Source organism: Bacillus sp. SA1-12, assembly GCF_000981385.1.
Classification (GTDB): Bacteria; Bacillota; Bacilli; order Bacillales; family Bacillaceae; genus Metabacillus.
Genome location: NZ_LATZ01000001.1, coordinates 230,687 through 273,013, shown reverse-complemented (window position 1 = coordinate 273,013; position 42,327 = coordinate 230,687). Strand labels below are relative to the sequence as shown.

Genomic DNA, 42,327 nt, shown 5'->3' with positions numbered 1-42,327 from the left:
GAATATGTCTACGATGAATATTATGATTGTTATATTTGTCCGAAGGATCAAATACTTCCTTACCGCACAACGACCAGGGATGGTTACAGACAATACGCATCAAATCCAGCCATTTGTAAGGATTGCACACTCCTTGATTCCTGTACACAAAGTAAGAACAAGAGGAAAATGATTCACCGACATATTTGGGAAGATAACATTGATGAAGTTAATCATTTACGGCATACAGAAATGAATAAAAGCATATACGCTAAACGAAAAGAGACAATAGAACGTGTCTTTGCAGATGCTAAAGAAAAGCATGGTATGCGATGGACCACTTTAAGAGGAATTAAAAAAGTGGCCATGCAGGCGATGCTAACTTTTGCTGCCATGAATCTCAAGAAAATGGCAAACTGGGCATGGAAGTATCCATGCCCAGCCTAAGAAAATAGAGAATAAATGCAAACCCCCTTTCAAATCAAGGATTTGAAAGGGGGTTTGTCTACGGTCTGAAATCCCCTGATCTCAGGGGATTTTTTACTTTAAAGGGGAAGGAAATCCTTTTAAAAAACTTGTTTATTGTTAGGGGATTCACCTATTTTTATCTGTTCAAGCTCAAGTTTCATTTTTTCCGTTTCTAATAAAAAGTTCTCATGCTTAAGTTTTTCTAATTCTATTTCCTCTCTGATCATCTTATGCTTAATCTTGGACTGAGTTTGGAAATGGTTCGTAACAATCGCAATAATGGGTATTGAGAAAATCATGACAACTGCAACTAATCCTGTCAATTTTTACCCTCCTTCTGACTACATAATAGATGCAATTTCTAACACTTCAAAAAAAGGAAAAAATAGTAAATGACAATTTTCATCCTTCGATTGTCCTGCTATAACTTAGTTCTATAATAGCAAAATTTGCTAAAATCAAATACAGTTTTTCGTGCAGATATTTACTGATTGTTGATCCAATATCCGAGAGAATGATCGAATTAACAGGCATCTATAAAATAGTCTTTGAATTAAGCTATACATTCGTCCATTTGCAAAGTATGATAAGGATAAAACGGTGTAGGAGAACGAGGCCTATGAACGAGTTATTAGAACGCATTTTTTCATTATCCGATCTGAATGACATGATCGATCATATAAGCAATGGATTAAAGAAACCGGTGATTCTGGAAAGTGATCATTTTTTTCTGTTAGCTTACAATTCCTATTATGTGGATCACTTTGATAAAGCGAATCAGCAAACAATTTTTTCAAAAAAATGCCCATTAAATATTTTTGAAAGGTTTGTGGAAACAGGAATAATTGATCAATTAAAAACCATTCCGACCCCCTTTCGAATCAATGAAATGAAGGAAATTGGATTAAACCAGCGCGTCGTGGTAAGTGCAAAATATAAAGATATGATTATGGGGTATATTTGGGTTCAAGAAATAGAAGAGAATCTTACAGAAGAAGAAATGGAGTTTTTATATGAAGTCTCCTTTCATGTAGGGAAAACCATTTATAAAAAGAATAAGCTCAAACAGCAGAAGGAAGAAGAAATCGAACGGTTTTTTAGAAAAGCAATTAATCATGGTTTTAGAAATGAGAAGGAGCTTAGATGGGAAGCGTCACAACTGAATATCGTCCTCCCGTCGATTTACAGCATCATGGTGGTAAATGCTGTAAATGCGGAGGAAGAACTTGTTGAAGAATTAAAAGAAACCATCAAATCCTATTTGAATTTAAAGGATAATACAAGTCATGTTCTGATAAATCAATCTAATATTGTTATGATTATCGGCTGCTATTCTCTCAAATATTCTCCAACAGCTGCAGGGTTGCAAATCGTTGAAAATTTGTTAACCAATTTTGATGAGAAGCGTTATTCAAATATATATATTGGGATTGGAAATGAATATCAGGATATTAGTCTGTTATCTTCAAGCTATGAAGAGGCCCTTGAGGTAGTGGAGATTGCCGACCAAATAGGAACTCAGGAAAATGTGCCATATGAATATGAAAAGCTGGGGATTTTTCGCTATCTTGATGTCATTAGAGATAAGAACAAAAGAGGGAATTACCAAAATAAAAGCTTGGTAATTTTACAAAGAAAGGATCAAGAGAGTCAAACAGAGCTGTTAAAAACTCTTGAATATTTCCTAGTAAATAATTGTAAGTTAAAGCCAACTGCAGAGCAAATGTTTATCCATCCTAACACCTTAAATTATCGAATTAGGCAAATAACTGAACTCACCAATATAGACTTTTCGGACTTCAATCAAAAATGTCAGTTATATCTTGATTTGATGCTGCTTAAGGGACAAAGGAGGTAGCTAGATAAAACAGATGAAGGTTCTGTTTTTGAGCCGACATCTGTTCTATCTTTCATGTAAGCAGCTTTACCGCTTCTTTTTTCTCACCATAGGTGAATCAGAATATGTTTTAATCTCTTCACAACATTGTATCAATTTCGTGGTGACATGATCTAAATTACTTAAAACATAGCAATATTCAAGATCGGAAAGATCATCTTTTGATAGTCTTACTAAATGAAGCATCGCCCTGAACATAAGGTTAAGATCTGAGGTATGTATTTCTACAGTATCCCTTGTATATAAAAACGTCTCCTGAGCAACGGAGACTAATTGCATTAACCTTTGTTTTGCTGTCTCATTTTCAAACATTTCAATTTGCAATAAAGGATCTTTCGTCATTTTGGAGACCTTCATTCTTTTTTCTAAAAAATCTGGATCTTCCACATAATTCTTTTTATCTTGTAGCATAAACCAACTCTCCTAAAATCTTTTTGTTGCTATTATTTACATTATTTCGAATATTTATTCTGACGGGGGATAGTCCCCAATTAAGGAGAGGGATAAATTATTATAAAAGTAAGCTTGATGATGAGAAATTACTAATACGTGTTGAAGGGGTAATTTGACTGTAGTTTTGTTTTATTTGAAGCTCATAAAGAAAATAAAGGCAAAAAATGAGCTCCATTTCCTCTAAAGGATGGAGCTCATTTTTTAAATAATGTAAAATTTAAATAGTATAGCTCTCTAAAATACTGCTTTCTTTAGAAGAATAAGGAGGTTCTCCTTTCCATTGGCAATTATTTTAGATAAGCTGTCAATGAAATGAGCAAGACAGCATGTTCAGTTGTAATCGACTTGTCACTTTGTGCAGCCACTTGATTGGTATAAGCTTGGAGTGTTCCTTCCATAGCTTCACGATTCCCTCTTGAAGCCGCTTCTTTAGCGGATAATAATTTCTTTGTAAGAGAATGTGCAATATCATCCTGATTGACAAAGCTTTCGGTTAATCGGCTTAAGCTGTAAAAATCCACCGTGACTGTAAATACAGTTTTTGCTTCAGTGGTATTACCTGCTTTGTCAGTTGCAGTAGCTGAAATTTCGTTTTCACCGATTTTAAAGCTGAAGGCTATATCATCTACAACTGGGCATTCAACATTTTTGATTCCTGATAAATCATCATCAGCATCACATGAAATCGCGATAAAAGAATCAACAGCATAGATTTCTTTATTGCCTGTAAATTCAATCACTGGCCCGATCGTATCTAGCGTAATTTGCTTTTGTGTAGTTGTGCTAATGTTGCCAGCTTTGTCTTTAAATTGGACAAAAATAGTTTTCTGCCCATCACCTGCTGGTAAAGCAAAATCTTTAGTAGATTCATAGTCTTGCCAGTCAGTCCATATCTCTCCGTCAGAAGAGAAGCGAACTTGTTCTATCCCACTTAGATCATCTTCTGCCGAAAAGGAGAGAGTGACATTTTGTTTATTTGTGTACTCTGCCCCATTATTAATTGTAAAATCTCCGACGGGTGCGGTCGTATCTTCTTCTGCTATCATGATCCAGCTAATCTGAGGATCAGGTGAACCAGGTACTCTTCGTACAGTGAGATCAAGCTTTCCATCGGTAATATTTACGTGTTCATATTCAAGTACATCATAGGAATCAGTAAAGACATAACCGCTCGTTTGGGTTACTCCATTAAGCAAGATATTCGCTTTTCTGCTTCCTCTTGTTGATGTATACCAAGGGTCATAAAGTCCAGTATAAACTGTATAGTTTCCGTTTTTTAGGTCGAATTTATAAGTCAGATCATCTCCAGAGTCCCTTAGCAGGTAGCGTAATGCTGAGAATAAATCTCCTCCTTCACTGCCGGCTGGTCTCGTACGATCACCAACATATCCCCATGTCAAACCTTTTTCAGGTGCATATTGTTGGTCGATGATGTCTTTATTCATAAGTGTTTTTTGCATATACGAAGACCAAAGCTTATAATCGCTTGTTTCTGCTCCTCCTGCATGAACGAAGTATCGAACATTGTCTGGAATAACCAGGATTTTTGTTCGAATTACCTTGTTCGCTAATTCAGGTAAAACCCCTTCAACTGTAACCGTGCCTGGTTTGGAAAATTCTTCTGGTTTAATCGTCCATTTAACAGAAGTTTCCATTTGTTTTCCTTGTGTATTTGTTACATTAATAACATTTGGCAGATTAGGAATTTCATCTATTGCCACTTTTTCAGGGAGTAAGGTATTAATGGTAACCTTTCCCATCCTGTCTAAGAGTTCCAGCTTCCACTCATCATACCATTGCAAAATAATTTCATCATCTTGGCCAAATTCAATTGGCAGCCAAACATATCTGGAATTACCTAAATCATTTTTATTCCATCTGTCACCCATGAAAATGAATTTTCCGTTTTCCGGATCAACAGGTATGACATTCGTGCTTTGTGAATCAAAGGTTGTAGAGGCTTTCTCTCCTACAGCTGGATTGCGGAGGGGCTTCCATTCTCCAAATATATCATCGGCAACTGTATATCGAGCAGGGTTGGGATCCCAACCGGTTGCACCAGATGTTATCATATAGTATTTTCCAGCATATTTAAACATAGCCGGAGCTTCGCGTTGTGCACCAGGAAATACTCGAATATAATCCTCTCCGTAAACAGCTTTATAGGTTTTATCCCGTTCTTCCTTGCCATCCCTATGCCATCCTACAACATCTGTATATTCTTCGTTTAATTTTGAAATATATATAGTCATGTTTTCTTCACTGGAATAGATCAGGTAGGCCGTCCCGTCATCATCCTTAAACAGGTTCATATCACGTGCCATACCTGGCTGATCTGGCTGTCCATTATATTCGGCATCCTCTGGAGCTCTATCCATACGATTGCTTTCTTGATAGACAAACGGTCCGGTAGGAGAGTCACTTAAGGCATAGCCTGCTTCAGCTTTCGCGTACATAGCATTTGATGTTTCAGAAGGGCCATCTGTGTGCATCCACATGACATATTTCTTTGTTTTTTCGTTGTAAATTACTTTAGGTCTTTCAATTACCCTATCTGTACCGATGTCATTTAAGATATCAGCTTTATCAGTTCGTCCTTCATAAAGCTTTGAAATGAACGGATCGGTTTCAAATTGTTCCATTGATTCAATAGCTGTTAGTGCAAGTCCTTCGTCCGTCCAGTTATAAAGATCTGGCGATGAATAAACTCTTACACCTCTTGCTGGAAGATAACCATTTGTTTTATCTTCTCCATACCAATAATATTTTTTTGTCTTCTCATCGTACATAATCCCGCCGCCATGTGCTTGAATGATGGCTCCATTCGTATCTTTCCATTCTTGTCCGGGCTTAAAGGATTCATTTGGAATATCTAGTGCAAGTCCGTTAATGGCTTCTTCCAAGTTTTCTAACGCCTCTCTTATTTTTGTCTGGATTTCTTTCGATTCAATATCAAGGTTATTTTCTTGAATCGTAACGACTAAAGCTTCAGCTTCGTCAATAGCATCTGTCAGTCCTTCCAAGCTATACTTTGTATAAGTATCTGTCTTTTCCGCTTCCGTTTTTGCTGCTTCGATTTTCGCTTCCAGATCAGTGAGAGGGATAACAACATATTTTTTTATGATGATGTAGTTAACCAAAGGATCATTATGAACAGTTAGATTAGCTGATGCAGGTCCTTGAATAGAAACATCCAGTTCACCGTCAGTTACCTGCACCTGCTGATACGTAACCTCTTTTTCAGCTGAGTAACTACCAATATCAAAATCACCATTTGATAGATTGATTCCTTCACCTAGAATATTAACGCTGCGGCCGCTCCAAGGGTTCTTAAAGCCGAAAGTAAGATCGTACTGTCCCTCGGGTAATTCAAACTTATATTTTATTGCTTTATCGCGGGTTTGAGGACCATTGTAATAGCGTAATGTCCCATATTTAGTTCCTGAATCATTAACACTTGTGCTTGTTGTTGAGGTGACTAAGCCCCATTTTTTTCCTGTTATTGGATCAGTACCATAGATTTGCTCTGTTTTACTAGAAAAGATCCCCATTTTATCTGTTCCTTCAACAGTGTCATGGGTGGGGTCACCCGCATTTACAAAATAAAGAATGTAGTCATTTTCTTTAACTTCTTCTGAAAATGTTGTTAGATCTCCGCTAGTTGTTTCTGTTGCAAAAGATGGTGTAATGATGAAAGAAGCTGCGGCCATTAAGATGACCAGCATGAGTGAAACTAGTTTTTTTGTCATAGGCAAGGTCATTCCTCCTAAATAAATAATGAAGTTGTGAAAGAATTAGGAAGCATTTCTTGATGCAGGGAATTTCGTTTTTTACAGTTATGTAGGTCTTGAGGTAAAATGATCTCAATAGAGGGTGGGAGGCAAATTTCAAATTCTGAATATTTTGAAACTGCAACCGGTTTCAATATACTTTGTATTTTTTATTCTGTCAATGAAAAGTTAAAATAAGGATAATGGTTTTCTATTTTTTAATACCTTCGAAAGGCAAAAAAGTCTTCCTTTTGTTTGTAGAATTTAATTCAGTGCCGAAAGAAGGAAAATATGATACAGTTGCTTTGTGTTAGATGACTAGGGAAGCGTCAATTAGTCTTGAATGGCAACAAGTGAAGTTAAAGTCAAAAAAAAATAAAGAAATGAGGAACTAATTTAACGGGGAGATAAAAAGTTCATTCCTAAGACTATAAAAAAACCTACATTTCTTCTACTTGATAAGAAATGGCTTCTTAAATAAAGATAAGTATATATTCATCAATAGGTAGGTACAAAGATATGTGATGACGAATGGTTATGATAATCATTCAAACAGGTAAAATGAGTTTTCAATAATCCTTCTTGAATAAAAAGAATATCATTGGCGATGGAGGAAAATGATGAAAAAAGAAAATATAACAATATATGACATTGCAAAAGAAGCCAATGTATCACCAGCTACAGTTTCGAGAGTCTTAACTGGAAATGCAAAAGTACGCCCACAGACAACGCGGAAAATAGTTGATGTTATTGAAAAATATAATTTTAGACCTAATAGTTTAGCAAGAAGTTTATTCCATAAGCAATCGAAGACGATTGGCTTTATCTTACCAGACATTAATCATCCATTTTTCTCAACATTGGTGCAAAGCAGTGAAGCACATGCATTAAAATTAGGGTATACAACATTTTTGTGCAATACGAGGAACAACTCAGAAAATGAATCTAAATACTTGCAAAGCCTAGTAGAAAAACAGGTTGATGGGATTATCTATCTAGGTGGGAGAATTAATGATACTGACACTGATCAGGAATATGCAGAAGAAATGAAGACAGTGATGGAACGAATTCCAGTTGTTTTTGTTAATGGTCAAATGGCTGGGGTTGATGCCCATATTGTTAGAACTGATGAAGAGACAGGGACAGAAAAACTTGTAGAATTATTAGTAAATTTAAATCATAGAAAGATTGGTTTTCTTGGTGGGAAAGAAGGAATAAGTTCAACAGATTTAAAAAGGAATACATTTGTTAAAGTAATGAAAAAGAAAGGGATAAGTATCAACAAAGATTGGGTTTTTGGAACCGGGTTTAGTATTGAGTCTGGTGAAGAAGTTGCAGGTCAATTGCTTAATCTAAAAGAAAGGCCCACAGCGCTAATCTGTGCCAATGACTTTGTAGCGATTGGGGTAATAAAAGTCCTTACCAAATTTGGCTTAAAGGTCCCAGATGATGTTTCAGTTGTTGGGTTTGATGATATTTATCTTGCACAGCATTTCCCCCCAGGAATTACTACTGTAAGCCAAAATTATGATCAGTTGGGACAAACGGCAATCAATATATTAGTAGATTTAATTAATGAGAAAGATGCAGAGAAAGAGACAGTTGTTCCAACATCACTTGTATTAAGGGATTCTTGTAAAATATATTCGGAATAGTAAAATAATATTGCTTCTTTTTAAAAATCGAGTTAGGATAAAAATGTAAAGGGTTTCATGTCTTGAGGAATATAATTTTATAGTAATTAATTTCACTATAAGGGTCATTTATATTCCTTTTTTTTGTTAAATATGAAACGGGTTTCATTTATAGTGTGTTGAAATAGAAATCGGAGTTTAAATTTATAGAAGAGAGGTATTTTTATGCTCAAACAGCTAAAGAAATATAAGTATTCTCCACCTGAAAATGGATATCCAGAATGGAATAATAACCCTGAGATTTTTCAGTTAAATCGAATGGAAGCTCATGCAACATTGATGCCTTTTAAGACAGTGGAGGAGGCTTTAAAAGGGGACAGAACTTCATCCGAATTTTATTTTTCGTTAAACGGAAACTGGAAATTTGCATTCTATGAGAATCCTGAAATAAGAAATCAAGCTTTTTTTAAGAAGGATTATGATTCTAGTGAGTGGGATGAGATCAAGGTACCTTCACACTGGCAATTACAAGGTTATGATTATCCTCAATATACAAACCTTAGATATCCGTGGGAAGGAAGAGAAGATATAAAGCCGCCTTTTGCACCAATAAACTATAATCCTGTTGGACAGTATATTCGGGAATTTACGGTTCCAGAGGATTGGAGCGGCCAACCGGTTTATATCAGCTTTCAAGGTGTAGAATCAGCCTTTTATGTGTGGGTGAATGGAGAATTTGTCGGATATAGTGAAGATACCTTTACACCAGCAGAGTTTGATTTAACACCTTACTTAATAAACGGAGAAAATAAGGTAGCTGTAGAAGTCTATCGTTGGTGTGATGCGAGTTGGTTAGAGGACCAGGATTTTTGGAGAATGAGTGGGATTTTTCGAGATGTTTATTTGTATTCGACACCTGAAGTTCATATAAATGATTTCTTTGTAACCACGGAATTGGATCATGAATATAAGGATGCAGAATTGAATATTGAAGCAAAAATCAAAAATGTCTTTGAGCAGGAAGTTAATGGTTATTCTGTTGAAGCAATGCTCTATGACCAAGAGAATAATCCTGTTTTAGAGGACTCACTTCAAATAAGAGTGGACATGATGAATCAATCTTTTATTTCGATTAATGCTTCAACTCATTTAAAAAATCCAATTAAATGGAGTGCAGAAACACCATATCTATATACACTTGTTTTCATCTTAAAAAATGAAAGCGGAATCATTCTAGAAACAGAAAGCTGTAAGGTTGGAATCCGAACATTTGAAATAAAAGACGGTCTAATGAAAATCAATGGTAAACGAATTGTCTTCAAAGGTGTAAACCGACATGAGTTTGCAGCGGATAAAGGAAGAGCAATTGGTTATGATGATATGATCAATGATATTAAACTTATGAAACAACATAATATTAATGCCGTCCGTACATCTCATTATCCGAATCACCCGTTGTGGTACGAATTATGTGATGAATATGGTTTATATGTGATTGATGAAACAAATCTTGAAACCCATGGGACATGGAAGTATGGGCAAAAAGATGAAGGGGATACGGTGCCAGGAAGCAAGCCTGAATGGCGGGAAAATGTCCTTGATAGATGTAATTCAATGTTTCAACGAGATAAAAACCATCCATCGATTATTATTTGGTCACTAGGAAATGAATCATTTGGTGGAGATAATTTTCTCATAATGCACGACTTTTTTAAGAAGAATGACCCTGCGAGAATTGTCCATTATGAAGGAATTTTCCATTTCCGTAAATCAGAAGCTGCTTCAGATATTGAGAGCACTATGTATATAAATCCTGAAGGGGTAAAGAAATATGCTGAAAGTGCTGAGAAAGCAGAAAAACCGAAACCGTACATTTTATGCGAGTATAGCCATGCAATGGGGAACTCATGCGGAAATCTCTTCCAATATACGGATTTATTTGAAAAATATCCTATCCTTCAAGGCGGATTTATTTGGGACTGGAAGGATCAAGCTTTAGAAACAACGACAAAGGATGGTGTGCCTTACTTAGCTTATGGAGGTGACTTTGGAGAAACACCGCATGATGGTAACTTTTCAGGAAATGGTTTGATTTTTGCCGATGGCACGATTTCACCAAAGATTATCGAGGTGAAAAAATGTTATCAGAATGTTCGTTTTACAGCGAATAATATCGCAAAAGGCCATGTTCATTTGGTGAATAACTATCTGTTTACAGACTTGCAAGAGTTTGATTTAGTTTGGCAGCTTGCAAAAAATGGTGTGGTAATCCAAAGGGGAGCTTCAGAGATTGAGGTAGAACCATGCTCTACAAAAACAATAAAATTAGGTTACTCTCTTCCTGAAAGCTGTAAACAGTCAGATGAATACATTTTAACTATTAGCCTGCAGTTAAAAAATAGCACAAGTTGGGCTCAACAAGGCCATGAAGTTGCTTTTGAACAATTTGTCATTCCTGCAGTGAAAGCAACATCAGAAAGTATTCCTGCCACATTACCTAAAATAATTGTTTTAGAAGCTGAAAATGATGTAACAATAAGCGGCTCTAATTTTAATATCGTTTTTAATAAGAAAAATGGAAACTTAGAGTCCTATAGATGGGGTGATGTCCCTTTACTTGTGAATGAGTTAGGCATGAATTTTTGGCGGGCAATGACTGATAATGATCGTGGGAATAAATTGCATGAACGTAGTTCAGTATGGAGAGAAGCGGGAATAAATAAAGTTCTTACATCATTTTTAGTTGAAACGAAAAATAGTTCGACTACTGTCGTTACAACTAATTATAGTTTGCTAACAACAATGTCATCCTGCAAGATAGTTTACACTATAGCGGGTGATGGAGAAATAACAGTAGATTATGAGTTGAAGCCAGGAAACGACCTTCCTGAGATACCAGAGGTTGGAATGATGACAGTATTAGATAGGACGTTTGATACGATCACTTGGTATGGAAAAGGCCCTTATGAAAATTATTGGGATAAAGAGAAAGGCGCAAAAATTGGATTATACAGCGGCAAAGTAAAAGATCAATATGTGCCATACTTAAGACCTCAAGAATGCGGAAATAAAACTGGTGTTAGATGGGCGGTGCTATCCAATCAACAGGGGGTAGGACTAAAGATATCCGGATGCCCTACAGTTGAGATCAATGCCTTACCATATAATCCATTTGAGCTTGAAGAACATGATCACGGTTATAAATTACCACCAAGCAATAAGACAGTAATACGGATTAATGATAAACAGATGGGCGTAGGTGGAGATGATAGCTGGGGACAAAAAACACATCCAGAATTCACGCTATTTGCCAATCGATGCTATTCTTATACGTTTAAACTTAAGGGGATTTATATAAAGGAAATGTAGTGCTTTGTCTGCGTTGACGTTTTTATCAGTAAGGCTTAAAGAATCGTATTTGGTATTTTGATATGAAATTCCGCTTTAAGATGGTTTGTGTTCCCTTGGTTTTTTCTTTTTAGTCCAAGGGAACATAGAATGATAACAAATGGTAAAAAAGCCCTAAAAAATTTCCAGCTAATTACTTAAAACGATATAAAAAATATAATCCAAACAATTTTTAGAAGAATTATAATATTAAAAATTTTTAAAATTAGGCTATTTACTTTTAATACAAGCCGGAATATAATGAAAATATAGAAACCGCTTTCAAGTGAAATTGATCTAAAGGATGTCTGTGGTGTTTTCGAACAAGAAACTGCTTACCCATTAAATGAAACCCGTTTCAATACTCTGATGGAATCATACATAATGAAATAAAGATTCATCTAAATTGAGAGACTTATAAAATTTTTTTTGAAACCCATTTCATTTTCTGATTCTCCGAATAAACAACTTTGCAGTTACTTGAAAGGTATTTTTTGGGTATATCGTTATGAAGGAAGATTAGTTCTAATGGATCAATTTATAGCTTTTTGTTAAATGAATTGCTGCTTTCAGAGTTTGGATCATGATGTTTAGGGGGGATTTATATGAAAACTGTAACTGTACAATCACAGACACCTATTGTTGAAAAACGAACAAAAGAGTCTGCATTAAAAAGAATGTGGAAGAACCGAACGCTTCTTCTCATGTGTTTGCCTGCCATTATTTTCTTTGCTATATTTGCGTATCTGCCAATGCCGGGATTATATCTTGCATTTGTAAACTACGATTATTCACTTGGAATATTTGATAGCGCTTTCGTTGGGCTTGATAATTTTCGCTTTTTGATCATGACCGGAGATTTGTGGAAGTTAACCTTTAATACTATTGCTTATAACTTAGCATTCATTGTTTTAGGTAATTTCTTGCAAATAGCTGTAGCTATCATGCTCAACGAATTGACAAGTAAATGGTTCAAAAAAGTATCACAAACCATTATGTTTTTACCACACTTTATTTCCGCAGTTTTAATTGGACTCTTAGCCTATAACATCCTTAGTTACGATTATGGTGTACTTAACTCATTTTTAAAAATGATTGGGCTGGATCCGGTACAAACTTATTCAAACCCTTCAATTTGGCCTTATATTATTGTCATTACTTTCCTATGGCAATCAACAGGCTATGGATCAATCGTTTATTTTGCTGCGATCATGGGTCTTGATAAATCCATTTTAGAGGCAGCAGAAATCGATGGGGCGAATGCTTTCCAGCGTATTAGATATATCATTATTCCTTGGCTTAAACCGACTTTTATCATTTTACTACTGTTCTCTTTAGGTGGAGTATTAAAAGGAAATTTCGGTTTGTTTTATAACTTAGTTGGCGCTAATAATACAATGCTCTATCCAACCACAGATATTATTGAGACTTACGTATTCCGAACATTGATGACGAATTTTAACTTTTCATTAGGAAGTGCTGTAAGTTTATATCAATCTATTTTTGGATTCCTTATCGTCATTATAGCTAACTGGATTGTGAAAAAGGTTTCGCCAGAAAACTCACTGTTTTAAAGGAGGGATGTATTTATGGAAACTACAGCCAGACGAAATATAGATTTTTCTACCATTATGGTTCGTATTATTGGATATGGTTTTATTGGTCTTTTTGCTCTATGTTGTCTTTTTCCCTTTGTTTTGATCGTTTCATCTTCCTTATCGTCTGAAAAGGCAATTATGGAAAGCGGATTTGCTTTATGGCCGAAAGAATTTTCGACATTTGCATATGAAATTGTTTTTCGAAATCCAAGACTGATCATTGGATCATATGCCGTAACGATGGTAATTACGCTTGTTGGGACTGCAGTAGGTTTGTTTATTATCGCGATGACAGGTTATGCATTGCAACGCTCAGATTTCTTGTATCGTAATAAAATATCCTTTTATATCTACTTTACAACACTTTTTTCAGGCGGACTTGTACCGTTTTATCTTTTAATTACTCAGTATCTGCATCTTAAAGATAATTACCTTGCTGTACTGCTGCCAGGATTGCTGAGTCCATTTCTAATTATTATGATGAAGTCTTTTACAAAGTCGATTCCACATGAGATTACGGAATCTGCGAAGATGGATGGTGCGGGGGATTTCACAATCTTCTTAAGATTAATTCTGCCAATGTCAACTCCAGCCTTGGCGACAATAGGACTTTTCATTGCCCTGGGATATTGGAATGAATGGTATAATGCGATGCTTTTCCTTTCACCTAATATGGAATACAGGCCTTTGCAGTTGTTTCTTTATAACGTTATTACTAGTGCCGATTTCATAAGGAACTCTGCGGCAGCTTCCAACGTAGCTCCACAAGAAATACCATTGGAAACCATGAAAATGGCAACAGCAATTGTGGCAACTGGACCAGTTATCCTATTTTACCCGTTTGTACAACGGTACTTTATTCAAGGGATTACAATTGGTGCAGTTAAGGGGTAATGGAATATGATTAAGGAATCTTCCTTGTTTCATAGAGTGTAAGAAAGAAAAAAGAAAAAAAGGGGAGGAAATGAAATGTTGAAGATGAGAAAGGTCTTGGTCCTATTCATGGTCATGCTGTTAACCTTTAGTTTAGCTGCCTGCAATGGTTCCAGCCAAACAAGCTCAGAAAAATCGGAGCCAAGTACAAAGGTAAACGAAAATGGGGAAATTGATACGTCTGAATTTGTAACCATTACCATGCTGGCGTTGGGAGATAAACCGACAAATGGACAGTTAGAAAAAGTAATGGAACAAGTAAATGCTAAATTAAAAGAAAAAGTTAACGCTCATCTTGAAATAAAATGGATCGAATGGGCGGACTATATGACAAAGTATAATTTAACTCTAGCTTCTGGTGAACCAGTTGATTTAATCATCACAGCTACTGACTGGTTAGATGCATGGGGAAATGCACAAAAGGGTGCATTTAAGGATATTACTGAGCTATTGCCAACATATGCACCTAAAACATGGGAAGAAGTTACTGATGAAAATTGGGAGCAAACAAAATATGACGGCAAAATTGTCATGATTCCTGAGGACTCTTTTACTCAATGGGTTAACCACGGCTTTTTCTATCGCACAGATTGGGCAAAAGAATTTGGAATTACTGAGCCAATTGAAGATTTTGAAACAATGGGAAAATACTTCCAAGGCATTATCGATAATAAACCAGGTGTCATTCCATGGGATACACCAGGAACAAACGTTACGACAGCATGGGGATATACACAATCTTATTCTGATGCAATTGAACTTCCAATCGCTACTGGAGTATTCCCAATTTATTGGGGTAAATCTCATGATGAACCTTATACAGTTATGAGTCCAGTGTTCGAAGATATTTTTGTAGACTATGCTAAGCTTATGAAGGATTGGGCAGATAAAGGCTACTGGCGTTCTGACGTATTGAACTATAAAGGTGACACAAGAGCGTTATTCCAAGCAGGAAAAACTGGTGCTGACCAGCATCATACAGAAACATTCTCAGGCTTACGTGTGCAAATGGACACGAAACAACCAGGATCAGAAATCGATATGTTTGCTTGGTCTGATACACGTGACAACTTAACTTCAATGTCCGTTACTCACGGTGCTACAGCTGTTGGGGCTCATAGTAAAAACCCTGAGCGTGCCCTAATGGTATACGATCTAATTCGAAACGATGAAGAAATTTACAAATTATTCAACTATGGTATTGAAGGCGTACAATATGAAATTGCAGACGGCAAACGTGTTCGTCCTGAAGGTTATGATGAAACAAAAGATTCATTCTCTTCAAACTTCTGGGGTGGACGTGTTGATAAGTTCGAAATCCCGAGTGCTGACAAATGGGAAGGAATTACTGAGATTTACGCAGAGTACGATAAAATTAAGAAGCCGTTCCCATATGGCCGATTTGTTTTTGATAGTACCCCTGTAGAAGCTGAAATTGCTGCTCTTTCACAAGTGACTGCACAAATGGTACCAGCAATTGCTTTTGGTAAGGCAGGAGATCCAGAAAAAGCTGTTGAAGATTTCCGTAAGAGATTAGAAGCAGCAGGATATGAGAAGGTATTAAAAGAAATCCAAAAACAAATGGATAAATATAAAAAGCTTGTAGAAGGCAATTAAGCAGAGATTATATTTTAAGTGAAAAAGGGGCTATCATATATGTTTGATAGCCCTTTATCTATCAATCTTGAGAAATATTATTAGCTGCAATTAAGTAAAGTTATCATTTATAGATAAGGAGTGTAAGCTGATTATGGTAAGTGTGATAACTCAAGAATGGGATCTGTCTGTTAAGAGCAGAAAGTTTAACTTTGATTGGAAATTCCTAAAAGGTGACAACTCTGACGCATTTAAAAGTCGATTTGATGATTCAGATTGGCGAACATTAGACTTGCCGCATGATTGGAGTATTGAAGGTCCATTTAAGAAGGAATATGCAAGCTCAACAGGATATTTGCCAGGTGGTATTGGATGGTATCGAAAGAATTTTATTGTTCCTGATAGCTTAAAGGGAAAGAGAATAATTGTTCAATTCGATGGAATTTATAAAAATAGTGAAGTGTGGATTAATGAACACTTTCTTGGGAAAAGACCTTATGGATACAGCTCATTTCATTATGATTTAACCCCATATATAAACTTCGAAAAACAAGAAAATGTGATTGCTGTGAGAGTAGATCACTCCGATTTTGCTGATTCTCGTTGGTATCCGGGATCTGGTATTTATCGAAATGTATTTATCCATTTGACTGACCGCGTATATATCAAGCCGTATGGAATATTTGTTACAACTCCGAACATTTCAACTTCAGAAGCAGAAATCCATATTCAAACAAGTATGAAAAATGAATATCAAAACGAAGCTACATTTCAAATTGACCATCTAATAAAAGATGCTGCCGGTAAAGAAATAGTTGCTTATTCATCTGTAGAGAAAATTCCAGCAAATGGTGAACAGGACTTTTCGTACTCTCTATTTCTAGAACAGCCAAATCTGTGGTCTCCAGAAAATCCGCATTTATACATTGTGGAAACGAAGGTGATAAAAGATGGGGAAGTGATAGATGCTGAAACGACTCCTCTTGGTGTTCGAACTTTTCATTTCGATGCGGACTCAGGATTCTATCTTAATGGAAAAAATATTAAATTCAAAGGTGTATGTATCCATCATGACGCAGGGTGTCTTGGGGCGGCTGTTCCTGAAAAGGTTTGGCATAGACGTTTGCAGCGATTAAAAGAGGCTGGTGTAAATGCGATCAGAATGAGTCATAATCCTCCAGCACCAGAGTTACTAGATCTGTGTGATTCTTATGGATTTTTAGTCCAAGATGAAGCATTTGATGAGTGGGAACATCCTAAGAACAAGTGGGTAGAGGGGTGGAATATTGGCGAACCATCTTTGGACGGGTATGCTTCCGACTTTACTGAGTGGGCAGAGATAGATTTGAGGGATATGGTTTTAAGAGACCGGAACCATCCATCAATTGTTTTTTGGAGTATCGGCAATGAAATTGATTATCCAAATGACCCTTATTCACATTCTGTACTTGAAGAGAGATACCAACCTGACAGACCTGAAGCTAGGGAAATGGGCGATATTGCGAAAAGGTTGGCAAAGGTTGTAAAGCAATTTGATCCAACAAGGCCTGTAACAGCAGCTCTAGCTAGTGTCATTATGTCGAATGAAACTGAATTTCCTGATGCTCTTGACGTGGTGGGTTATAACTATCAAGAGTTTCGTTATCAAAAAGACCATGAAAAATACCTTAATAGAGTAATTTATGGAAGTGAAAACGGAAGGCATCATGATGCTTGGTTGGCTGTAGATCACAAAAACTTCATATCAGGCCAATTTATTTGGACGGGGATTGACTATTTGGGAGAAGCTCGTGGATGGCCAGTACGGCACGCAACACCTGGAATGCTCGATCTTGCTGGATTTAAAAAACCTTTATACTATTTTAAACAAAGTCAATGGTCCGAGCATCATATGGTCCATATAGGGATAACTTCTTTTAAGGAGGAAAATCCTCATCAAATTAATTGGGACCGTGAAGTTGTATGCGCGTGGAAGGGGAAGGAAGGAGAAACAGTAAGGGTGGCTTGTTGTACAAATTGCCCTGAGGTCGAATTATTGTTAAATGGTGAATCTGTCGGTGTCAAAAAACGTGATAACTTCCCAGGAGGAACTCTTTATTGGGACATTCCATACGCTAAGGGTACGCTAAAGGCAGTAGGTAAAAGAAACGGAACGATTTGTTGTACACATGAATTAAAGACAGCAGGTGAGCCGGCCAAGTTACAGTTATACCCAGATACAAAAACGCTTAAAGCTGACAAACAGGATGTAGCACATGTGGAAGTAAATATCCTTGATGTGGACAATAATCTAGTCTATGTCGCCTATAATCAAGTAGATTGCAAGATTGAAGGACCTGGTGAAGTTATTGGAATGGAATGCAGTAATCCAGCTAGTCATCAGGACTATAAAGCAACCTGCAGAAATGCCTATAACGGAAAATTGTTAATTTATGTAAAAACCACCGATCAACCTGGAACCATTACATTAAAGACAACTTCTGTTGGTTTGGAAGGTTCTTCTGTTGAAATAAAGGTTGAATAAAAGCAACAACTGAACAAACATTTTTCAGGTGCCTTTCTAACCTAATGGGTACCTGAAAGTCTTACATACCATATAAAGTATAATCATATAAACAAGTAGGACTAGATTTGATACTGGGTGATCAAAAGCAAAGTATTCAACTATTACTGAAGAGTAAAGTAAGACTATGAGACAGCGGAGCTGGTGAGATGCTACAGGCATTTAGGATGGGGAGGCTCGGCTTGCCTCAAGGAAAGCAAGCTTCTGGTGTGGAAATAGGTAAATAGCAACAAAGTTTACGAAAATAGCCTTACCTTTTCTAATAGTGTAGAAGGAAAGAAATGAGAAGTTCGTTTTACAAATATATCCATAAGGAGATGTTAAAATGCCATATAATAAAGCGTCGGATATCTCTAACCCTAGAAAGGGACACCGACTTAAAGATATTCCTGCTCATGACCCGTTTGTCTTGTTACATCAAGAAACGAATACCTACTATTTATATACAACTGGAATTCCAGAATTAACAGACTTAGAAAGAAATGGAGTCCTAGTTTATAAAAGCAAGGATTTACTAGAATGGGAGGGACCATATGTCGTTTTCGAAGTTCCTGACGGGACATGGGCACATCCGCAGCATGGCACCTGGGCACCAGAGGTTCACCAATACCATGGAAACTACTATTTATTCGTAACCCTTCATAATAGAGAGAAGATACTTGCAGAACCACCAGAGGTTTGGAAAACCAATCATCTTCGCGGGACAAGCATTGCAGTTTCCGAATCCCCAGAGGGACCTTTTACATTATTAAAAACAGATGGGCCAGTGCCACCTGGAGACTTCATGACGTTGGATGGAACCTTATATGAAGATGAAAACGGAAAGCCTTGGATGGTTTATTGCCATGAGTGGATTCAGGTAATTGATGGTACGTTTGAGGCCATTCCGCTAAAAGATGATTTGACTGCAGCTGATGGGGAACCACTACATCTTTTTAAAGCTTCAGATGCCCCATGGATCAATGCTGAACGAAATCCAAACGTAAAGCCTTCCGTTTATGTATCTGATGGGTGTCAATTATACCGAACAAAAGGTGGTCACCTTGTTATGCTCTGGTCAAGCTATAACAACGAAGGATATGTCCAAACAATAGCCAGATCCATGTCTGGTAAGCTAGAGGGGCCATGGGAACAACTAGATCCTTTAGTTGAAGGCGATAGTGGACACGGTATGCTGTTCAAAACATTTGAAGATGTTTGGATGTTAATTCTTCATCATCCATTCAGTACTCCTGAGTCTAGAGCAAAGATTTATGAAGTAGAGGAAACGGAGGATTGCTTTAAGATAAAAAAACCTCGAGTTGATTTACATGGTTAAAGATAAGGCTTATTTAGTTAAACAAAATGTACTTGAAAAATGGAATCGGTGTCATTAGCGACTAGGCAATAGATAAACAATCGATCAATATTTACTTCGTAAAACCTGATTCATCGTATACCATCTATGGAGGTGGTGTCTATCGCACAAGTAATTGAATAACAATCCCAAGGACTGGAGTTATCATAAATAGACCGTCAGTATTTCCTTAAGTGTGGAAAAAATCTAATCATTAGAGAGATGTATGAAAATTTTTTTAGTAATGGAGGTAGAGCATGTTTGCCAATAAAAAGATAGTTGCTTGGTTATGTAAATTATCGATATTCTTACTCATGTTTACATTCGTCACAACAGATATTAAAGCAAAGGAAAACAATATGTCCACGAAAAAAAATCAAAATACTCAGGAAATAAATATTGATGTAGAAAATAAGTATCAAGAAATTGATGGATTCGGTGCATCTGGTGCTTGGTCCATCGATAAAATAGGTTCTGAATGGTCAGAGGAAAAGAAGAAAAAGGTTGCCGATCTCTTATTTTCAAAGGAAAAGGGAATTGGTTTATCCATGTGGCGTTTTAATATTGGAGCTGGCAGTGAAGAAACAGACAAAGAAATTATTATAGATCCATGGAGAAGAACTGAGAGTTTTAAATCAGGTGAAAAGAATCCCTATGATTGGACCAATCAAGCTGGTCAGCAATGGTTTCTTAAAGCAGCAAAGGAACGGGGTGTTGACGAATTTATTGCTTTTGTCAACAGCCCACCTGTATGGATGACAAAGAATGGACATGCTCAGCCTGATCCGTCTGTAGGCAGCACCAATTTAAAAGAAGATTCTATTGATGATTTCGCTGTATTCTTAGCGGATGTATTAGAGCATTTTGAACAAGAAAAATTACCTTTCCAATATATTAGTCCTATTAATGAACCAACATGGAGCTGGGATTATGCAGGACAAGAAGGTAACCGTTATAACATTGAAGATATAAAAAAAGTTATCTTAGCATTACACAAGGAAATTGAAAAAAGAGGACTTGATACAGAAATTGATGCTGCTGAAGCAGTAGAGTATACCTCATTGCTTGATGATGAAATGTATGCAAAATTTACTGGCGGTAGTAATGTATACAACAGTGGCAATGCCAATGGCAGTTACCCTGGAAAATATCGTGAATACATCAAAGAATTATTAGGGGATTCTGTAATTAATGAGATCATTGGAAATAAGATTAGTGCACATGCGTATTGGTCAGATCATTTCTCAGGTGCAAACCGACTTGTCACTTTAAGAAAATATGTACGCGAAAATTTAAATCAATATGGACAAGATGTTAAACTTTGGATGTCTGAATATTGTATTTTAGGAAGTAACGGACCTGGACGAGATTTGACAATGAAAACAGCACTTGATGTAGCTAGATTAATTCATTTTGATATGGTAGAAACTCAAGCCTCAGCTTGGCAATGGTGGTTAGCTTTGTCAAGATACGATTATAAGGATGGATTAATTTATACAGATTATTCTAATCCTGGTGATGAAGAAACGATCATAGAGTCAAAATTACTCTGGACATTAGGGAACTACAGTCGATTTGTAAGACCTGGAGCTTACCGTGTTGATTTACAAGGGGCAAATGATCAAGAGGAGCTAATGGGATCTGCCTACTATCATGAAGAAGATGATCAATTATCTGTAGTATTTGTTAATTATAGTAACGAAGAAAAATCTGTGAAAGTTAATGTAGACAATCTTCCAGGGAAAAAGCAAGCGATTCAATTTAAACCATATATTACGTCAGAACATGCTGATTTAGAGGAAAAGAATTTAATACCTGCTAAAAAAGCAGTTAAAATTCCTCCAAGATCAGTTGTGACGTTAGTTGCTCAATAACAATAAAAGAATTAGCTGGCAAAACGCGATTTTAGAAGAAAGAATCATAGTATAAAAAAGAGGGGGGAAATCCCCCCTCAAACCACAAAAATTCATGGGAGTTTCAACTAAGATTGTCGTAGCAATAAGATCGGCGAAATCACGGCAAGCTCTGGAAGCTAAATAGGTAAAATAAACGATGAAAATCAAAATGATTGGATATGATAAGAACTTATCATTAATCTTAGGAATCATCTGCAGCAGGGTATCATCCGGATAATAGGATGATAATTTTATATAAACAAACATCCAAATAAAGCCGCAAAGCATGGCCAAAACGATGACCAGCCAAGCGTATTGCTTTGCTCCTCCGCCTAAGCCATAAACTGATGTATTTCCTATTTGAAAGCTAACTATGACATAAAATAACTGGAGAGTGCTTATTTTCTTTATATCCATTAAATCTCCCTGTAAATAGAAAAGTGAATAGTAAGATCTTGAAGCCTAATTTTTCATTATATTAGTATGGGTGACCTTGGAACAGTTATACAGGGGGATGGATAAATAAAAAAAGTGCAAATTCAGAATTGATTTGCACGATGATCAAGCCAGTAAAAAAGCGTATATTTATTTACATAAAATGGGTGGATTAATCAATTAGCCCTAGTGATTTTAAACCATTGTAAATTCCAGAATCTATTACCTTTGTTGTTTTATGTTTGGCATATTGAAAAAGGTCAGGATGTGCATTTCCCATTGCAAAACCCTCACCGACAAAGCTTAACATTTCTTTGTCGTTCATGCCATCTCCAAAAGCGATCGCAGATTCCTTAGGAATATTAAGGAGTTCAAGAATGTGCTGAACAGCGATTCCTTTATTAACATTATCTCTAATCACATCGTAGCAATGGCGGAGCCCATCAACATTTACTTGTGATAAATGAATAGAAGGATCATCCTTTTCATACAAAGCTTGCTCGTTTTCACTTAAATTAATCAATGTAATTCCGAGTATCGAATGGATAACATCTAATGAGTAGGCTTCATTGTTTTTTATATGAAAAGCATGTATAAAATCCTTAACGAGAGAGCTTTCTAAATTTGAGAAAATATTTTTCTCATGAGTGTATAGTACCAGTTCATGGCCATTGTTTTTTGCTATTTCCACAAAACTTTTAACCGTTTCAGTTTTCATTGGTGTTCTAAAAATATCTTCGCCCTTATGAATCGCATAAGCACCATTATAGCCAATAAATGATTCAATTGATAATTCCTCAGCTATATGAGCAATTTCATGCAAAGGTCTTCCAGTAGCAAGAAAAACTTCTACACCTTTTTGCTTTACCTCCGCAACTGCTTTCTTCGTTGATTCTTCAATTGTGTCGTCAGGTCTTAAAATTGTTCCATCAATGTCTAGAAATAAAATTTTGTAGTTTGTCATCTTCTTCTCCAAATGTTCTTTATTTTTAGCACTTTTAAACTTGCCTGCGGATTTCCGCTGCAGGCACTCATCATAAGCAGATGGACTGGGAGATTCCTAAGCGCTCTCCTCTGTCCCGTAGTTCGCGTAACCATTTCAATCAATATAGGTCAGCAAAATGAACGAGCTTTACATTGCTTTATTTTTATGTAAATTTTAACATAGATTAGATTTTAGTGGAAATGTCTTGTTTGTTATTTTCAGATAAGTAGAAATGTTCCATTTTATAATGAAATAAAATCTTGATCAATGAAGGTTTACTGTCCTTTAAGAAGGAATTTGGAAAAAGTTTTTATTTTTGGTTTAATATTTCTTATTCCGGGTATAATAGTACCGAAATGATGATCAAACTTGTTTTGATTGATTTAGGAGGAAATTGTTAATGGCACAAGGAAGAGTAAAATGGTTTAATTCTGAAAAAGGTTTTGGATTTATCGAGGTTGAAGGTGGAGATGATGTATTCGTTCATTTCTCTTCAATTCAAGGAGAAGGTTACAAAAGCTTAGATGAAGGCCAAGAGGTTACATTTGATATTGAGCAAGGTAACAGAGGCCCTCAAGCTGCGAACGTTCAAAAAATATAAAACCGCTAGAAAACCATACATACAGACCCGATTAGGGTCTGTTTTTGTATGGTTTTCTTTTTGTAGAAGGATTGTTTTACTTGGTGGGATAAAAAACTGATTCCACCTAAAAAAAACACAAATTCTCCTAAAGAAAACACATTCAATTAAAGTCGAATCATTCGTAAAATTAGCTTATTGAAAACGCTTTCCATAGGAGGATGCTTATGAAATTGATAAAAAAAACGGGGCTGATGATTGATTCACTCTTTGAAAATATTGCCCTTTTGTCACTGCTTGGATTGGTTATGATTGTGACAACCCAGGTAATGACAAGAAAATTTTTAAACTTTGTTTTTTTCTGGTCTGAAGAGGTCACCTTGCTATTATTGAGTTGGTTTGCCTTCATGGCCATTGCAATTGGATTTCGTGAAAATATCCATTTGGGGATCGATGCCATTACAAACTTTTTTTCAAAGAGAGTAAATACCCTTCTTGATAAAGTTATTCATGTGAGTATTTTTGCATTTGGGTTATTTCTACTTGTTCAAGGCTGGGATTTTACCATCTTAATGTTACAATCGACTTTGCCTGCAACGAAACTTCCAACTGGTATCCAATATCTCATCATGCCGATTACTGGCGTTATGATTTGTGCTTACTCAATATTACAATTTTTCTCTTTTAATACGAAAAGGCATCATAACATAGAGGAGGGAAATGAACATGCCGACTGATTACATGGCCATTACGATCCTGCTTACTAGCTTTGTAGGATTAGTGCTTCTGCGTTTTCCAATTGCCCTTACACTTATTGCTTCATCGCTATTGACAATTCTTTATTTAGATGTACCTCTTCCTGTTGTAGGACAACAAATGTTTCAAGGGGTTAATTCATTTTCCTTATTGGCTATTCCTTTCTTTATTTTAACTGGTCATATTATGAGTGAAGGGGGACTGGCACTCAGGCTGGTTAACTTTGCAAACCTTTGTGTCGGAAGGGTGCGAGGCGGCCTTGCGATGGTTAATAGTGTAGCATGTATGTTTTTTGGGAACATTTCAGGTTCTGCAGTTGCAGACGCTTCTTCTGTTGGATCTGTCATGATTCCGATGATGAAGAAACAAGGCTATGATGCAGACTATTCTGTTGGTGTTACGATATCATCTGCGATTCAAGGTGTTGTTGTCCCACCCAGCCATAATCTTGTATTATATTCACTTGCTGCAGGAGGCATTTCAATCGCAAGCTTGTTTATGGCCGGTATTGTCCCTGGACTAATTCTATTAGCTTCACTACTTGTAACAGGGTATATCATTGCAAGAAAACGTGGTTATGAAAAAGGAGATCCTGTGCCTAAAGAGCAACGAGCTGGCATCATTTTTCATGGAGTTCTTTCGCTTACACCTGCTTTCATTATTTTAGGCGGCATTATCTCAGGCTGGTTTACAGCAACAGAATCTGGAGCTCTAGCATGCTTGTATTCTTTTATTTTGGCTTTTGTTGTCTATCGTGAAGTGAAAATAACTAGAATTTGGACGATTTTAAAAAGAACTATGCGAACAGTTTCAATGGTATTCTTCCTCATTTCTGCATCAGCAGCATTTGGTTGGATTTTAGCTTATTTGCAGATCCCTGGAATGGTAACGGAACTGTTTCTCACAATTTCAGATAATCCGCTTATCATTCTATTAATCATAAATATCTTACTGCTTTTGCTTGGTGCACCAATGGATATGGCACCGATGATTTTAATCATGACACCAATCCTGCTTCCTGTTGTGACAAGCTTTGGAATGGATCCTATTCATTTTGGGATTATACTCATCCTAAATGCTGGTTTAGGACTTTTAACACCGCCTGTTGGAACCGTTCTATTTGTTGGGTGTGCAATTGGTAAAGTATCAATTCAAAGTGGAACTAAAGCCATGTTGCCATTCTTCTATGCGATGTTAGTTGTGTTGTTAATTATCACATATATTCCAGAGGTTGTAATGTGGCTGCCAAACTTCTTGGCTAAATAAGGATTTGACCATTTAATTAAAAACAATCAAACTATTATAAGGAGTGTGTAAAATGAAGACAAAATTTGTATGGGGTGCAATGGCAAGTTTATTTCTTGCAAGTTCAATTTTAACAGGATGTTCAAGTCAATCTGGTTCTTCAGCTGAAGGGAATACTGAAACAGGAAACAAAGCAACATATACCTTCCGATTAGCGGACACACATCCCCCTGACTACCCAACTGTTATAGGGGATATGAAATTTGCTGAGCTAGTAAATGAACGAACAGATGGCCGAATCAAAATTGAGGTATTCCCATCTGCACAATTAGGAGAAGAAAAAGCCGTGATTGAACAGGTCCAATTAGGAGCCATTGAATTTACCCGTGTGAATGCAAGTCCTTTGGCTGAGTTTAATAAAGAATTCTCTGTGCTTAGTCTGCCTTATGTGTTTGAATCTGATGAGCATCTCTGGAAATTCCTTGAAGGAGAGACTGGAAATCAAATGTTAGATAATCTTGAAGATTCTAGAATGAAAGGTCTTGCCTATTATAGTTCAGGTGCACGAAGCTTTTATTCATCTAAACCAATTAAAAGTTTAGAAGATATGAAAGGACAAAAAATCCGCGTGCAGCAAAGTAAAGTAAATATAGACCTTGTATCAGCATTAGGTGCTAGTGCAACTCCTATGCCTTATGGAGAGGTATTTAGTGCACTTGAGACAGGTGTTATTGATGGTGCGGAAAATAATTATCCGAGTTTTGTGTCCTCCAATCATTATCAATCCGCAAAGCATATGATTTTGGATACACATCAACGAACTCCGGAAGTTCTCTTAATTAGTAAAGCTGCATGGGATAAGTTATCAGAAGACGATCAGAAAATGTTGAAACAGGCTGCTCTTGATTCTGTAAAAACACAAAGAGAAGCTTGGGATAAATGGGAAAAGGAATCGGAACAAAAATTGCGTGATGCAGGTGTAACCATTACTGAGGTAGAAGATCTTGCTCCTTGGAAAGAAGCGGTTAAGCCTGTTGTTGAACAATATGGAAGCGAATACAATGGGATTATGGATGCGATAGAAGAAGCACGATAAGATAGGTAATAGAGGATTTCCAGGTCTTTTTGGCCTGGATTTGCCTGTTTATCTTTCGGCAAAGGTGAGGAAGGGAGGAACTAACAGAGGGATGAAAAAGTTATCTAGCTTCTTTAGAGCAATTTTACAATATAAAAACTATACTTTTATGACAAAGCTTTTTCTATTCTCTAGTTTTATCGTTATTCTCCCGATTATTACTGTGGGATTCATTTCTTATTATATATCTTCCATCGAGCTGAAAGAGGAGGCAACCCATTATAATCTGCAAGTAATTGAGCAAGTAGAAGCTAGAATTGAGTATTATATAAGGGACTTTGATTTAACAAGTCTTAAGATTGTTAACTCACCTGAAATAAGTAAATTTAGCACTTTACACCCGCAGGAAGAGGATGATAATGGCCATATTAGAGAAGCGGTGCAAAAGGTCCTTAAAGATGCGCAATATTCCAGACCAGATATTTCAAATATTACGGTGTATCTGGATAACCAAGCCAGGTTTATCGATTTACTTGGAAATAGAAATTATTATCCTGCTTATAAAATAAGAAATGAATATTGGTATTCTTCAGTTCCTCATAATGGGTTGGCGATACTAGTCAGCCGGACTCTTACATTAAAGGACAAAGAGGAACCAGTCATCTCTCTTATTAGACGTTTATATAACCCGGAAACTTTACAACCTGTGGGCATGCTTATTATAGATATTAATTTTAGAAGGATACGGGAATTTTCCGATAAGGTCACTCCAGGCAACAATGGGTATTTTTTTATTTTGGATTCAAACGGTCATTATGTTTATCATCCTAATCAATCCATTCTAGGTGAAAAAGGAAAATTAAGTGGTTTGCTTCATTTGCCGTCTGAATCAAGCGGGTCAATTCTGTTGAAAAATGATCGGAGAGATTTTGTTACGTATACGTTTTCAAACGATCTTGGATGGACTTTTTTTACAGCCAATCCTTATGAGGATATAACAAAAGGAACCATTCTAATCAGGAGAACGATTATTTGGACTATAGTTATTTCATTGATTGTTGCCTATTTATTAGGATTTGTGTTTGCCAAGGGGCTCTTGCGGCCAATTAAACGGCTCCATCTTTTTATGAAAGAGGTTGAGGTAGGCAAGCTTGATTCACGTGTGAAAATTGAAACAAACGATGAAATTGGCCAATTATCTAAAGGTTTTAATAGCATGGTGCAAAAACTATCAGATCTGCTTGAGGAAGTTTACTTTGCTAAATTAAGAGAAACGGAAATATCCTTGCGACAGAAAGAAATTGAATTACAGGTTTTGCAGTCGCAAATCAATCCGCACTTTTTATATAATTCATTGGAGACAATAAGGGGAATGGCTCTTGAAGAAAACCAGGAACATATTGCTACCATGTCATCTTCACTTGGGAAGCTGCTGCGCTATAATTTACGAAATACTTCACCAACGGTTTCATTACAAGAGGAATTAAAATTTAGTGAAATGTATTTGCAAATCCAGAAGTTTCGTTTTGGCAATCGATTTGAATATGAAAGCGATATACCTAGATGGGCGAAGAACTTAACCGTACTTAAATTTACTTTGCAGCCGATATTGGAAAATTGCTTTTTGCATGGGATACGGTCAGCTTCCGCTATGATCTTGATTTCCATAATTGTTTATAAAGATTCTGCCTCTTCTTTTATTATTGAAGTAAGGGACACAGGTGCCGGCATCTCTGAAGAAGAACTTCGAAACATTCTTTTTAATCTTGAACATAGAGAAATAACAAATGGCGGAACAAGCATTGGAATTATTAATGTCCATCAAAGAATTGTAAAATCTTTTGGATCAGAATATGGAATACGGCTGGATACCTTTAATGGAAAAGGTACTTCAGTAAAGATACGCATGCCAATTGTTGAGTTAGAGGAGGAGGCAAATGTTCAGCATCTTACTGGTAGATGATGAAAAATGGGTTCGTACAACTCTTAAATGGACCATTAATCAATTGAATCTTCCATTTCATATTTCTCATGAATGTGAGAATGGGCTGGAAGCTCTCGATTGGATGAAACAAAATGAGATAGATTTGATCTTTACAGATGTTAGTATGCCTGTCATGGATGGGCTTACGTTTGTTAAGGAGTTACGGCAGTTTAAAAAAGATCAGGATACGATCGTCATTAGTGTTCATGATGAATTCCATTTTGTTCAGCATGCAATCCGGAGCGGAGTAACTGATTATCTTCTTAAACCGATAGAGGAATTTGATCTAAAACTCTGTTTAGAAAAGTGGCTGGATAAGCGAAAAGGTGAAGAAGAGAAAAAAGAGGACATAACGTACGAAGATCTTCCAACCTCAACAATCGATCAGGTTTTGTTTTATTTAAAAAACACACCACTAAGCGAAATAACTCTTAAAGAAGCAGCAGATCGAGTTCATATGAATCCAAGCTACCTCAGTCAACTATTTAAACAGCAGCTTAATAAAAAGTTTGTTGATTATTTAACCGAGCTGAGGATTGATGAAGCAAAACGTTTATTATTATACACTTCCCTGCGCATATCTGAGATTGCAGATCGGGTTGGATATTCTGACTTAGCCTATTTCAGTAACAATTTTAAACGAATAACTGGAAGTTCTCCATCTGATTTTCGTAAATCTACCGATTAAGCAACTACTAAACGAACAAGCTGGCCATTATTGGTCTGCTTGTTCAAGTTATAAAGCTTTGTTACCAATAAACTAGTTTGCAGGGACTAATGCGAAAAATATCTAACAATGTTTCGTTAAGTAGATTAATAATTTGTAAACATTTTGTTAATTTTAAAGGACTTTCCTATCTTTTTAAGAAAACATAAGAATGAAAACACAGATTTAGGATTGCTTAAATAGTAGGAGGATTCATCTATGATAACCAAAGCAGCAGTTAGGAAACCATTGCTGATGAAAATGTGGGAGCACTATCCAAAAACATGGAAATTTCTTATTGATTTAGGGATTTTATTGAAATACAAAACATTAAACATTAATAAGTTACCGAATAAAATTATATTGCCTTCCTCGCATATTCTTTTTGTGAACTCAGAAGAAAATCGCGGCAGAGCATTGCTGATCAGCAATGGAATGACCCAAAAAAGGCTGACAACATTTTGGAAGAGAGCAGTAGATAAATTTAATCCAGACTTAATTATTGATGTAGGAGTGAATTATGGGGAATGCATTTTTTCCGCAACATACCCCTTTAATACTAGGGTGTACGGAATTGAAGCAAATCGGCATTTAGTAAAATATATAAATAAATCGAGAGATGTTCACCCGAATAAATCACAAATAACGATTATCAATGCCCTTGCGTCTGATATAGATGATGAAGAAAAACTATTTTATGTAGATAAGCATTGGTCAGGGACATCTTCTGCCTCCTATATGCCTTCCCATAACATGATTGAAAAAGAATCAGTACGATCAATAACAATAAATTCATTATGTAAAAAGGACCTTTCTTTTAAAACTCTCTTATTCAAAGTCGACGTTGAAGGCTATGAGGCATCTGTTTTAAAAGGGATGATTGATTTATTTAAAATGAGAGGCGCAGCAATTGGCTTTGTTGAATTTAACAGTGAGTATATGGAAAAAGTGGGCATGGAAATAGATAAATTTTTAACGTTCTTACATACCTATTTTACAATTTATATTTATAAGGAAAATGATACGTTAGTAAAAGCAAAGCATATAAACTATCAGGAATTGCAAAATATGTTTGGCACTGCATATATTCATACGGATTTTATCTTGGCAACAGATGAAAAAATGATTGATATGCTAGAGTTAGAGCATAACTAACTCCTAAAAAAATCTCCCACAGCACTTGGGCAAGCTGTGGGAGAAGATGGCTGATCATTGACCGTCAATCTGTAACCGTAAATTTGGGATGTCCATAAAACTTTTTATCGCAAGAGCACACGCCCCCATTACACATGCCTGTTTTCCTATATCGGATATCAATAGCTCCTTATAGTGGCTGACTGAAGAAGTTAAATTGGACTTAATCTTATTTTCTGCATCTGGAAGCAGCTTCAATAATTCACTATTTAGCACCAATGTTTCAGGATTCAGTAAGTTCATCACATTATTTAAACCGATAGCTAGATACTTAATTAATTCCGATAACTGATCTGTTATCATTGGATCCTTTGAAGCTAAACGTTTTTGGATATCTTGATAGGTAACATCTGATATTTTCAGTTCTTCAGCTGCTTGTTTATAAAAACGATCTTCAGAAGCATACAGCTCCCAACATCCAAGATTTCCGCAATTACACGGTTTTCCATCAGGAACAACAATCATATGGCCCAATTCTCCAGCATATCCATGGTAACCTTTAAGCGGTTCGCCATTGATCAAAATGCCAAGCCCTATACCAGAATACATACTGATACTAACCAAGTTATTACTGTGATGATGCTTAAATACTCTTTCAGAAAATGCGCAGAGGTTTGCATTATTTTCAATATGTATAACGGAATTAATTTCTTTCTCAAGGTCACTCTTTAGATCTTTGTCCTTCCATTTAAACTGCGGCACAAAATTGATTAATTCGTCATTTTTCACAATACCATGAACCCCGATGACAATGCCGACCATACCAAAACGGCTTTGAGAGCAGCGGTCCTCGTAAAGCTTTATTTGTCTTATTAAAATTTTGACGATTTCCTCATAATCAGAAGTATTTATCTCAATATGATCAGAAGAAACAGGAGCTCCCAATAAGTCAGACAAGGTAAAAGAAATTTGCCGGTAATCCAAATCGATTCCCAGCGCAAATCCAGCTTTCCGGTTAATTGAAAGCATAATGGGCTTTCTTCCGACATTTGTATGTTCTTGTTGTGATTCAACGATTAATTCTTCTTCTAATAAATCAGCAGCTTGAACAGAAATGGTTGCTCTCGTTAGCTTTGTCACTTTTGACAAATCTGCCCTAGAGATCATGCCCTGTTCAATAATTTTACTTAGGATTAAACTTCTATTTATTTTTTTTATATAAGCAGCATCGCCAATTGCCATGTAAATCACCCTTTGAGTATAGTTAATAAAAATGTGTTGATGTGCTGATAAAAATGGAAACTTCGCCGATGTATATTGACGAGAAACGGTTGAAATGATAATCTACAGTTAATTAATTTGTTTTGTAAACTAATTAATTATTCATTATTTAAATACTAACATCTTTTTTGTTGAAATTGCCATCTATTTTTTTGAAAGTGTTTTCATCTAGTGGGAAGTCTAACAGCCAGCAAAGGTACATTCAACTATTAATAGAGTAATAGAAACATGATAACTTTTAAACTAGGAAGAGATTGGGAGGGCAAAACGAATGGGTATTATTCAAGATTTATTAAAAGATATTCCTATTCCAAAGATGGCGAAGGTAAGACAGCATTTTGACAATACAAAAATTGAAAATCTAGAGCAAGCCTTAATCGAAAAGTTGCAGCATGATTCCATCCGACAAAAAGTGAAGCCTGGTATGGAAATTGCCATTGCCGTTGGCAGCCGCGGGATTGATCGTCTTGTTGAAATTACCGCTGTCACTGTGCAGTTTTTAAAAGATTTAGGTGCTGTACCATTTATTGTTCCTAGTATGGGGAGCCATGGGGGAGCTACTGCTGAAGGGCAGCGCGAAGTTTTAGCACATCTCGGGGTAACAGAAGAAAGTGTGAAAGCGGAAATTCGCTCATCGATGGAAGTGAATAATCTTGGAGAATTGCCGAATGGACTGCCAGTATATATTGATAAATATGCTTCCCAAGCAGATGGAATCATTGTCATCAATCGAATTAAGCCCCATACCGCATTTCGCGGGCCAGTTGAAAGCGGAATCATGAAGATGATCAGCATTGGTCTTGGCAAACAAAAAGGAGCCGAAGCAACCCATCAATTAGGCTTTAAATATATGGCTGAAAATGTGCCGGCAATGGCTAAGATGATGATGGAAAAAACGCCGATTTTGTTTGGTGTCGCAACTCTTGAAAATGCCTTTGACAAAGTGGCAATAATTGAAGTGCTTGCCGCAGAAGAAATTGAACAAAAGGAACCAGGCCTGCAAGCATTAGCCAAACAATTATTACCAAAGCTTTTCTTTGATCATCTGGATGTACTTTTGATCGATGAAATTGGCAAAAACATAAGCGGAGATGGAATGGATCCAAATATTACCGGACGGTATCCGACCCCTTATGCGAAAGGGGGACCTGAGGTTAATAAAATGGTCGTTCTTGATCTTACTCCACAATCCGAAGGCAACGCAAACGGCGTGGGAACAGCTGATTTTACAACACAGCGTCTTGTTGACAAAATGGACCGGGAAGTTACATATGCAAACGGCTTAACCTCAACAGTATGTGCACCTACTAAAATTGCAACAACTTTAGCAAATGATCGAGATGCAATAAAGGCTGCAATTAAAACATGCAATATTTTAGATTTTAACCAGGTTAAAATGGTCCGGATTAAAAACACATTGGAGATAGCGGAAATTGAAGTGTCTGAAAGCTTGCTAGATTATGTTGCACAACATCCGGAACTCGAAAAAATATCAGATCTTTATGAGCTTGCTTTTGATGAAAATGGCAATTTAAAGTGAATTTTCACTAATGGCAATGTGATCAAGAACAAACTAATTGAATGAAAGTGAGGGGTATAATCTTGAACACCTTATTTGATTTAACTGGTAAAACAGCTGTTGCTATCGGGGGAAATAGTGTACTCGGATCATCGATTGCGAAAGGAATGGCAGCACATGGTGCGAAAATAGCCATTGTCGGTCGAAATCTCGAAAAAGCAGATCAGGTTGTTAAGGAAATTGAAGAAGCTGGCGGAACAGCAAAAGCCTTTCAAGCCGATGTCAGTATACGAGAATCATTGGAAGAAGCTGTTAACCTAATTGAAGAGTGGTCAGGTGGCTTTGATATTCTCTTGAATGCACCTGGTAAAAACAGTACGACACCGTTTTTTGAGCTAGGTGAGGATGAATGGGATGATATCATGGATGTAAACTTAAAAGGCATGATGATTTCCTGCCAAATTTTTGCAAAGAAAATGATTGAGCAGGAAAGAAGAGGCAGTATAATTAATATATCGTCTGTTTCTTCAACAACTCCTTTATCAAAGGTCTTTACCTATTCAGTTTCAAAAGCAGGGGTTAATAGCATGACACAATATTTAGCACGTGAGTTTGCTCCGCATGGAATTCGTGTAAATGCAATCATTCCTGGGTTCTTCCCAGCGGAACAAAACCGAAAAATTTTAAGTGAAGAAAGAGTCGAATCAATTATGAACCATACACCGATGAAACGATTCGGCAGCCCTGATGAACTTCAGGGTGCAGCAATATGGCTTTCTTCAGAAAAGGCTTCAAGCTTTGTAACTGGAGCACTTATTCGTGTAGACGGTGGTTTTGGCAGCATGACGATTTAATTTTTTCTTGATAAACACGGATGATAAAACAATAAATGGTGAGAGAATAATAGGTTGTAAGAAAGGAGAAGACAATGATCAATGAGAAATATCAAAAACTAGTGTCGATTCTCCAAGAAATGGGCTCAGTTGTTGTTGCATTTTCCGGAGGGGTGGATAGTACGTTCTTATTAAAAGCGGCAGTTGCTACACTTGGAAAAAGCCGAGTACTGGCAGTGACTGCTGATTCTGAAACGTACCCGTCCAGTGAGCTTCAGGAAGCAATAGCATTAGCAAAAAGGATTGGTGCTAATCACCGGGTTATTGAAACATCTGAATTGGCGATTCCGGGATATACGGAGAATGATAAGAATCGCTGTTACTTTTGTAAAAGCAGTTTGTTCGAGCACTTACTACCTGTCATGGAAAGAGAAGGATATAATAATGTGGTTTACGGAGTAATCGCTGATGATTTAAATGAGTTTCGTCCTGGAATGAAAGCTGCTAAGGAAAGAGGAATTCGCGGTCCCTTGCAAGAAGCCAATTTATTTAAAGAAGAAATTCGGGAGCTGTCCCGTGAATTTGATTTGCCCACATGGAATAAACCTTCCTTTGCCTGTTTATCATCAAGAATTGCCTACGGTGAGAAAATTACCTTCGAAAAGTTGTCGAAAGTGGAAAAGGCGGAGGCCTATTTAAAATCACTTCATATTCGGCAAGTACGGGTGCGAACCCATCAGGAAATTGCGAGAATTGAAGTTGAACCAAATGATATGAAAATCATATTAGAGAATCATGAATCCATTTCTAAAGAACTTACGAATTACGGATATAAATATATCACATTAGATTTAATAGGATATAAGAGTGGTAGTATGAATAAGGTTCTTTCTTAATAGAAAAGGCTTTGGGATTTCTCCAAGGCCTTTTCTGTGTAAACGCTTGCTAACGATAATTTCAAAGAAAAGGAAGATGGAAATCGTGTCAAAAGAATTTGTTATAGGGCTTGATATTGGAACAACAAGTGTTAAAGCAGTTGTCTTTCAGTTAAATGGAAAAGTAGTCTCAGAATCGGATCTGCCAATCACAACTTATTATCCGAAGAGGGGATGGGTGGAGCAAAATCCAGCTGAGATTGAGCAAAAGGCTGTCCAAGCTATTAAAGAGGCCGTGAAACAAGTAAATGAAGAAACTAGTAAATTTTTAGCGATCGGAATTTCTTCGGCCATGCATTCTCTTATTTGTGTAGATGAAGATGGAGAACCGTTGTCACAAGCACTTATATGGTCTGATGGGAGAAGCAGCGAACAGGCAAAAAAATTGATGCAGACAAATGGATTCGAGATCTACTCAAAAACCGGACTGCCCATTCACCCGATGTCACCATTATCAAAGCTATTATGGATGAAAGAAACAGAATATGAACCTTATATAAAAGCAACGTATTTCTTATCTATCAAGGAGTTTATCCTGCTAAAATGGTTTGACCAAAGAGTGATTGATTATTCAATGGCAGCAGCAACAGGATTATTCAATGCTCAAACCTTACAATGGGATGATGAGATTATTACACTTGCAGGTATAAAGAAAGCACAGCTTTCAAACATTGTGCCGCCAACGGAATTATTAACAGGGTTAAAACAAGATGTTGCAGAAAACATGGGGCTCCCTAATGAATTGCCTTTTGTCATTGGAGCGGCTGACGGTCAATTAGCTAATTTAGGAATTGGCGCTATCTCTCCAGGAGAAGTCGCCATCACTGCCGGAACGAGCGGAGCCATCAGACAATTTACAAGAGGGTTCCAACTTACTGATAAACATGAAACGTTTTGTTATACATTTACCGAAGATTTTTCCATTATTGGGGGACCGACAAATAATGGAGGGATTGCTTTGCAATGGTTGAAGGAACTTCTGAACGATCAAGGAAGCTTCGATGAATTCACGGCAACAGCTGAACGAGTTGCCCCAGGAGCAGAAGGAATACTCTTTCTCCCTTATATAAATGGTGAAAGAGCACCTTTATGGAATCAAGAAGCAAAAGGGAATTTTTATGGGATGACCATTACTCATAAAAAAGAACATTTTGTTCGTGCTGTGTTGGAAGGGATTACCTTTAATCTTTATCAAATAGGCAAAGCGTTAGAAGAATTAGCAGGTAAACCGGAAAAAATTTATGTTAATGGCGGATTGTCCAGATCTCCATTATGGCTGCAAATGTTAGCCGATATGTTTGGAAAAGAAGTTTATATTTCAGAAAGTCATCATAGTGCAGCATGGGGAGCGGCCTGGACAGGATTAGTAGCTATTGGAAAGGCCGATTCATTTGAAGAGATTAAAAGAAATATTCCTATGGGTGAACCGGTTCGTCCAAATATGAAAAACCACGAAAATTATACAGCTCTTTATTTAAAATATGAAAATCTATCTCGGGAAATAGCTAAGTATTTTTAGGCTATGGAATACAACAACATTAGTATAAGGTGAGTGGGAAAATGCTGGAAGAGACGTTAAAGGAAGTCCAAAAAGGGTCATTAAGTGTAGAGGAAGCAAAGGCTAAATTAGCAACTTATGAAAATTTAGGTTTTGCGAAGGTCGATCATCATCGGAAGAAACGTCAAGGCTTCCCCGAGGTGATTTATGGAGAAGGGAAAACGGAACAACAAATTCTTTCCATTATTAAAGCAATCAAATCGAAGGAACATGATATTTTGGTGACACGTATTTCCCATGAAAAGGCGGCTTATATTCTAAGTGAGCATCCTGAATTTATCTATCATGAGAACGCCCAGATTCTTTATTGGAAGGATGAAACTAAGCTAAAAAAATCAATGAAAGGCTATATTGCGATTGTTTGTGCGGGAACCTCTGATTTAAAAGTAGCGGAAGAGGCGGCTGTTACAGCAGAAGCTTTAGGATGTGAGGTTCGCCGTTATTACGACGTCGGTGTCGCTGGAATTCATCGGCTTTTCGATCATATTGAAGACATCCGACAAGCTACTGTTTCTGTTGTAGTAGCTGGAATGGAAGGTGCCCTGCCAAGCGTTGTCGGCGGACTTGTTTCCCATCCTGTTATTGCTGTCCCGACAAGTGTAGGTTACGGTGCAAATTTCAATGGTCTGTCTGCATTGCTAACAATGTTAAATTCATGTGCATCTGGTATTAGTGTTGTGAATATCGATAATGGTTTTGGCGCAGCATATAACGCCGTATTAATTTACCAATTAGCACAAAAGGGGGCAAGTGAAAAATGAAGACACTTTATTTTGATTGCTTTTCAGGAATAAGCGGGGATATGGTCATTGGAGCTCTCATTGATGCAGGAGCAGATCCTAATGGATTAGCAGAGGATTTAAAGAAGCTAAACATTAAAGATGAATACGAAGTACAATGGAAGAAAATTGTAAAGAACGGCATCACAAGCACGAAATTTGATATTTTGTTAAAAGAAAATTTTCACCATGAACATGACCATCACCATCATCATGAACACGGCCATCACCATGAATATGACCATCATCATGAACACGGCCATCACCATGAACACGGCCATCATCATGAACATAGCCATCACCATGAACACGGTCATCACCATGAACACGGCCATCATCATGAACATAGCCATCACCATGAACATGACCATCACCATGATCATTATTATGAGCATGAACACCACCATCATCACCGTTCATACCGTGACATTGTAACAATGATTGAGTCATCAGAATTATCAAATGAAGTAAAAGAGACAGCCTTAAAAATCTTTAAGAAAATTGGTGAAGCGGAAGGGCATATTCATGGGTTGCCATTGGATAATGTACATTTTCACGAAGTAGGTGCAGTTGATTCAATTATTGACATTGTTGGGACGGCCATCTTAATACATCAACTCGGAATTCAAAAGGTGAAATCTTCTTCCATTCCAGTTGGCACTGGAAAAATTCATATTGATCATGGAATTTATCCCGTTCCTGCTCCTGCAACATTAGAAATATTAAGAGGGATTCCAATCGCACAAAGTGAGGTGAAATTTGAACTAACAACTCCAACAGGTGCGGCAATTGCAGCAGTGCTTGCTGAAGATTTTTGCACCCTTCCCTCAATAAAGGTAACCTCAATTGGATATGGTGCAGGAACAAAAACGTTTAAAGACCGGCCAAATGTGCTTCGCGTCATTATTGGTGAAGAATAATAAAAGGGTATCGGGCACTTTCACTATGGTGAGAATTCTACTATTTGAATTGGACTATGATATCCAGCGTTTAGCCGCTCTATAGTCTAGCCAATTTAAAAGGGAAGGTAAGAAAGCCTTCTATTTAAATCTTTTTAATTGCCTAGAGACGGTTCAAGGCCTTTGCCCTTTTGTTACTACTCGACAGAATGAGAGGTGTTTGCAAGATGGTTTCACATCCTCCTCCAAATTATGAACATATCGATGATCAAATGGTCAAAATGGAAGTCAATTTAGATGATATTCCAGGAGAATGGCTTGGTTATGTCATGGATTTATTATTTGAATCAGGTGCAAATGATGTATTTTATACACCTATTTATATGAAAAAAAATAGACCAGGTATATTACTGCAGTTACTCTGTTCAAGTGCAAAGATAAACAAAATGAAGGAAATTTTGTTTAAGGAAACAACAACACTCGGTATTCGCTATTACCCATTAACCGTTTATCGGGTTGAACGAACATTTAAAAAGGTACAAACAAAATGGGGAACAGTGACAGTTAAAGAAGGTATTTTTGACGGACAAGTTATCCAAAGAGCACCAGAATATGAAGAGTGTAAAGAGATTGCGAAGCTTCATAATGTGCCTTTGAAAAAAGTGTATGAACAAGTATGGAAACAGTTTGATCGTTAAGGAAACACAATAGAAAGGTTATCAGCGTCCTAAGGAAAACATAAAAAAGGACTTTGTAAGATTAGTAGATAGAGTTGGAAGATAGGAGAAGTTAGAATGGCGGTTAGTTTTTTATCTGTATTATTTTTAGGGTTTATATTGGGAATTAAGCATTCAATTGAACCAGATCACGTAATTGCTGTGGCAACTATTGCAAGTAAAACCAAAAGGCTGTGGCGTTCAACATTAGCAGGTGTTTTTTGGGGTATCGGACATACAATCACCCTTTTCATCGTTGGAATGGTCTTTATTTTTATGAAGGATGGACTTTCAGAAATATGGACGATGTCATTAGAATTTTTAGTAGGAATTATGCTCGTTTATCTTGGTGTAACAAGTATGTTGGTTTATAAACAGTATTCGAATCAAAACGAACAGGATTCCAAAGAGCTGGAAAAAGCACCATTTTTAAAATCGATGTGTGTAGGTTCTATTCATGGAATTGCCGGAAGTGCAGCTTTGGTTTTATTAACGATGTCGACTGTCTCGTCTATATGGGAAGGTGCGGTTTATATCTTGGTATTTGGGGCAGGAACAATTGTTGGAATGCTTTGTTTTACGACAATAATTGGGATTCCATTTGTTATCTGTACTAGAAAAAATATCTGTCTAAACCGTCTATTAACAAGAACAGCAGGAGCAGTAAGCTTTGTTTTTGGGATTTATTATATGTATAATCTTGGAGTTACAGAAGGGTTATTTAAACTGTGGGTCCAATAAACGAGTGAATAAAGCAAATGCTTTTTTTAGATTGGCTGTTTTACTAATTTTTGTTGTTAGTAAAACAGAGTGGATGTTTAAATTTGTGTTTTTGAAACACGAGGTTGGAATTATTGTGACTTTAGCGATTGGCGATTAACCGATTGCCTAAAGTTAAACACTTAGATGATTGGAGTGGAAGGCGGGAGACTTCTGCAAGAGCAACAGGGCAATAGAAATCCTGCAAGAACTATGCAGCTGATGAGAAGATCAAAAGCCATTTTTAAAGGGGCTAATTCAAAAAACAACAATCTTGCAGAAAATAGATGTTTGATAAAAGGAAGAGAACATAGCTAGGTACTTTTTTCTGCCCCTATTGAATAGGTTGTACTATAAGTAAATTAGTATCGATCTGTTGAATGGGGGCAAGGATATGAGAGTTGTTGATCAGTTAAAAGAATTTATTGTCAATCAGGATGTCATTCCGAAAACTATTAAAATACATCCAGATGCATTATCAGAGTTAGAAGCGGAAAAATTTGTGTATATGATTAATAAAAATTCTGCTAAACGATTTATGGGGATCGAGCTGATCCCTGATATTAATATCAATTATTTCGATGTTGTTGAAGAAGGAAACAAAGATGAAAGATGGATTGTGAAAAAGGAAGTAAAGAAAATACGAGAGAAATATATCCATCAAGATGGGGAATTATCAAAAGATATAGGCTTATTATTTGCTTATCTCGGCTACTTAGAACGAGAACTGGAGGATAAAACGAACTTTTTAAACTATTTAAGAAACAAAGAAGGAACTCTTCCAGAGAAAGAGTGATAAAGCGAGACTTCGATAAGTGGAGGGGCAATATCCTCCACTAATTGTAAGCGAGACTTATCGGATCTTTACGGGCAGTTTAGACGAACTAAACAAAATCAAATCATCAGATCAATACTGCCCGTTAAGATGGGATAAAGCGAGACTTCGATAAGTGGAGGGGCAATATCCTCCACTTATCCTTTTAGTTTGGAATGAAATGAAAAGGCCTGTTAGCTGCAGGGCTTTTGCTTTTTTGCTAAAAGATATTAAGGTATTAATCATCAATGTAAAATTTTTCTATTTTGAAGGAAATAGTAAAATATTAAAGAATAGATTAATGATTGAAAATAAAGGAGGAAAATATATATGTTCCAAACGAAAGAGCGATTTCTTCAATCATGGGATTTTGAAGCTGCACAAACTCAGAAGGTATTAAATAACCTTACAGATGATTCGCTAAAACAACAGATCACTCCAGATAACTGGGATTTAGGACGACTTGCCTGGCACACAGTTTCAGCCATTAAAATTATCACATCACAATCTGATTTAACATTTGAGGCGCCTGCTAAGGACTTCCCAGTACCAAATTCCGCAACATACATTGCCGAAAGCTATCAACAAGCTAGTGCAGCATTTGTTGAAGCCATCAAAACACAATGGTCCGATGAAAGATTTAATGATGTCATTGACTTTTTTGGGCAAAAAATGACGAATGGAACACTGTTATTGTTTTTGCTACAACATCAAACACATCATCGCGGACAAATGACGGTTCTTATGCGACAAGCAGGATTAAATGTTCCTGGCCTATATGGTCCTTCAAAGGAAGAATGGGCTCTTATCGGAATGGAAGCACCACAAATGTAGGAAACTATTAAAAATAATTTATCAATATATAGCTGTACGCTAAAAAAACTGCCCACCAAAACAGCTGCTGAGATACGAAGGCAAATTACATAAAATGTTATAGCAGATAAAACGAATAGAGGCTGTTTATTAACATGCAAAACAGGGCTGACCTTGAGTCAGCCCCTTTAATTTAACTAAAAAACTTCCCTTTTTTCTTGCCTTTTAACAAGTCTCCTGTCCAACCTTTCATTTTAAGATAGATATATACAGCAATCATGGATACTGCAATGGTGACGATTGAAACTAAGTATCCGTATTTCCATTCCAGTTCGGGCATTAATTTAAAATTCATTCCCCAAATTGCTCCCCATGCCATGGCAGGTGTAAAAATTGCTGTCATAACTGTTAAAGTTTTCATAATCTCATTACCGCGGTGGGTGGAGATTACCTCTTCTAACGTAATAATAGAATCAATTTCATGCTCATATTCATTGATTAAATACAGGGCTCTTTTAATTCGTTTAGCTGTAAGAGTATAATTTTTATTTTCATGTAATACATCGAGGCATGCCTCTTCAATTCCCATGATTAGCTCCTTTAAAGGGATAAGCAAATTGCTCCAAACAAGCAAGTCATGGCGGCGTTTGTATATATCTTCTAAAATACTTGTTTTATTTTTTTTATGAATTTCCCAAATGAGTTTTCTCAACTCATTTTCAAAATCATCTATTTTTATTAAGTATTCTGCTAGAAGTTCCAAAAGGATAAATAGAAACCCATCAATTGGTTTATCTGCTTTTGCTATTTTTCGCAGCATTAGCTCAATATTAGCATGTTTAAATAATGAGAAGTCCAAATCAACAGTTACTAGTGTATCCTTAGATAAGAAAAATTGAAAGATTTTATATTCTCTTTCATCATGGAAATTTTGGTCATAAACAAGAGAACCTTTTAGGGTAAAGTCACCATCCTCCCCGTGGTTAATTTCCAAGTAATTTGTATTGTTCAT

The 42,327-nt window shown here is 36.6% G+C and carries 34 protein-coding genes (1 of these 34 running past the window's edge); 27 read left to right on the top strand and 7 right to left on the bottom strand.

The window, feature by feature from the left end; all coding sequences use genetic code 11:
• A partial coding sequence (locus WQ54_RS32360) for a transposase (RefSeq protein WP_197089515.1) occupies positions 1–426 on the top strand: 426 nt, incomplete at its 5' end.
• A 119-nt stretch (positions 427–545) separates the two neighbouring features.
• On the opposite strand, the gene WQ54_RS01180 is transcribed toward WQ54_RS32360, so the two are convergent.
• Positions 546–770, bottom strand: a complete 225-nt coding sequence (locus WQ54_RS01180) for a hypothetical protein (RefSeq protein WP_046510858.1) — start codon at positions 768–770, stop codon at positions 546–548.
• A gap of 296 nt (positions 771–1,066) precedes the next feature.
• Between WQ54_RS01180 and WQ54_RS01175 the strand changes: the two genes are divergently transcribed.
• Positions 1,067–2,305 (top strand): CdaR family transcriptional regulator, encoded by a 1,239-nt coding sequence (locus WQ54_RS01175; RefSeq protein ID WP_046510854.1) that lies wholly within the window; start codon positions 1,067–1,069, stop codon positions 2,303–2,305.
• A gap of 66 nt (positions 2,306–2,371) precedes the next feature.
• Here the strand turns inward: WQ54_RS01175 and WQ54_RS01170 are convergent, their stop codons facing one another.
• Entirely contained in the window at positions 2,372–2,755 is a 384-nt protein-coding gene (locus WQ54_RS01170; RefSeq protein ID WP_046510853.1) for a hypothetical protein, read from the bottom strand.
• A 329-nt stretch (positions 2,756–3,084) separates the two neighbouring features.
• On the bottom strand, positions 3,085–6,546 hold the full coding sequence (locus tag WQ54_RS31710) for a family 43 glycosylhydrolase (protein WP_197089514.1): 3,462 nt from the start codon (positions 6,544–6,546) through the stop codon (positions 3,085–3,087).
• 638 nt (positions 6,547–7,184) lie between these two features.
• Between WQ54_RS31710 and WQ54_RS01160 the strand changes: the two genes are divergently transcribed.
• The 8 genes from WQ54_RS01160 to WQ54_RS01125 all read left to right on the top strand — a co-directional run bounded on the left by WQ54_RS01160 (position 7,185) and on the right by WQ54_RS01125 (position 21,488).
• On the top strand, positions 7,185–8,222 hold the full coding sequence (locus WQ54_RS01160; RefSeq protein WP_084821782.1) for a LacI family DNA-binding transcriptional regulator: 1,038 nt from the start codon (positions 7,185–7,187) through the stop codon (positions 8,220–8,222).
• Between the two features lie 204 nt (positions 8,223–8,426).
• The gene (locus tag WQ54_RS01155) at positions 8,427–11,570 is read left to right on the top strand and encodes a glycoside hydrolase family 2 TIM barrel-domain containing protein (RefSeq protein WP_046510845.1); all 3,144 of its coding nucleotides are present in this window, start codon (positions 8,427–8,429) and stop codon (positions 11,568–11,570) included.
• Between the two features lie 623 nt (positions 11,571–12,193).
• Positions 12,194–13,162 carry a sugar ABC transporter permease gene (locus WQ54_RS01150; protein WP_046510843.1) on the top strand — a complete coding sequence of 323 codons (969 nt, stop codon included), beginning with the start codon at positions 12,194–12,196 and terminating at the stop codon, positions 13,160–13,162.
• 15 nt (positions 13,163–13,177) lie between these two features.
• Positions 13,178–14,080 carry a carbohydrate ABC transporter permease gene (locus WQ54_RS01145; protein ID WP_046510840.1) on the top strand — a complete coding sequence of 301 codons (903 nt, stop codon included), beginning with the start codon at positions 13,178–13,180 and terminating at the stop codon, positions 14,078–14,080.
• A gap of 75 nt (positions 14,081–14,155) precedes the next feature.
• The gene (locus tag WQ54_RS01140) at positions 14,156–15,736 is read left to right on the top strand and encodes an extracellular solute-binding protein (RefSeq protein ID WP_046510837.1); all 1,581 of its coding nucleotides are present in this window, start codon (positions 14,156–14,158) and stop codon (positions 15,734–15,736) included.
• Positions 15,737–15,869: 133 nt separating this feature from the next.
• On the top strand, positions 15,870–18,239 hold the full coding sequence (locus WQ54_RS01135) for a glycoside hydrolase family 2 TIM barrel-domain containing protein (RefSeq protein ID WP_046510835.1): 2,370 nt from the start codon (positions 15,870–15,872) through the stop codon (positions 18,237–18,239).
• Positions 18,240–18,603: 364 nt separating this feature from the next.
• Entirely contained in the window at positions 18,604–19,596 is a 993-nt protein-coding gene (locus WQ54_RS01130; RefSeq protein WP_046510832.1) for a glycoside hydrolase family 43 protein, read from the top strand.
• Between the two features lie 275 nt (positions 19,597–19,871).
• Positions 19,872–21,488: a glycoside hydrolase gene (locus tag WQ54_RS01125; RefSeq protein ID WP_046510829.1), complete on the top strand. Its 1,617-nt coding sequence runs from the start codon at positions 19,872–19,874 to the stop codon at positions 21,486–21,488.
• Here WQ54_RS01125 and WQ54_RS01120 read toward each other — a convergent pair.
• Both WQ54_RS01120 and WQ54_RS01115 read right to left on the bottom strand, forming a co-directional pair.
• A complete protein-coding gene (locus tag WQ54_RS01120) occupies positions 21,474–21,926 on the bottom strand; it encodes a GerAB/ArcD/ProY family transporter (protein WP_046510826.1) in 453 nt (150 codons plus the stop codon). The genes WQ54_RS01125 and WQ54_RS01120 overlap by 15 nt on opposite strands.
• Positions 21,927–22,116: 190 nt before the next feature.
• Positions 22,117–22,908, bottom strand: a complete 792-nt coding sequence (locus tag WQ54_RS01115) for an HAD family hydrolase (protein ID WP_046510823.1) — start codon at positions 22,906–22,908, stop codon at positions 22,117–22,119.
• A 421-nt stretch (positions 22,909–23,329) separates the two neighbouring features.
• On the opposite strand from WQ54_RS01115, the gene WQ54_RS01110 reads away from it, so the two are divergent.
• From WQ54_RS01110 to WQ54_RS01080, 7 genes are all read left to right on the top strand, one after another.
• Positions 23,330–23,530: a cold-shock protein gene (locus WQ54_RS01110; RefSeq protein ID WP_046510818.1), complete on the top strand. Its 201-nt coding sequence runs from the start codon at positions 23,330–23,332 to the stop codon at positions 23,528–23,530.
• 206 nt (positions 23,531–23,736) lie between these two features.
• On the top strand, positions 23,737–24,246 hold the full coding sequence (locus WQ54_RS01105; protein WP_046510816.1) for a TRAP transporter small permease: 510 nt from the start codon (positions 23,737–23,739) through the stop codon (positions 24,244–24,246).
• Positions 24,236–25,531, top strand: a complete 1,296-nt coding sequence (locus WQ54_RS01100; RefSeq protein ID WP_046510811.1) for a TRAP transporter large permease — start codon at positions 24,236–24,238, stop codon at positions 25,529–25,531. The genes WQ54_RS01105 and WQ54_RS01100 overlap by 11 nt, the downstream gene beginning before the upstream one ends.
• Before the next feature lie 52 nt (positions 25,532–25,583).
• Complete coding sequence (locus WQ54_RS01095; protein ID WP_046510809.1) at positions 25,584–26,606, top strand: TRAP transporter substrate-binding protein; 1,023 nt, start codon at positions 25,584–25,586, stop codon at positions 26,604–26,606.
• A 91-nt stretch (positions 26,607–26,697) separates the two neighbouring features.
• Positions 26,698–28,548, top strand: coding sequence for a sensor histidine kinase (locus WQ54_RS01090; RefSeq protein ID WP_052737609.1), 1,851 nt, complete (start codon positions 26,698–26,700; stop codon positions 28,546–28,548).
• On the top strand, positions 28,523–29,257 hold the full coding sequence (locus WQ54_RS01085; RefSeq protein ID WP_046510807.1) for a helix-turn-helix domain-containing protein: 735 nt from the start codon (positions 28,523–28,525) through the stop codon (positions 29,255–29,257). Before WQ54_RS01090 ends, WQ54_RS01085 begins: the two co-directional genes overlap by 26 nt.
• A gap of 237 nt (positions 29,258–29,494) precedes the next feature.
• Positions 29,495–30,430, top strand: coding sequence for an FkbM family methyltransferase (locus WQ54_RS01080; RefSeq protein WP_046510804.1), 936 nt, complete (start codon positions 29,495–29,497; stop codon positions 30,428–30,430).
• Positions 30,431–30,484: 54 nt separating this feature from the next.
• Here WQ54_RS01080 and WQ54_RS01075 read toward each other — a convergent pair whose 3' ends face one another.
• A complete protein-coding gene (locus tag WQ54_RS01075; RefSeq protein ID WP_046510801.1) occupies positions 30,485–31,651 on the bottom strand; it encodes an ROK family protein in 1,167 nt (388 codons plus the stop codon).
• A gap of 310 nt (positions 31,652–31,961) precedes the next feature.
• On the opposite strand from WQ54_RS01075, the gene WQ54_RS01070 reads away from it, so the two are divergent.
• The 10 genes from WQ54_RS01070 (at position 31,962) to WQ54_RS01025 (ending at position 41,336) form a co-directional block, all read left to right on the top strand.
• Complete coding sequence (locus WQ54_RS01070; RefSeq protein WP_046510798.1) at positions 31,962–33,230, top strand: lactate racemase domain-containing protein; 1,269 nt, start codon at positions 31,962–31,964, stop codon at positions 33,228–33,230.
• Positions 33,231–33,292: 62 nt separating this feature from the next.
• Positions 33,293–34,063: an SDR family oxidoreductase gene (locus WQ54_RS01065; RefSeq protein WP_156177601.1), complete on the top strand. Its 771-nt coding sequence runs from the start codon at positions 33,293–33,295 to the stop codon at positions 34,061–34,063.
• Positions 34,064–34,137: 74 nt separating this feature from the next.
• The gene (larE, locus tag WQ54_RS01060; protein ID WP_046510792.1) at positions 34,138–34,938 is read left to right on the top strand and encodes an ATP-dependent sacrificial sulfur transferase LarE; all 801 of its coding nucleotides are present in this window, start codon (positions 34,138–34,140) and stop codon (positions 34,936–34,938) included.
• A gap of 76 nt (positions 34,939–35,014) precedes the next feature.
• Positions 35,015–36,496, top strand: a complete 1,482-nt coding sequence (locus tag WQ54_RS01055) for a gluconokinase (protein ID WP_046510789.1) — start codon at positions 35,015–35,017, stop codon at positions 36,494–36,496.
• A gap of 41 nt (positions 36,497–36,537) precedes the next feature.
• Positions 36,538–37,296, top strand: a complete 759-nt coding sequence (gene larB / locus WQ54_RS01050; protein WP_046510786.1) for a nickel pincer cofactor biosynthesis protein LarB — start codon at positions 36,538–36,540, stop codon at positions 37,294–37,296.
• Complete coding sequence (locus tag WQ54_RS01045; RefSeq protein ID WP_046510784.1) at positions 37,293–38,234, top strand: LarC family nickel insertion protein; 942 nt, start codon at positions 37,293–37,295, stop codon at positions 38,232–38,234. Before larB ends, WQ54_RS01045 begins: the two co-directional genes overlap by 4 nt.
• A gap of 206 nt (positions 38,235–38,440) precedes the next feature.
• On the top strand, positions 38,441–38,911 hold the full coding sequence (gene larC, locus WQ54_RS01040) for a nickel insertion protein (protein ID WP_046510781.1): 471 nt from the start codon (positions 38,441–38,443) through the stop codon (positions 38,909–38,911).
• Positions 38,912–39,007: 96 nt separating this feature from the next.
• The gene (locus tag WQ54_RS01035) at positions 39,008–39,670 is read left to right on the top strand and encodes a sulfite exporter TauE/SafE family protein (RefSeq protein ID WP_046510777.1); all 663 of its coding nucleotides are present in this window, start codon (positions 39,008–39,010) and stop codon (positions 39,668–39,670) included.
• Between the two features lie 412 nt (positions 39,671–40,082).
• Entirely contained in the window at positions 40,083–40,484 is a 402-nt protein-coding gene (locus WQ54_RS01030; RefSeq protein ID WP_046510775.1) for a hypothetical protein, read from the top strand.
• Positions 40,485–40,832: 348 nt separating this feature from the next.
• On the top strand, positions 40,833–41,336 hold the full coding sequence (locus tag WQ54_RS01025) for a DinB family protein (protein WP_046510772.1): 504 nt from the start codon (positions 40,833–40,835) through the stop codon (positions 41,334–41,336).
• 172 nt (positions 41,337–41,508) lie between these two features.
• On the opposite strand, the gene WQ54_RS01020 is transcribed toward WQ54_RS01025, so the two are convergent.
• On the bottom strand, positions 41,509–42,327 hold the 3' portion of the coding sequence (locus tag WQ54_RS01020; RefSeq protein ID WP_046510771.1) for a magnesium transporter CorA family protein. Its footprint extends 111 nt past the window's final position; 819 of the gene's 930 nt are visible here — the last part of the coding sequence; its start codon lies off the right edge, out of view; its stop codon occupies positions 41,509–41,511.

Excerpts from the sequence above, each read along its gene's own strand:
- WQ54_RS01080 (WP_046510804.1), top strand. The coding sequence starts at position 29,495 with ATGATAACCAAAGCAGCAGTTAGGAAACCATTGCTGATGAAAATGTGG.
- WQ54_RS01125 (WP_046510829.1), top strand. The coding sequence starts at position 19,872 with ATGTTTGCCAATAAAAAGATAGTTGCTTGGTTATGTAAATTATCGATA.
- WQ54_RS31710 (WP_197089514.1), bottom strand. The coding sequence starts at position 6,546 with ATGACAAAAAAACTAGTTTCACTCATGCTGGTCATCTTAATGGCCGCA.
- WQ54_RS01030 (WP_046510775.1), top strand. The coding sequence starts at position 40,083 with ATGAGAGTTGTTGATCAGTTAAAAGAATTTATTGTCAATCAGGATGTC.
- WQ54_RS01150 (WP_046510843.1), top strand. The coding sequence starts at position 12,194 with ATGAAAACTGTAACTGTACAATCACAGACACCTATTGTTGAAAAACGA.
- WQ54_RS01110 (WP_046510818.1), top strand. The coding sequence starts at position 23,330 with ATGGCACAAGGAAGAGTAAAATGGTTTAATTCTGAAAAAGGTTTTGGA.
- WQ54_RS01115 (WP_046510823.1), bottom strand. The coding sequence starts at position 22,908 with ATGACAAACTACAAAATTTTATTTCTAGACATTGATGGAACAATTTTA.
- WQ54_RS01045 (WP_046510784.1), top strand. The coding sequence starts at position 37,293 with ATGAAGACACTTTATTTTGATTGCTTTTCAGGAATAAGCGGGGATATG.
- WQ54_RS01100 (WP_046510811.1), top strand. The coding sequence starts at position 24,236 with ATGCCGACTGATTACATGGCCATTACGATCCTGCTTACTAGCTTTGTA.
- WQ54_RS01105 (WP_046510816.1), top strand. The coding sequence starts at position 23,737 with ATGAAATTGATAAAAAAAACGGGGCTGATGATTGATTCACTCTTTGAA.
- WQ54_RS01095 (WP_046510809.1), top strand. The coding sequence starts at position 25,584 with ATGAAGACAAAATTTGTATGGGGTGCAATGGCAAGTTTATTTCTTGCA.
- WQ54_RS01055 (WP_046510789.1), top strand. The coding sequence starts at position 35,015 with ATGGAAATCGTGTCAAAAGAATTTGTTATAGGGCTTGATATTGGAACA.
- WQ54_RS01175 (WP_046510854.1), top strand. The coding sequence starts at position 1,067 with ATGAACGAGTTATTAGAACGCATTTTTTCATTATCCGATCTGAATGAC.
- WQ54_RS01070 (WP_046510798.1), top strand. The coding sequence starts at position 31,962 with ATGGGTATTATTCAAGATTTATTAAAAGATATTCCTATTCCAAAGATG.
- WQ54_RS01035 (WP_046510777.1), top strand. The coding sequence starts at position 39,008 with ATGGCGGTTAGTTTTTTATCTGTATTATTTTTAGGGTTTATATTGGGA.
- larB (WP_046510786.1), top strand. The coding sequence starts at position 36,538 with ATGCTGGAAGAGACGTTAAAGGAAGTCCAAAAAGGGTCATTAAGTGTA.
- WQ54_RS01145 (WP_046510840.1), top strand. The coding sequence starts at position 13,178 with ATGGAAACTACAGCCAGACGAAATATAGATTTTTCTACCATTATGGTT.
- WQ54_RS01130 (WP_046510832.1), top strand. The coding sequence starts at position 18,604 with ATGCCATATAATAAAGCGTCGGATATCTCTAACCCTAGAAAGGGACAC.
- WQ54_RS01155 (WP_046510845.1), top strand. The coding sequence starts at position 8,427 with ATGCTCAAACAGCTAAAGAAATATAAGTATTCTCCACCTGAAAATGGA.
- larE (WP_046510792.1), top strand. The coding sequence starts at position 34,138 with ATGATCAATGAGAAATATCAAAAACTAGTGTCGATTCTCCAAGAAATG.
- larC (WP_046510781.1), top strand. The coding sequence starts at position 38,441 with ATGGTTTCACATCCTCCTCCAAATTATGAACATATCGATGATCAAATG.
- WQ54_RS01090 (WP_052737609.1), top strand. The coding sequence starts at position 26,698 with ATGAAAAAGTTATCTAGCTTCTTTAGAGCAATTTTACAATATAAAAAC.
- WQ54_RS01170 (WP_046510853.1), bottom strand. The coding sequence starts at position 2,755 with ATGCTACAAGATAAAAAGAATTATGTGGAAGATCCAGATTTTTTAGAA.
- WQ54_RS01140 (WP_046510837.1), top strand. The coding sequence starts at position 14,156 with ATGTTGAAGATGAGAAAGGTCTTGGTCCTATTCATGGTCATGCTGTTA.
- WQ54_RS01085 (WP_046510807.1), top strand. The coding sequence starts at position 28,523 with ATGTTCAGCATCTTACTGGTAGATGATGAAAAATGGGTTCGTACAACT.
- WQ54_RS01025 (WP_046510772.1), top strand. The coding sequence starts at position 40,833 with ATGTTCCAAACGAAAGAGCGATTTCTTCAATCATGGGATTTTGAAGCT.
- WQ54_RS01120 (WP_046510826.1), bottom strand. The coding sequence starts at position 21,926 with ATGGATATAAAGAAAATAAGCACTCTCCAGTTATTTTATGTCATAGTT.
- WQ54_RS01135 (WP_046510835.1), top strand. The coding sequence starts at position 15,870 with ATGGTAAGTGTGATAACTCAAGAATGGGATCTGTCTGTTAAGAGCAGA.
- WQ54_RS01075 (WP_046510801.1), bottom strand. The coding sequence starts at position 31,651 with ATGGCAATTGGCGATGCTGCTTATATAAAAAAAATAAATAGAAGTTTA.
- WQ54_RS01160 (WP_084821782.1), top strand. The coding sequence starts at position 7,185 with ATGATGAAAAAAGAAAATATAACAATATATGACATTGCAAAAGAAGCC.